The organism is Mycobacterium sp. E2497 (genome assembly GCF_001668695.1).
In the GTDB taxonomy this organism is placed as follows: domain Bacteria; phylum Actinomycetota; class Actinomycetes; order Mycobacteriales; family Mycobacteriaceae; genus Mycobacterium.
Genome location: NZ_LZKD01000129.1, coordinates 1 through 57,271, shown reverse-complemented (window position 1 = coordinate 57,271; position 57,271 = coordinate 1). Strand labels below are relative to the sequence as shown.

Sequence of the window (57,271 nt, the reverse complement as noted above, 5' to 3'; positions counted from 1 at the left end):
GCCAGGCCCAGCATCGCCGGGATGACGCGGTCGACGTTGGCCGTGTATTCGTTGTCGGCGAACAACGGCTCGTCGACCAGGTGCAGCCGCCGATCCAGCACGGTGAACGCCACCCGGTCGGGCGTGGAGTTCTCGCGGATGGTGCGAATGATGTGGCGCAGCAAGGTGGTTTTCCCCGACTTGCTGTCGCCGAAGACCATCAGCAGCGGCTCGTCGGCGAAGTTGACCACGACGGGCGCGAGGTCCTCCTCGCGCTGGCCGATGACCACCTGCTCCGGGCCGCGATAAAGCGCGCCGAGGACCTCGGGGGCGAGGTTGGCCGGCAGCAGCCGCACCGGCGGCGCGGCCATGCCGGGGTAGCGGGCGTTGAGCGCACCGATCTGGTCCAGCTCCGGGGCGGCGAACAGGAAGTGCTCGGCCGCCATGGTCAGCCCGCGGCCCGGCTGGTCGTGCGGTACGGCCTCGGCGGGGCGCCGCAGCGCGCCGACGACCCGCACGTTGCTGTCCCGCGGGTCGTGCAGCTTGAGCTCGAGGCGCAGCCCGAGGCCGTCGCGCATGGCCAGCGGCACCTCGAGCCAGCTCGGGGTGGTGATCACGACGTGGATGCCGTAGGCGAGCCCGACGTTGACCAACTCGGTCACCTTGGTCAGCAACGGGTTTCGGGTGTTGAACTGGTCGGTGTTGTCGCGGCCGAACGCGTAGAGGTTGTCGATGACCAGGAACACCTCGCCGTACCCGTCGTCGGGCGCCGCGCCGCGGGCGTCGCGGAACACCTCGCGCCGCTGCCTCGACAGCAGCAGCTGCTCCAGCTCGCCGAAGGTGCGCCGGATGCGTTCGGGTTCCAGCGCGGAGGCGACGCTGCCGACGTGCGCCAGGTCTTCCAGCGCCCGTAGCTTGCCGCCGCCGTAGTCCAGGCAGTAGAACGTGACGTCGCGGGGCGAGTGCAGGCTGGCCGCCGACAGGATGAACGTCTGCAGCGCGGTCGATTTCCCGGACTTGGGGCCGCCGTGGATCACCACGTTGCCGGCCGCCGAGGTGGCGTCGAACACCAGCGGGTCGCGGCGCATCTCGAAGGGTTTGTCGATCTCGCCGAGCGGCCACTGCCACTGCCGCTGCGGCACCCCGGCCCGCGCGAGCACCGCGGTCAGCGGGATCGGCTCGTCCAGCGGCGGCAGCCACAGCTGCGGCGCCTTCGGCCCGTACTGCGCGAGCTGGTCGCCGATGGTGGCGATGAGCTTGCGCGGGGGCCCCGTGAGTTCCTCGTCTCCGACCACCGGGATGACGGTGTCCTGCTCCGGCTCCACCCGCCCGGCAGTGAACAGCTTGGGCTCCGGGGCGGCGTGCACCACAAAGGATTTGGCCCGCTGCGGCGGCTCGTAGATGCCGTCGACGTAGGTGCTGCGGAATTTGATCGGTGCCGCGCCCGGGGCGGGCACCAGGAAGCCCACGCCCTTGTGTTCCTTGCCCGATTCGATGTGGTAGGCGTCTTCCACGCCGATGATCTGGCGGGACACGCTGGGACTGGCCACCTTCAACCCGATGCGGTAGGAGGTGTTCTTGTCGATGTCCTTGATCTTGCCCACATCCAGGGTCTGCGACGCGAACAGGATGTGGATGCGGAACGAGCGGCCCTTGCGCGCAACGTAATCGAACAGCTCGGCGTATTCCGGGTGGTCGGCCAGCATCAGGGTGAACTCGTCGGCGACCACGAACAGCGTCGGAATGGGCGGCAGGTCGTGCCCCGCCGCGATCGCACCCTCGTACTCGACCACCGAGTTGAACGCGCTGCCCTGCACGCGGCGCCCGGCCTCGCGCAGCAGCGTCTCCCGGCGGGCCACCTCGCCGCGCAGCGTGTCGGCGAACCGGTCGGCCAGCGACTTCTTCTCGGCCATGTTGGAGATCACCGCGACGACCTGCGGGAAATGCCGGAAGCTGTCGGCCCCAGCCTCACCCTTGAAGTCGGCGTAGATGACGATCAGCCGGTCCGCCGAATGGGTTGTCAACAGCGACAACAGGATCGACATCAGAGTCTGGGACTTGCCGGAGCCCGTCATGCCGATCATCAGGCCGTGCGGCCCCATCCCACCCTCGGCTTCGTCCTTGAGGTCGAAGTACAGCGGCTCGCCCGTCGCCGTGACGCCGATGGGAACGCGCAACTCGTCCTCACGGCGGCGCGGCGCCCACAGGGTGGGCACGTCCAGCCGCGAGGCGTCTTCGATGCCCAGCAGCGTGGTGAAAGTGGCGCCGCGGGTGGCCGCCGAGCGCAGCCCGGTGTGGGTCGGGTTGGAGTCCCAGCGCGACAGCTGGCGCGCCAGATGGGCGGCCTCGTCGGCGCCGAGGCCGTCGGCGTCGTCGATGTAGGGTTGCCACCCGCCGGTCTGCCACCGCGTGATGGCGCCGCGCTCGACGCGCAGGATCGGCTTCTCCGGGTCCGAATACTGTTCGCGGTGCGGCGGTGTGGTGCCGCGGTGCAGGACGGTGACGCCCGCCCGGCCCAGCGCCAGCGTCGAGGTGTCCAGGTCGAAGTCGGGGTCGTCGACGACGATCAGCAGGTGCCGCAGCGCGTCGGCGGGTCCGCCGGTGAAGGCGGGGCGGTCGACGAACGCGGGGCCGAGCAGCAGGACCAGCTCGTCGGGGTTGGTGGTCAGCAGGCGGGCCGGCCCGACGCCGTCGAGCTCTCCCGGAACGTCGGTGTGCGGAAGCCATTTCAGCCAGGACCAGTCGGGGCCCTCCAGGTCGCGGGCGACCAGCGCCACGCCCAGCACGGTCGGGTCGTGCCACGTCACCGCCTGGGCGATCCAGGCGCGCATCGCCGCCCGCGCGTCGTCCTCCTCACCCAACACGGTGATCCGCGAGACCTTGGTCAGGTCGATCCCGGTGGGCACGTCGCGCACGATGCGGTGGGTGTCGAGCAGGCCGCGTAATGCGCTGTGCGACACCGGTTCCAGGTCGATCTCGTCGGCGGTGTCGTTGACCCGCAGCGCGGTGGTCAGGGGGACCTGGTGGCGGCCGGCCCGCAGCACCAGGAAGTCGGGGTCGTGCGGGTCGCGCTCCCACTGCCGGCGCGATCCGGGCACGCTCGCCAACGCCGTCGGCTCGGGGTGCGACCACTCGGCGGCGGCCCGCTGCTGGGCGGCCTGGGTGCGGATGTTGTCGCGGACCACCGACAGGTAGCGCAGGTAGTCGGCGCGTTCGGCGTCGACCTCTTCGGTGCGGGTCTTGTTGTCGTTGCCGCGATACATCGCGGTGGCCGCCAGCAGCAGCACGAACGGGAAGAACAGCGTCTGCGGGGAGATCAGCCGCATCCCGGTGGCGAACAGCGCCACGACCATGCCGACGATCAGGATCACCAGCACGTAGGGCATCGCCCGGCGCAGGAACGACGGCGGGATCACCCGCGGCAGCTCGGGGGGCGCCTCGATGTTGATGGTGCCCTTGCGGGTGACCGGCGGCGCCAGCCGGCGGCGGGCTTCGAAGATGAGTCGGCTCATCGGGGCGCTCCCTCTGCTGATGCCACGCGGCCGGGCTTGGTGTCGGGCGCCAGCCCGTCGTGCGCCAACAGCGCGTCGGCGCGCGACAGCGTCGGACCGCCGGCGAACAGCGCCAGCACCGACCACGGCACGGGCACCGCCGGCTCGCTCAGGCCAAGGGCCTCAACGGTTTTGCCGCGCCCGGCGGCCGAGCTCTCCGCCTCGTTGTCGATGCCGTAGCGCACCCCGGTGTCCGACACCCAGAACAACGACCCGGTGCCGGGCGCGCCGGCACCCCCGGTGACGGTCTGGGCGAAGTAACCGGTGCCCGGGGCCAGGGCTACCCGGGCGGCCACCAATCCGTTCTGCGGGGAGGTGCCCCCGACCAGGTCGACGGTGCGGATCGATTCGGGCACGGGCAGCGCCGAGCCGGCCAGCAGGCTCAGCGAGCTGCTGGCGGCGCCGGCCGGCTTGGTCCAATAGGCGCACGTGACAGGGTCTTTGGCCGCGTCAACGAGGGTGACCTGCCGGTCGGGATAGCGCGAGGTGTCCAGCATCCGCGACACCGGCAGCTTGGCCACCGCGTCGGCGCCCAACCGCGGCGGTTGGTCCAGGCCGTAGGAGTTGGTGTTGCGCAGGATCGCCGCGAGCACCGGGGAGATGGGCTGCAGGCCGTCCGGCAGCACCGCGTAGTAGCGGGCCCCGCCCGCCGAGTTCTGGTCCAGCGCTTCCAAGTTGAAGGACACCACGACCGCACCGATCGGTGCCGGCGCGGGGAAGCCGGCCGGGGCACCGGCATTCGGGATGGCGGGCGCCGTCAGCGCCGGCGCCTCGGGGATCGCGTTGAACAACCCGAGCGCGATCGGCCGCGGCGCGGGGATGTCGGAGTTGTTGAGCCCCAAGCCGAGCGCGTTCGTGACGGCGTGGTCGGCCAGGTTGAGCTGGCTGCGCCTGCCGTCCCAGAGCAGCCAGGTGCTGTTGCCCTTCTCGTTGGGGGAGTCCACCAGCACGGCCTGTCCGGCGTCGAGCTTGGCCGCCCGAGCGCCGCTGCTGTCGGGCCGGCCGGCGATCACCGTGACACCGGTGCTGTGCACGGCGCGCGCGGTCCCGGCGATCCCGTCGCACACCGTCCAGTCCGCATCGCGCGTGGTGTTCTGCACCATGCGCTCCGGAGCGCCCGGGATGCCGATCAGGTTGCCGCGCGGAAATCGGTCCAGTTCAGCGCTTTTCACGGTCACGGGGTTGACCGGCTTCCCGACGATCAGCCGGGCCGAGGTCAGGTTGAGCACCGGATGCAGCTGGTCGCCCACCCGGACGTAGAGGGCGGCCGTCGACCGGTCGGCGAGCACGGCGTTGGTTCCCGCCGTCCCGTTGGGCCGGATCAGCGAGAACACGAAGCAGCCCGCGAGCGCGGTGGCCAGCAGGACCACACCCATCAGCACGGCGCGCGACTGGGTGCGCAGCGGGTCGACGAGCATCCGGGTGTCGTGCAGGGCGATGCCGGAGGCGATGCGCCGCATCACGAACCGCCAGCCGCTGACCTGGTGGCGGGTGACGAAACCGCGGCGGAACTCGACCTTGTCGGGGTTGTCGTTGACCGGGGTGCGTGAGGCGAACGAACGCCGTGCGCCGTCCCACTCGCCGGACTCGTTGTTCGATGTCATGCCGGCACCGACAGCCCGAGGCCACGCAGCAACGGCTCCACCGAGTTCTCGACGTCTTGGTCGGTGATCGTCATCAGCTCCTCGTCACTGAATTCCCCGGTCCCGGCGTGATCCGAATGGTCGAGCCGGAATTCGCGTTCTTCCTCGGAGCGTTCGACGATGTTGCGGACGAACCGACCGTTGCCGGCGATGTCCAGGTTGCGCCGGGAGATGCCGTTGGCGTCCGGCGTCGATTCGGTGGCCAGCTTGGTGAACAACGCCTCCATGTGGTCGAGCGCGGCCGGCTCGAAGACGCTGTCGCGCTGCTCGGCCATCTTGGTCGCGATCTCGACGAGCTCCGGGGGTGCGTAGGAAGGGAAGTCGATGTTGCGCGTGAACCGGGACCGCAGGCCCTCGTTGGTGTCCAGGAATTTGTCCAGGTCGGCGCGGTAGCCGGCGATGATGACCACCAGCCGGTCGCGGTCGTTCTCCATCCGCGCCAGCAGGGTGTCGATCGCCACCAGCCCGAAGTCGTTCTTGGCGCCGGTGGCCACCAGGGCGTAGGCCTCGTCGAGGAACAGCACCCCGTCCAGTGCGCTGTCGATGATCGCGTTGGTCTTGGCCTCGGTCTCGCCGATGTGCTGGCCGATCAGGTCGGCGCGGTGCACTTCCCGGATGTTCTCCCGCTTCAAAAGCCCCAGCCCGCAATAGATCTTCGCGACCACGCGGGCGATGGTGGTCTTGCCGGTGCCGGGCGGTCCGGCGAAGACGAGGTGATGGGCGCGCTGCGCGACGGCCAGCCCCCGCTGCTTGCGCACGAGTTCCATGGCCACCGAGCTCTTCAGCCGCGACACCTGGTTCTTGACCTCGTCCAGGCCGATGAACTCGGCGAGCTGGAGTTCGGCCTCGTGCAGCAGCACGGACTTGCGTTCGTGGGCCGCGGGGTCGACGAAGTCCTCGGCGCTGGGCTCGGTCTCCGGATCCCAGGGATCGGTGCGCGCATCGATCCGGGCCGCGTTGGTGGTCACGATCCCGAAGCTGGTGTCGGACAGGGCCTGTTCGATCTGTTCGTTTTCCGGATGGGCCGCATACAGGTCCTGCAGCACCTCACTCGCCGAGTCCTCGTCGACGTGCGCGCGCAGCACCAGCGCCTTGGCCAGCGCCCCGTCGACCGCCGCCACCGCGACGGGACCGTCGGGTTCCTCGAGATAGGACAGCGCCGGGGCGAACATGCCCAGCCGCGCGAGGGCGGTGCCCAGCGCGATCCTGGCCGCGTGGGCGAAGGCTTCGTCGAGGCCGGCGTCGTTGACGACCGGTGTGAGGAGCTTGACGACGTCCGACCACCGCTCGGCGCGGTAATGGACGACGACGGCGACCCAGCGAGCTTCGTGCCAGTTCGGGCGGCGCGCGGTCAGGCCGGTGACGATCCGGTCGGCGTCGGCGAACCGTCCGGCGGTCCCGAGGGCCGCCGCGTAGGCGAGGTGGAACTCGTCGGGGGTGGCGGCGCGGAACTGCAGATAGAGGCCGGTGTCGTAGCGGAAGCCGAGCGCGCCGGGCGCCAGGTCCACCCTGCGCTGCAACGCACCGGTCGTCGCCGCGGTCCGCGCCACCGCCTCCAGCACCCGCGCGGACGTGTCACCGGCGGCCGCCAGCCCGGTCCAGGCGTCGCACTGGTCGTGGGCGATGCGGGTCAGCGCCGTGAACCCGGAGCGGGCGGCGGCCAGGTCGGCCGGGCGCTGCCGCTGGTACACCGAGAGGCCGAGCGCGCGGCAGCACGTGGCGAACCGGCTCACGACGTCGCCGTCGACCCGGGCCTCCGCGCGGGAATTGACGGGCTGAGCGGCCAGCACGCCGGTGTCACCGAGTTCCACGGCCACGTCTTTCCATTTGTGTAGCCTCCCCTAACTTGACCCGCCTGAAGTTAGCATTGCATAAGCTAAGTGTCGAGGCGTCGGGGGCCATCGGCGTCACCACGCCACACCCCGGTCGATTCCGCTGATAAGGATGCTAACCAGGACAATTGGCCGCATTTTCGGTCTTAATCTCCGTCTCAGTAGGTTGGCAGGCCCTTGGCAGTCGCTTCTAAGCGGTCGAGCTTATCGAAAATCATTTTCATTATCAATCCGGGCGGTGCCCACTTTGGACCGCCGGACAAGGCAGTAGTCGTCCGTCGCACCGGGAAAGTTCCGGTCCCGATCGGTTTCGTCAGTCCGGTGCCCAATTGCCCGGCAACATGGGCAGCGACGGGCCGCCGCCGAAATCGTCGCCGGCGAGCGTCGCGAGTCCGGACGCGTCGGTGCCGCCCTTGCTCGCGGTCCCGGCGAAACCCAATGGCCCCGCACCCCGGTCCGAAGCCACCGATGACGCGACTCCTGCGAACGCATCCGCCTCCGGGCCGGTGTCCGGCTCCAGGTCCGCGTATTCGTAACCGCGGTAGTGATCCTGCATCGCCGCCCGCCGGCGCCGCCGGGCCCGCCGCTGGTCCCGCGCCGATGCCGCCGCCACCGCCGCGGCCGCGGCGGAATCGGGCTCCGGCGCCTTGCGTTGCGCGCCGGCGCCCATGCCCGTGCCCGACCCGAGGGTCGGACCGCCCACCAGGTAGGGGAAGGGGGCGCTCCCGATGCCGGCGGGCGGTGGCGGGGTTCCGGTCGCCGGCACCGAGGTGGGTGCGGGGGCTTGGGCCGGGGTGGCGGTCGACGGCGCCGGGGCGGTGGCCGTGATGCCCACCGGCGAACCGGCGGCCACCGCGGGCATTTTCGGGGCCTCGGATACCGGTGCGGCGGCCGCGACCGGGGCGGGAACCGGCTCGGGCTGGATCGCGGCCAACGCCGTGAGGCTGGCGAGGCCTCCCGCGGCTCCGACCGGCACGACAAACGGAACCGCCAGGAGCTGGGGGAACGCCTGGAATACCTCGATTAGATGGGTGAACTCGTCCGCGATCAGCAGGCCGATGTCGTGCAGGAGTTGCGTCAACGCCGCGGACGGATTCTCGGGAAATTCCTCCAGATCCCTTCCGATGGTCTGGAAAATCTCCAGGAAGCGGTTGATCCACCAGCTCAGCTGGTACGGGTTGCCGGAGTCGTTGTCGATGATGTCGTCGTTGCCGCTGTCGTCCTCTTCGCCGGTGCTGTCGGCCTGGACGATGGTGGGAGCCGGGTCGGTTTGCGGCGTCGACGCCACCGCCATCGTGGAGACCGCCTGGTACGTGGACATCGTGGTGGCCGCCTGGACCCACATGCGCGCGTAGTCGGCCTCGTTGACCGCGATCGGAATCGTGTTGATACCGAAGAAGTTCGTCGCCACCAGCGCGCCGTGCATCGCGTGGTTGGCGGCCAGCTCCGGCAAGGTCGGCATGGCGCCGAGCGCCGCGGTGTAGGCCGTCGCCGCGGTCTCGTGCCGGGCGGCGGCCGCGGCACTGTCGGCGCTGGCCCGCGTCAGCCACGCCAGGTAGGGCGCGTGGGCGGCCACGTACTGCTCGGCGGTGGGGCCCTCCCACGCCCCGGCCTGCGCCGCCGCCAAGGTCGCGGACAGCTCGTCGGCCGCCGACGCGTAGGTCGCGCTCAGCGAGCTCCAGGAGGCCGCCGCGGCCAGCAGGCCGGCCGGGCCGGGGCCGCTGCTCAGCTGCGCCGAATGAACCTCCGGCGGCAGCGCCATCCACACGGGGGCGGTCACCCTCGACCGCCGGCCGGGCCATCGAAAAAAGCGCGCAACGTCACGCCGGAACTCCTCGCCGGGCCGAGACCGACGCCGCCCGGGCTGTTGGGCGGCGCACCGATCAGCCCGGTAGTAGTCGGAGGCCGGCGCGAAAAAGTTCCGGCGCGCGGTCAACTCATGGCGAACTCATCGCGAGCCCGGCGGCGGTCAGCCTTTGACCGCGCCCACCAGGGTGTTACGCGCGACCATCGGCCCGGCGTCGATGTCCGGGCCAGGAACCGGCCTGCCGTTCTGGCGCAGAAAGTCGGCCAGCGGGGTGCCGACCGCGGTCCACCCGCGCTCCCCGAACCATTCGGTCGCGGGGGCGACCCGCTCGTTGTAGACCAGCTGGTAGAAGGGCCGCTCGGCGCCTTCGGCCATCTTGGCGCGCTCTTCCTCGCGCTTGGCCTCGAAGTCGTCCTGGTCGAGGGGGGCCCCGTCCTCGACGGCGACGTGGCTGCCCGGGGCGGCCAGGCCGTCGATGCCGGTGAACAGCTGCTCCTGCGCGGTGGCCGGGAGGTAGATCAGCAGGCCCTCGGCTATCCAGGCCGACGGCAGGGCGGCGTCGAAGCCGCTGTCGCGCAACGCTTGCGGCCAGTCGTCGCGCAGGTCCACCGCGATCTCGCGGCGCTCCGCGTTCGGCCGCGCACCCTGCCCGGTGAGCACCTCGCGCTTGAAGTCGAGGACCTGCGGCTGGTCCAGCTCGAAGATGGTCGTGCCGGCTGGCCAGTCCAGGCGGTAGGCGCGGGAGTCCAGCCCCGCCGCGAGGATCACCACCTGCCGGACGCCGGCGCCGGCGGCGCGGCGGAAATATTCGTCGAAGTACTTGGTGCGGGCGCCCTGGAAGTTGACGAAATGCTGGCCGAAGTCGGCCGTGGTCAGCTCGTGATCGGGGGCCTTGCCGTCCAGGACGTCGGCCGCCCACCCGCCCACGGCGCGGCAGAACACCTCCGCATAGGGGTCGACGGCCAGCGGGTCCGGCTTGCGGGCCTCCAGCGCCCGCGCAGTCGCCACGAACAACGCCGTCGAACCGACACTCGTTGTGATATCCCAGGTATCGCCTTCACTACGCATGTAGTCGACAGTACCGGCCGCAGATGTGCCGATTTCCGTGGCGCGCAACGCCTACGGTGAGCGCGGGCGCCACCGCCCCCGGCCGACGCGTCCGCGTGGCCGTCGTGTTGAGAACCGGCCCGCCGAAGGGCACTCAGCCGGCCGCGTCGTCGCCCGGATCGGCTGGCCGGTGACCAGGATGACGGGCGTCCGCATCGCGCTCCTTATTGATAATCATTTTCATCTTGTCTGTGGATGCGGTACCGTCTGTATCAGGCCTTGTCGAAAATCATTTTCAATAAGCGGGACATGGAGGTACACGATGTCGGCGCACTGCCAGGTGACCGGCCGGACACCGAGTTTCGGTAATGCGGTGTCACATTCGCATCGCCGGACCCGCCGGCGCTGGTCACCCAACATTCAACTCAAGACGTACTACCTGCCATCCGAGGGACGCCGCATTCGGCTGCGGGTCAGCGCGAAGGGCATCAAGGTCGTCGACCGCGACGGGATCGAGGCAGTCGTGGCCCGACTGCGTCGACAGGGGCACCGAATCTGATGGCCCGCAACGAGATTCGCCTCATCGTCAAATTGCGGTCGACGGCGGGCACCGGCTACACCTACGTGACCCGCAAGAACCGGCGCAACGACCCCGACCGACTGGTGCTGCGCAAGTACGACCCGGTCGTCCGCCGCCATGTCGACTTTCGCGAGGAACGCTGAACATGGCCAAGAGATCCAAAATCGTGAAGAACGAGCGCCGGCGCGCCATCGTGGCGCGCTACGCCCCGCGCCGGGCCGAACTCAAGGAAACCATCCGCTCGCGTCAGAGCACCCCCGACCAACGGGCCGCGGCGCAACGGGAGCTGTCCCGCCAGCCCCGCGATGCCAGCCCGGTGCGCCTGCGCAACCGGGATGCGGTAGACGGACGCCCGCGTGGGCATCTGCGCAAATTCGGGTTGTCGAGGGTGCGGGTGCGCGAGCTGGCCCACGCGGGTCAGCTCCCCGGAGTGCGAAAGGCAAGCTGGTGAGCGGCAAGAATGCCCAGCGCAGACGTCGTCTCGCCCAGCCGGATGTCAAGTCCGGGAAGAGAAACCTGCTCACCAGCCTGGGTCTGCGCAAAGTCGACTACAAGGACACCGCGTCGCTGCGCGTATTCATCTCCGAGCGCGGCAAGATCCGCGCGCGCCACGTCACCGGCCTGACCGTCCAACAGCAGCGACAGGTGGCGACGGCCATCAAGAACGCCCGCGAGATGGCGCTGCTGCCCTACCCCGGCACGGGACGTTGACCTCGCCGCGGCGCGGCACCGACCGCCCCTTCACCCTGATTGTCTGCGCCGCTTGCGCGTCCCATCACCGGCTCTCGGTGATCGACGAACTACGGCCCGCGATCCGGCGCTGCCCTCACGCCATGCTCGTCTCGGCCGCGTGCATGCTGGGGCCGGTGACGTGCGCGTCCCGGCCGACGGGGCGCGGCGTCATGGCCGTCGTGCAGCCCTGCACGAAAGACCGGGCGGCATGCGGGCCACCTCACTGGATCGGACCCATCGCCAGCAGCCAGCAGGCCGCGGCCCTGCGTGACTGGCTGGAACGCGGCCAGTGGGAGACCGCTCCGATCCCCGAAGAACTTGGCAATCACCACCTTTGGGCTACCAGCCTGCGCCGCAGCAACTGACCCGCCGAGCCTGCCAGCCGCGTTGTCCGCGAGGGTTTGCCGGGGATTCCCGGGCGTGCGCTACCGCGTAGCGTTGCCACCGTCATCGTCCCAGGTGCCCGGCATCATGGGAACCCTTGGGCCGGTGCCGAACTCGTCACCGGCCAGCGTGGTCAATCCCAATGCCGCGGTGGCCTCCTCGCGGTGGGCGGTCCCGGCGAACCCCAGCTTCCCCGCCCCGTGGTCGGAGGCGACCGACGCCGCCCCGGCACCCGGCGCACCCCAATCCGGGTCGACGTCGACATTCATGTCCGCGAACTCGTCGCCGTAGTCGCGGCTGATCGCCCGCCTGCGGCGGCGCGCCCTGGCCTGCTTCCGCACGGCCGCGGCCGCCGCCGCGGCGGCGCTATCGGGTTCCGGCGCTTTCCTTTTGGCACTCGAGCTGGCCGCCGCGCCCATCCCGGAGCCGGTCCCGATGCCCGGCGGGGCCACCACGTAGGGCGGCGCGAAACCCGCCGGGTGCGGCGGCGGGGTGGGTGGCGCGGTCGTGGCCACAGTGGTCGCCGTCGGCGCGGGAGCGGACGCCGGCGCCGAGGCGGGCGCCGCCGCCGGCGCAGCGGCGGTCGGTGTCATCGCGACGGCCGGCATCGGGGCGGGTGGTGGGGCGGGCGCCGGCACCGGCGCCGGCAAGACCTGGGGCTGAGGTATCCCGGCCAGGCCGGCCAGCCCGGCGAAGCCGGCGACGGCGCCGAAGGGGGCGACCGCGAGCAGCACCGCGGGGGCCAGCAGCTGCGGTGCCGTGGTCAGGATCTCGAGGATGTGGGTCGGCCAGTCGAACAGCATGAGCTGAACGATGTATTGGAAGGCCAGCGCCGGATTGTGCACCAGGTAGTAGCCGAACTGCTCGAAATCCTCGAGCAGTTCCAGCGCTCGAACGACCCACCAAATCGGTTCTGACGCATTGGTGTAGGAGTCATAGGTCAGGCCGTTCAGCGTACCTTGGGCCGGATCCCAGTTGATGCCGAAGTTCTTCAGGATTTGCGCAATGAAGTCGTTGAGCGGATTGTCGATCGTAGGGTCGTGGTCCACGTTCGACGAACTATCGGCTGAAGCGTCCGACTTCACTATCTGCGGCGCGGGGTCGGTCTGCGGTGTCGCCGCGACGGCCGCGGTCGAGGCCGCCTGGTAGGTGGTCATGGTGGCGGCCGCCTGCACCCACATCCGCGCGTAGTCGGCCTCGTTGACCGCGATCGGAATCGTGTTCACGCCAAAGAAATTCGTCGCCACCAAAGCGCCGTGGATGGCGTGGTTGGCGGCGAGTTCCGGCAGCGTCGGCATGGCCGCCAACGCCGCGGTGTAGGCGACGGCGGCGGTCTGGTGTTCGGCGGCCGCCGCGGCGCTGTCCGCGCCCGCCCGCGTGAGCCACGCGAGGTAGGGCGCATGCGCGGCGACGTACGACTCCGCGCTGGGCCCCTGCCACGAGCCGGCCTGCGCCGCGGCCAAGACGCCGCTGAGTTGCGCTGCGGCCGAGGCGTATTCGGTGCTCAGGTCGGACCATGCGCCCGCCGCCGCGAGCAGCGATGCCGGGCCGGGGCCGCTGCTGAGCAACGCGGAGTGCACCTCGGGTGGCGAGGCCATCCAGATCGGTGCCGTCATAGGTACTCCTCAGACTGGGAAGGCTTACCAGGCAGAGGAGAGCTTAATGAATATGATTGTCGTTATCAACACGGCCGGGTTCGGCCGCCGCGCGCGTCAGACCAGTGGGCGCCCCGTCCTGATCCGGCGGTCGACGTCGGCCAGTAGGACGTTGAACGGGAATCGGCGAACGAACCGCGGTAGGCGCCGGTTCACCAGGGCGAGCGCCGCAATCAGCCGTTCGAAGCGCCGTTGCCTGGCGGCGTCCCAGGGCAGGCGCATCTCGTCGCGGAACCGCTGCGGCAGAAAGCCCGTGGTGACGAGCAACGCGAAGTTGTCGCAGGCGCGCTGCAGCCGGCGCGGGAGCGCCAGTCCCGGCATGCGGCCGGCGGCGATGGGATACAGGTATTCGCGGACCGCGTCGTCGATGTGCACCTTGGCCAGCGACTCCTCCCAATATCGGTCGAACGCGGCCCGGTCCGCCGGCCACATCTCGGGCGGCACCTGCAGGGTGGTGGCCAGCGCCATGCCCTCCCGGTAGTGGCGGTCGGCGTCCTCACCGTCCAGCTCGCCGATGAACATGCGGTAGATGTCGACCCCGCCCTTGTACAGGCACGCCCCCACCCACAGCTGCAGGGCGGGGTCGAAAGCGTTGTACTGCACCGGGCTTTCGGGGGTGGAGTAGACCTGCGCGTGGGCGCGGTTCACCGCGCGGCGGAAGGCCTCCTTCTGGGTGTCGCTGCCGTTGGTCGCCACGGCCAGGTAGGTGAAGGTGGTACGTGCGCGCTTGATCGGATGCAGGTCGACGCGGCCGCTCTCGACGCGGCTCTCCATGACGCCGTAGCCGACACCGGGACGCGCCAACTGCATGACCACGTTCGCCGGGCCGGCCAACAGCGCGACGCCCATCAACCCCTCGTCGATGCCGAGCGCCAACCGGCGCCGCCGCGCCGGGGATGGCCGGGGCGGGTCGGCGATGGGGCGCTCGACATGCCGAGCCGGTTCCTGAACAGCCTCGCGGATCGCCATCGTCATCCCCTCCCGCGGCACTGCCGCCAATGTGAGAACGGCTGTTTCCTGATATTGTCGCGGCGCCCCGCCGGTGTCAAGATGGGTGGCATGAGCGAGACCTCCAGCGCGCGGCCCTACCGCGGCGTCGAGGCCGCGCAGCGCCTGGCCACGCGGCGCAACCGCCTCTTGGCCGCGGGCCTCGAGCTGCTCGGCGCCGAGCAACAGAGCGTCTCGGCGGTCACCGTCCGCGGCGTGTGCCGTGAGGCCGGGTTGGCGGCCCGGTACTTCTACGAGAGCTTCGCCGACAAAGACGAATTCGTCGGCTCCGTCTTCGATTGGGTGGTTGCCCAGCTGGCCGCCACCACGCAGGCCGCGGTGACGGCGGTGCCGGCGCACGAGCAGACGCGAGCGGGGATGGCCAACATCGTGCACACCATCGCCGACGACGCCCGGCTCGGGCGCCTGCTGTTCAGCACGCAGCTTGCCGATCCGGTGATCGTGCGCAAGCGCGCCGAATCCAGCGCGTTGTTCGCCATGCTGTCCGGCCAGCACGTCGGGGACGCGATGCGGGTTCCGGCAAACGACCGCATCAAGGCGGCGGCGCACTTCGTGGTCGGCGGCGTAGGGCAGACCATCAGCGCCTGGCTCGCCGGCGACGTCCGGCTCGAACCCGACCAGCTCATCGATCACCTGGCCGCCCTGCTCGACGAGCTCGCCGAGCCAAGGCTCTATCGCACCAAGGAATCCCGGGCGGCGGCCGACGCCTAGCGGGTGCTTACGCCGGGCAGGCCGTGCGCCAGGCCGTGGTGGCCGTCAGCCCGAAGTCGCTCAGCGCATCTGAAACGTTGGCTCGTAGTTGCTCAATCGAGTTGTGTCGACCGAGCTCGTAGGCGAGGAACGAGACGAACACCCGGCCGTGCACCCGCCCCGACAACAACGCCAGTGCCCCGTTGGTGCGGTACATGGTCGCGGTGGTCACCCCCGGGTACACCGTCCGCATGGCGAAGTGATCGGCCTCGGTGCCGTCCGCCCGGTTGACGGCCGGGTCCAGCGTCCCGAGGTTTGACGACACGACGGTGATCGCGCTGCCGGTGACCACGCCGATCAGCCGCCGCATGACGCGCTTCGGGATCAGCGGAATCAGCGGCAGCAAGGCCCAGCGCTCGTCGGGCTCGTCCAGGTGGCGGGACAGGGCTTCCTTGACCCTGGTGCGGATCTCGCGCAGGTCGGTCGTCGCCGGAGCGGGGTCGACCGTGATGTCGACATTGACGACCGCGTTCGCGCGGGTGTCGCCCGGGGTGCGCTCGTTGACCGGCATTCCCACGTTGACCGTTCCGTCCGCGGCGACTCGCCCGACTCGTCGGGCGAGGTGGGCGGCCAGTCCAGCGAGCAGCGCGTTGCTCGTCCCCCCGAGTGCCTGCGCGCGCGCGTCCCACTCGTCGGCGTTGATGAACAGCGTCGCCATGGGCAGCGTGATGAGCTCGTCCGCCCCGACGGGCGGCGCGGGCCGCTTGGCGGCCGGCGACGCGGCGGCGCCGGCGTGGCGTGCAGTCCCGGCCAGGCGGATCGCGGCAACCACGGCGCGGCCCACGCTTGATGCGTCGCATGCGGTTTGGTGTGCGTCCTCGCGCACGGCCCGCCACCGCAGCCGTGCCGCCGGGGGCGGCCAGTCGATGGTGTCGTCGCGGCCGCACGCCGCGTCCGCCAACGCCTCGCACAGCCCGACGCCGTCGGTGAGGCAATGGGTGGTCACCAGGCTCACCGCCGCGCCGCCGTCGGTCAAGGGGAGCAGGGCAAGGTGGAATCCGGGCCCGTGCTCGGCATCGGGTCGCTTATCCGCCTGTTCCTCCAGCCAGTCGCCGATCGCCTCACGGGGCCGTGGCGCAGCGACGATCTCGAGCTCCGACTGAACGGTGGGAGCCACCCAGCGATGCCTGCCGAACGGCAAGGGGGACCGTTCGATGCGGCGACGCAGCCGACCCCGACCGAGATGGCGATGAAACCTTCGCAGCCCGTCGACGTCGACGGCGCGGTCGTATACCCAGATGCACTGCAGCACACTGGTGGTGGCGGTCGCCCGCTCGCCGAGGAACATGGTCTGGTCGGCCAGGTCAAGCACGTTGCTCATCATCCCGACTCCCGCCGTCTCGTGCGTCTAGGCCGCAACGACATCGGGCTGGTCGGGGGTGGTCTCGATCACCCGGGCGAATTCCCGGATCAGCGCCGCCAGGTAGCGCTGCACCGACTCGCGGGCTATCTCGTTGTCCGGGAAGGAGATCGTCACCGTGGTGCGTTCCACGTGCCGGTTGATCCACATGTTGATCCCGCCGGCGGACAGGCTGTCGCCATAGGTCCCGAAATTCATCTCCGTCCACATCCCGACAAGGGGGATCTTTCGAAAGTCGAGGAACGACAACATCATCGGCAGTTGCGTGGGCAGCTTGATGCCCAGCTGATCCGGGGTCGCCAACTCCAGCACGCGCTCGACCGGCACGGCGGCGAGGTCCTTGGCGGAGTCGAAGGATTTCTGAGCCGCCCGTGCCGCCTCGGGGAACGAGTCGCCGGCCGTCGGAACCGTCACGGGGATCAGGCTGGCGAACCATCCCACCGTCATGGTGTCGACGCCCATGTCTCGGGTGTCCCTGGCCGTGAACCCGAAATAGGTTTCCTTGCCGGTCAATTGGCGCTCCGCCAACGCCGTGCAAGCCAGGACTCCCCCGATGAACCGGGCACCGGCTGCGCAACACGCGGCGTCGAACGACTCCGTCCCCGCGGCGTCGAGCAAGTCGACCGTGACCAGGTCGCCCTTGCAGCTGGCCCATGTGTCGCCCAGCGGCAGCGGAAAGCTCGGCCAGTCACCGTCGGCCTCACGCGCGAACGCAATCCAGTCCTTGACCTCCGGGGACGACAGGGTCAGGCTCGCCGCCCTCTCCCGCTGCCGCACGGTGTAGTCGCGGTAACTTCTCAGCTCGCGGGGTGCGGGAAGCTCGCCACCTTGCGCACCCAGCACCAGCTCTTGGTACGTCAGGTGGATGTCGAGGAAGATCAGCGCGGCGGACACGCCGTCGATGTGCAGGTGGTCGACGCTGGCGTAGAAGGTGAAGTGGTCGGGCCCCTGGACGACTCCGTAGGTGAAGCAGCCCCATCCGAGCGTCCCGGGCGTCGTCGTCAAGACGTGCGCACGCGCCTGTTCGGGGCTCATCTGTCCGAACGCCGTCGGAGCGAATTCGATGACCCCGGGGTCGGCGATCGCGCGGCGGACGATGACGCCTTCGACGATCTCGAACCAGCTGTGGTAGGTGTCCTGACCACGGACATGGGCGTTGATCGCCGCCGTCATCGCCGGGATGTCACACGTGCCGGGAATGTCCCACGCCACCACCATCAACCGGGGCAGCTGTCGGTTCATCGTGTCGCCGAGGTGGGCGGTCCAGAGGTGTTGAGTCTGCTGATAACTCGGAACCAAATCGCTCAATGGCGCGGTGCGAGCCGCTTCGTGCGCCGCGGGCGTGGCCGTCCACGTGGTCAGTGGTCCGTGCGGCGGTTCCCATTCGTAGATGTTCCCGAGTGCGACCATTTCTTGATCCTCGCTCTGTGAGGTGCTGATTCCGTTGTGCGGCAAGGGGGTACCGGAAACCCATTCCCGAATGGGTTTTATGCGCAATATGAATTCAATTTCGTACCGGGGAGCTTCGCGAACTGATTTTCGTGTGTGGAGTTGAACCTACGGTCGTCGCTCGTACCCCCGAGTCGCTGTTGTTGGACGCTAGTACAGGAACGCGAGGATTACGCGGTTTTGGACAAGATTCGCAATCCCGCGCGCTGTCGCGGCGACGCCGGTAATCTGCTCTCTCCGGAGCAAACGACCGCACCCGCTCAGGGCAACAGCGGCAGCTGCCACAGCCGCATCCCGGGATCCAGCAGCCAGAACCGCTCCATGGTCAGGCGCATGAGCCGCAGCGCGCTGAAGATCATGAAGGCGGCCAGCGGCAGCTCGACCAGCACAGCGGTGGCCACCGACAGCCAGACGTCCCTGGGGCCTGCGGTCATCAGGTCGAACCATGCGTCGCAGATCAGGAGCACACCGGTGGTGAACGCGGCCGGGATCAGCACCTGGCGGCGCAGGTAGCCCAACACGGCCGTCGCCGCCATGAAGACCATCAACAACACGTCGTAGCCCATCCAGGTGAGGGGCCAGTTGTGCACGACGTAGTTCTCCGGCAGCGTCGTGGACAGATAGCCCAGCCAGGGGATCATCACCGCCGAGCCACCGGCCATCAGGCTCAACCGGATTCGCCGCACGCGGGCCAGGAACACGGGGTCGACGATGTCGCTCACGGGTTGTTCCAGCCGGGTGATCAGGTCACGCCGCTCCCCGGGCGTCAGGGCCGCGATCCGGGCGTCGGAGAGGATGCCCTCGGTCACGGCCGGCCGGCCGGCACCGCGGGCCGGCGGTCGGCCGCAGTCTTCGGCACCGTGCTCGCATCGCTGCTATCGAATTCCTTGACCCAGCAAGCGAATTCGAGCGTGATGCCGTCGGGGTCCTGGAAGTAGAACGAACGCACGTACACCCCGGGATGCACCGTGGCGGACACCTGCATGGGGCTCTCGTCGTGGTTGAGCACCGGCCCCACCCGCACACCCTTCTCCTTGAGGCGCTGGCGGTAGGCGTCGAACTTCTCGGCCGGCACGTGGAATGCCAGGTGGTTCATGGTGCTCACCGCGCTGGTGATGTCGCCGATGCCGGGGATGGCGCCCGGCGACGAGATGCCCGGCACCCGGTCGGGAGCGTCGGCGAACCAGAAGAATGCGACGCAGTCGCCGTTGCCCGCGTCGAAGAAGAAATGCTGGCCCGCGCCCCCGGGCAGGTCCAGCGACTTGATCAACGGCATGCCCAGGATGTTGGTGTAGAAGTCCACGGTGCGGGCCATGTCCGAGCAAACGAGCGCGACGTGGTTGATCCCGCCGAGTTCGAATTCCGTGTTGGTGTTGTGGGGCTTGATCATCGCAGTTCCCCTCCGTCCCGGCGTGGGAAATCCTGGCCAAGATGTAATTGAAGAATCTAACATCAGCTTCAGTTTTCTCCGAGATGTCCGTCGCCAGCAGGGCCGCCGAAATGACTCTTCACACCGGTGCCGCGGGAGTGCGCCGCGAGTTCGTCGGTTTGCCGTCGCCCACCGCCGGGCGCGCCGGTGCGGGCGGGCATCCCTGCCAGGGTCTGTACCACCGCGGGGAGGGCCACAAGCCCACGGTGGCGATGATCGCCACCCACTACCAGATCGACTTCTCCGAGCACTACCTCGCCGACTACATGGCCACCCGCGGGATCGGGTTTCTCGGCTGGAATACCAGGTTCCGCGGCTTCGAGAGCAGCTTCCTGCTCGACCATGCGCTGGTGGACATCGGCGTGGGAGTGCGCTGGCTGCGCGAGGTGCAGGGGGTGGAAACGGTTGTGCTGCTCGGCAATTCGGGTGGCGGATCGTTGATGGCCGCGTATCAGTCGCAGGCCGTGGCGCCGAACGTGACCCCGCCGGAGGGGATGCGACCCGCGACGGGCCTGACCGAGTTGCCCGCCGCCGACGGCTACGTGGCCACCGCGGCCCATCCCGGGCGGCCGGACGTGCTGACGGCCTGGATGGACGCCGCCGTCGTCGACGAGAACGACCCCGTCGCCACCGACGCCGACCTCGACCTGTTCAACGAGCGCAACGGCCCGCCGTACGCGCCGGAGTTCCTGGCCCGCTACCGCCGTGCGCAAACGGCGCGCAACCACGCCATCACCGACTGGGCGGAGCGGGAGCTCAAACGCGTTCGCGCGGCGGGATTTTCCGACCGTCCGTTCAGCGTCATGCGCACCTGGGCGGACCCCCGCATGGTGGATGCCGGCATCGAGCCCACGCGGCGCCAACCGAACATGTGCTATGCCGGCGTCCCGGCGAAGGCCAACCGGTCCGCACACGGGATCGCGGCGGCCTGCACCCTGCGCAACTGGCTGGGCATGTGGAGCCTGCGGGTGGCGCAGACCCGGGCCGAGCCACACCTGGCCCGCATCACCTGCCCCGCCCTGGTGATCAACGCCGAGGCCGACACCGGTGTGTTCCCGTCCGACGCCCAGCGTATTTTCGCCGCGCTCGCCGGCCCCGACAAGACCGAGGCGTCGATCGACAGCGATCACTACTTCACCACCCCGGGCGCCCGCGACGAGCAAGCCGACATCATCGCCGACTGGATCGCCAAGCGGTTTCGCTGAGACCCGTCGCCACCCGACCGACCCCTGTGGTCAACCAACCGACCGGTTGTTAGTTTGGAAGCTGCCCGGCCGAGACGGAACCCGAAAGCATGGGAAGGCGACCAATGCCGATCGCTATCACTCCTGAGCATCAAGACCTGGCCGATTCGGTGCGGTCGCTGGTGGCGCGCATCGCGCCGTCCGAGGCATTGCACGCGGCCATGGAAACGCCGATCGACAATCCCCCGCCGTACTGGCAAGCCGCCGCGGACCAGGGCCTGCAGGGCCTGCACCTGGCCGAGTCCGTGGGTGGGCAGGGCTTCGGCATCCTCGAGCTGGCCATCGTGCTGGCCGAGTTCGGCTACGGCGCGGTGCCCGGGCCTTTCGTGCCGTCGGCGATCGCCAGCGCCCTGATCTCCGCCAGCGATCCGCACGCCAAGGTCCTCTCCGAGCTGGCGTCCGGCGCGGCCATCGCCGCATACGCGATGGACTGCTGCGGGCTCACCGCCACCCGCCAGGGTGACACGCTGGTGCTCCGCGGCGAGGTCCGCGCGGTGCCCGCGGCGGCGCAGGCCTCCGTGCTGGTGCTGCCGGTCGCCATCGACAGCGGCGAGGAATGGGTGGTGCTGCGCGCCGAGGAACTCGAGATCGAGCCGGTGCGAAGCATCGACCCGCTGCGCCCCGTCGCCCATGTGCGCGCCAACGCCGTCGAGGTGGGCGCAGACGCCGCATTGGGCAACCTGAGCATGGCGACCGCGCACGCGTTGATGACGACGCTGCTGTCCGCCGAGGCGATCGGGGTGGCGCGCTGGGCGACCGACACCGCGTCGCACTACGCCAAGATCCGCGAGCAGTTCGGCAGGCCGATCGGGCAGTTCCAGGCCATCAAACACAAGTGCGCGGAAATGATCGCCGACACCGAGCGGGCCACCGCGGCGGTGTGGGACGCCGCCCGCGCCATCGACGAGGCACGCGAAAACGCTTGGGAAATCAGCGCTTCCAACGTCGAGTTCGCGGCAGCCGTGGCGGCGACGCTGGCGCCGGCGGCCGCCCAACGGTGCACGCAGGACTGCATCCAGGTGCACGGCGGGATCGGCTTCACCTGGGAGCACGACACGAACGTGTACTACCGCCGGGCGCTGATGCTGGCCGCCTCCTTCGGCCGCGGTTCGGAGTACCCGCAGAAAGTGGTGCACACCGCCACCAGCACCGGGCTCCGGCCGGTCGACATCGACCTCGACCCCGACACCGAGAAGCTGCGCGACGAGATCCGCGCCGAGGTGGGCGCGCTGAAGGCGATGGAGCGCGACCGGCGCAGGGTCGCCATCGCCGAGGGCGGCTGGACCCTGCCGTATCTGCCGAGGCCGTGGGGGCGCGCCGCCGGTCCGGTGGAGCAGATCATCATCGCCCAGGAGTTCACCGCGGGCCGCGTCAAGCGCCCGCAGATGGGCATCGCGACCTGGATCATCCCGTCGATCGTCGCGTTCGGCACCGAGGAGCAGAAGCAGCGGTTCCTGCCGCCGACCTTCCGCGGCGAGATGATCTGGTGTCAGCTGTTCTCCGAGCCGGGCGCCGGATCGGACCTGGCCGGGTTGAGCACTAAGGCAACTCGGACGGACGGTGGCTGGCGGATCACCGGTCAGAAGATCTGGACCACCGCGGCGCAGCTCTCCCAGTGGGGCGCGCTGCTGGCGAGAACGGACCCGAGCGCCCCGAAACACAACGGCATCACCTACTTCCTGCTGGACATGCGCAGTGAAGGCGTCGAGGTGAAGCCGCTGCGCGAGCTCACCGGGAACGCGATGTTCAACACCGTCTACATCGACGACGTGTTCGTGCCCGACGAATGCGTGCTCGGCGAGGTCAATCGTGGCTGGGAGGTCAGCCGCAACACCCTTACCGCGGAACGGGTTTCGATCGGCAGCAGCGAGGCCAACTTCCTGGCGACTCTCGGTCAGTTCATCGAGTTCGTTCGCGACGGGCACCTCGACCCGGTCGCGCAACACCGGGCAGGTCAGTTGATCGCCGAGGGCCACGCCGCCAAGGTGCTGAACCTGCGTTCGACGCTGTTGACGCTGGCCGGCGGCGATGCCATGCCGTCCGCGGCCATCTCGAAGCTGCTCTCGATGCGCACCGGCCAGGGGTACGCCGAGTTCGCGGTGTCCTCGTTCGGCACCGAGGCCGCCATCGGCGACACGAACCAGCTGCCCGGCAAGTGGGGCGAGTACCTGCTGGCGAGCCGGGCCACGACGATCTACGGCGGCACCTCCGAGGTGCAGCTGAACATCATCGCCGAGCGGTTGCTCGGCCTTCCTCGCGATCCCTGACCGCCGGCGGGCGATTCCGCCCCGGAAAAGGGCCATGCCGACCTGAGGGGTGGTCAGGCCGGCATGGTTTCCCCCCCATCCCGTGGACCGGTCAGCCTAGGAGTGGATCGGCACGTCAAGGCTGGCCGGCTATCACGGGGAGGCTTGGTTCACCACCACCAGTTCCACCAGTGCCCGGGGGCCCAGAATCCGCGGTTCCCCCAACCCGGGCCACGGTGCCCCCCGTTCCATCCGTGGCCTCCGCCCCATCCGCCATGACCCCCTCCTGGACGGTCGGGAAGGATTCCGGGCCCACCGGGCGCGCCATGCGGACCGGTGGTGGTGAAGCTGTGGTCGGTTCCTGGTGCGGGGGCCGCCTGGGCAACGGCGCCGGCGCCGAACAGCAGCGCTCCCGCCATGGCCGAAGCGCCGGCCGCACTGGCGGCCGCGCGGCGGAGCGATTGTGCAGAGAGCGTCATCGCAGGAGCCCCTTCCAGGATCTGATACCGACAACAAAAACGTTAGCCAGGAGTTTCCCGGCAAACAACTAAGCTACACACGAATTGTCCTGTGAATTATGTAACAGGTCGATTGCCAGACTGCGCAAGGTCGACATTTTGTCGGATTTAATGATTTCCATATCTCAGGAGAACGTCGGATACTGATCTACGGAGTCCGGCTTTATCCCTGCTCAGATGGCGTCTACTGAAATACTGTTCTCCGCAATTCCGCATCGGCGTATTGCCCTGCGTTATGCGGCGCGGAATTGCGCTCCATCTCTCCCGCGCCCGAAATTACCGCGACATACGCCGCGCCTGCCAGCTACCGTAAGCCATTTGCTGCAGAAAGCGGCCGCCGACGGGGACGCGGCCGGTCGGCGGCCCGGTCGCGCGACTTACGCCGTGGACGGTGGAAGAATCAGTATCGACACATTCGAGCGCTGATTTACTGATCGGCCACTCATTCGGAGGGCACCGCCGCAGTGAACTTCAACCGCAGCCACATCGGACCCGGCGCCGCATCGTTCCGGGGTCCCGCGCCGTCGGGCGCCGCGGCGGGCGACGCCGCGCCGACCGAGCGCCTTACCGGGCTCGGGCAGCAGTCCCCCCAGCGGATGGTCAGCCCGCCGGCGCACAACCAGGCGGGACGGGTTCAGCGGACACGGCGCACCGTCGACCTGCCGGCGGCCACCCACCGCGCCCTCGACATCTGGCAGCGGGAGGCGGCCGACCGCCTGGGGGTCGCCCGGGTGACCGGACAAGAGGTGCTCACCGCGCTCATCGACCAGCTCCTGGTCGACCCCAAACTGGCGGCGCAGATCACCCGGGCCATCAAAGACCGGCGCTGACCCCGAAGGGCTAGTCGACCTCCATCTCGCGCAACTCGCGCTTGAGGATCTTGCCGGTCGGGTTGCGCGGCAGCTCCTCGAGGAAGACCACCTCACGCGGCACCTTGTAGCGCGCCAGGTGATCGCGGACGTAGTGCTTGATGGTGTCCTCGTCGACGTCCGAGCCGTCCTTCTTCACCACGAAGGCGCGCAGCCGGTGGCCCCATTCCTTGTCTTCCACGCCGATCGCGGTCGCCTCGACCACCTCCGGGTGCCCGCTGATCAGGTCCTCGACCTCGGCGGGGAAGACGTTCTCCCCGCCGGAGACGATCATCTCGTCGTCGCGGCCGCTGACGTAGAGCAGGCCGTGCTCGTCGAAATACCCGACATCGCCCGAGGACATCAGGCCGTCGATGATCTGCTTGTGGCCGCCGCCGGTGTAGCCCTGGAACGGAAACGCGTTGCCGACGAAGATCCGGCCGACCTCGCCCTGCGGCTTCTCCTGGCCGTTGTCGTCGAGGATCTTGACCTTGACACCCTTGACCACCGGTCCGACGGTCGCCGCGTTGCGCTCCAGATCCTGTGGTCCGGCGATGGTGGCGAACGCGATCTCGGTCGAGCCGTACATGTTGTAGATGACCGGCCCCAGGTCCTTCAGCGCGCGGCTGGCGAGCTCCGCCCCCAGCTGCGACCCGGAGATGAACACGATCCGCAGGCTGGACAGGTCGGGCTTCTTCTCCATCTTCTCGATCGCGTCGAGGATCCGCGACAGCATCACCGGCACCACCACCATGGCGGTCACCTTGTACTTCTCGATGTCTTCGAGCACGTGCGGTGGCTTGAACTTGCGGCGCAGCACCAGGGTCGAGCCCAGGAACATCGCGATGGTGCCGTGCAGGTATCCCAGCGCGTGGAACATCGGGGCGGGCAACGAGGTGACCTCGTTGGCCTTGAACGGGACGTGCGAGAGAATGCCGCCGACCGGCGCCAGGGTCGGCGGGGTGCTGCGGTTCGCGCCCTTGGGGGTGCCGGTGGTGCCGCTGGTGAGGATGATGATCGACGCGTGCTTGGAGGCCTTGGGGGCGGGTTCCTTGCTGCTGCGCTCGATCAGGTCGGCCAGCGTCTCGTCGGTGCTGCCCGACGGCTCGTCCGCGTCGGGGTTGGTGCCCAGCGCGCGCAGCTTGCCCAGTTCCGGCTCGGCCTTGCTGACGGCCTTGGTGTACTCGTCGTCGTAGATGATCAGCTTGGCGCCCTCGCGCTCCGACACCTCCTTGATCTGCGGGCCGGAGAATTCGCTGTTGAGCAGGATGATGCGGGCGCCCACCCGGGCGGCGCCGTAGTTGGCGATCAGGAACCATCGGGTGTTGCGCGCCAGGATCGCCACCCCGTCGCCGCCCTTGACCCCCATCTCGAGCAGGCCGTTCGCCACCGCGTGGGCGGCCTCGTCGAGCTCTTTGAAGCTGAACTCGCCCTCCTCGTCGATGCACGCGGCGCGGTCCGGGTGGCGCCGGGCGTTCAGGGAGGGCAGCATGCCGAACTCGCCCCACTTGTAGATGTCGTTGGCCATCGCGGCGTAGTTCAGCGGTGGCTCCAGCCGGAAGGCGCCCGCTTCGAAGATCTTGCGCACATAGTGCAATTCGGCCGAGCCGCGTTCCAGGTATTGCTGAACCTTGGCAACCGCCTGCCCAGGCAGGCCAATCAGATTAGGCATGGATCCACCCTATGTGACGTCCGTCGCATCCCGAGGGGTAAGTACCCATCGACTTACGATGATGAACATGGGTCCGGTTTCGCTGGAGGTGGCCGGGCACGAGGTGACGATCACCCACCCGGACAAGGTGGTGTTCGACGCCCACGGCGACGCGGGGCCGCACACCAAGCTCGACCTGGTCCGCTATTACCTGTCGGTGGCCGAGGGGGCCCTACGCGGCGTGGCCGGCCGGCCGATGATCCTGAAGCGCTTCGTCAAGGGCATCTCTGAGGAGGCGGTCTTCCAGAAGCGGGCACCGAAGAACCGGCCCGACTGGGTGGACGTCGCCGAATTGCACTACGCGCGCGGTACCTCCGCCGCCGAAGCCGTCATTCACGACGCCGCCGGCCTGGCGTGGGCGGTCAACCTGGGCTGCGTCGACCTCAACCCGCACCCGGTGCTGGCCGACGACCTCGACCATCCCGACGAACTGCGGGTCGACCTGGATCCGATGCCCGGGGTCGACTGGCGGCGGATCGTCGACGTGGCGCTGGTCGCCCGCGAGGTGCTGGAGGACTACGGCCTGGTGGCCTGGCCGAAGACGTCGGGGTCGCGCGGCTTTCACATCTATGCCCGGATCGCCCCGCGCTGGGAATTCCGGCAGGTGCGCCTGGCCGCCCAGACCGTCGCCCGGGAGGTCGAGCGCCGAGCGCCCGGCGCCGCGACCAGCCGCTGGTGGAAGGAAGAACGCGAAGGGGTGTTCGTCGACTTCAACCAGAACGCCAAGGACCGCACGGTCGCGTCGGCGTATTCGGTGCGGGCGACGCCGGACGCCCGGGTGTCCACGCCGCTGCTCTGGGACGAGGTCACCGAGCGCCGCCCCGACGAGTTCACCATCGACACGGTGCCCGCTCGGTTCGCCGCCATGGGCGACCCCTGGGCGGGGATGGACGACGCGGTCGGCGAGCTCGACCGGTTGCTGGTGCTGGCCGAGGAGATGGGCCCCCCGGAGCGTGCGCCGAAGGGATCCGGCACGGCCGACGGCCGGCGCCGGTCGGCGATGCCGCTCATCGAGATCGCCCGCACCAAGACCAAGGACGAGGCGCTGGCCGCGCTGGATACCTGGCGCGACCGCCACCCGGACGCGTCTCGCCTGCTGCAGCCGGCCGACGTGCTGGTCGACGGGATGCGCGGGCCGAGTTCGATCTGGTACCGGATCCGGATCAACCTGCGGCATGTCCCGGCCGACCAGCGACCGCCGCAGGAGGAGCTGATCGCCGACTACAGCCCTTGGATAAAGGAGGGGCAGGGATACGGCGGCAGGCAGCAGCCGTCGCGCTGAAATCCGGCTACACCCCGACCGCAGCTCGCGCCTGGTAGGCGTTGCCCTTGCGCAGGTAGCAGTACCAGGTGACCACCAGCAGGGCGAGGAAGAAGCCCACGTAAAACCGCAGCGCGGGTTCGATGCTGCCGAACTGCGACCTCGACCAGGCGTAGGCCAGCGGCACGACGAATCCGCCGAAGGCCCCGATCGACGAGATCACGCCCAGCGCGCCCGCGGCCTGGCGCCGCATGTGCGCCATGGTGTCGGGGTCGCCCCCGGCGAGTTGCCCCTTGATCACGAAGATCCTCGAGATCATCCGGTAGGTCGAGCCGTTGCCGATGCCCGTCGCGACGAACAGGAACATGAAGCTGGCGAAGAACAGCGGCAGGTTTTTGGCGTTGACCGACCACAGCGCAGCCGCGGCGCCGGCGGCGAGCATGACGAAGCTGACGGCGGTGATCCGGGCGCCGCCGATGCGGTCGGCCAGCTTGCCGCCCAGGGGCCGAATCACCGAGCCGATCGCTGCCCCGAGGAATGCCCAGGTCAACGCGATGTCGCCGCGGCCGAACACCGTTTTGAGCAGGGTCGGGAAGGCCGCCGAGTAGCCGATGAACGAGCCGAACGTGCCGATGTAGAGCAGCGACATGACCCACGTGTCGGGATGCCGCAGCGACTGCCACACCGGCTTCACGTCCGCCTTCGCCTCGGACAGGTTGTTCATGAACAGGAACGCGCACACCGCGGCCACCACCGCCAGCGGGATGTAGAAGAGGCCGGCGCGCGACAGCGCCACCCCGCCACCGGCCACGACGATGGGCGGGATGATCTTCTGCACCACCGCCACGCCGATGTTGCCGCCGGCCGCGTTGAGGCCGAGCGCCCAGCCCTTGTCCTTCTCCGGGTAGAAGAACGAGATGTTGGCCATCGACGAGGCGAAGTTGCCGCCACCGAAGCCGGCGGTGGCGGCGATCAACACCAGCACCGCGAACGACAGGCCCGGATGGCTGACCGCCCAGGCCAGCAGCACGCACGGAATGAGCAGCAGCGCCGCCGAGATGGTCGTCCAGTTGCGGCCGCCGAAGAGCGGCACCGCGAAGGTGTAGGGCAGGCGCAGGAAGGCGCCGACGCCGCTGGGCACGGCGACCAGGCACAGCGCCTGGCTCGCGGTCAGCGCCCAGCCGGAGGCGGACGGATGCCCGTGGGCACCGGCGGTCATCTGGACCACCACGATGCTCCACAACATCCACACGCTGAAGCCGACGTGCTCGGCGAAGATGGAGAAGATCAGGTTGCGCCGGGCGATCGGCTTGCCGGTCGCCTCCCAGAACGCGGGGTCTTCGGGCCGCCAGTCATCGATCCAGTGCCCGCCTCGATGACGCGGGTGCGCGGGGGCGAGGACCGGAGCGGTCGACTCGGGCGTGGTCGTCGTAGTCACGCCCCGACGTTAGGAAGGGACTGTTACCGGGCCGCGTGGACGCAGTTACGTCGGCGATACGTGGATCTCGCAACGGCCGTTCCCCGCTTGTCAGAACTTTTTGCCCGCCCAGTGCGGGAGAATTGCCGCATGCAGGCGACCGATCGGCCCCTGGGGCTGCGCGAACGCAAGAAGATCAAGACCCGTCATGCCCTGCGCCGTGAGGCGTTCCGCCTGTTCGACGCGAACGGCTACGCCGCCACCACCATCGAACAGATCGCCGACGCCGCCGAGGTGTCCCCCAGCACGTTCTTCCGGTACTTCGGATCCAAGGAGTCGCTGCTGCTGGCCGACGACCTCGATCCGCTGATACTGGCGGCGTTCGACGCCCAGCCACCGGAGTTGTCACCCAGCCAGGCCATCCGCCGCGCGTACGCCAGCACGATGGCCGGCCTGTCGCCCGAGCAGCTGGAGTTCGAGAACACCCGACAGCGCCTGATCTTCTCGATACCCGAGCTCAAGGCCGCCCTCTACGACGAGTACTACCGCACCGTGAACGTCATGGCGGAGGCGATCGGTCGCCGGATCGGCCGTCCGGCAACGGATTTCGAGGTCCGGGTGTTCGTCGGCGCGATGGTCGGCGCCATGATGGCCGCCTACGACAGCGCGCCGAAGACCTCCGACACCATCTATCGGGCGCTGGACTTCCTGGACGCCGGCATGCCGCTGGGCTGAGCGGCGCAACCGCGCGGCGACGGGCGTTGCGAGCGGGGAACGCGATAATCTCACGCGATGCGACAGGGTTGGAATCGACGGGGATTCTTGCAGCTCGCAGGGGCTGCAGCCGTCGCCGCGGTCGCCGGCGCCCCGGCGGGGTGCTCGTCAGGCAAACCGTCCTCGAATACCGGCGGCGGCAAATCGGTGACGATCGACCACCTCTTCGGTCAGACCGTGATCAAGGAGCCCCCCAAGCGCGTGGTCAGTGCCGGGTACACCGAGCAAGACGACCTGCTCGCGGTCGGCGTCGTACCGATCGCCGTGACCAACTGGTTCGGCGATCAGCCGTTCGCGGTGTGGCCGTGGGCGCAAGCCAAGCTCGGCGGGGCTCAGCCGGTGGTGCTCAACCTCGACAACGGGATCCCGGTGGACCAGATCGCGGGCCTCAAACCGGATCTCATCGTGGCCACCAACGCCGGGGTGGACGCCGACACCTATCAGAAGCTCTCCGCGATCGCCCCGACCGTGCCGCAGTCGGACGGTGACGCGTTCTTCGAGCCGTGGAAGGAGCAGGCCGCCGTCATCGGCCGGGCGGTGTTCCAGGCCGACCAGATGAAGTCGCTCATCGACGGGGTCGACCAGAGGTTCACCGCCGTCGGCAAGGAACACCCGACCTGGACGGGCAAGAAGGCCTTGCTGATGGAGGGCGCCCTCTGGCAAGGGACCGTCGTCGCGGCCATGGCGGGCTGGCGCACGGACTTCCTCAATCAGATGGGCCTGGTGATCGCCGACAGCATCAAGCCGTTCGGCACCGGCCACCGCGCCGTCATCCCGCGCGACCGCGTCAAGGCGGTGCTCGACTCCGCCGACGTGCTCATCTGGACAACCGAGAGCCCCGACGACCAGAAGGCGTTGCTCGCCGACCCCGACGTGGCGGGGTCACAGGCCACCGCGCAGAACCGGCACGTCTTCACCACCAAGGAGCAGGCCGGCGCCATCGCGTTCTCCTCGCCGCTGAGCTACCCGTTGGTCGCCGACCAGTTGCCCCCGCAGCTGGCCAAAATCCTCGGTTAGATCCCCGCCGCGCCGGCGGCGTTTGAGTGTTTGCTAAGGCAGCTCTGGCAGTGTTCGAAAATCCGTCGCCCGCCCCTCGCCCGGCCGGCGATCGGGCGGTTACCGTCGAGTAATGAGCGTGACGGGCCTTACCGACAACGTGCCCAGGGACCTGCCCACGGACCTGGTCGGCAACACGGTTCTGGACTTCGGCGACAGCGCGCTGATGCTGCAATGCGGCAGCACCGCCGAGGTGCTGGCGTGGGCGGCGCAGTTGCGGGTCGCGGCGTTGCCCGGCGTGGTCGACATCGTCCCGGCCGCGCGCACGGTGCTGGTGAAGCTCGACGGCCCGCGCCGCCAAGGCGTGATCCGTCAGCGACTGCGCAAGATGCGGGTCGCCGCCGAGGAGGTCCCCGCGTCCGATCGCCGCGCCGACGTGGTGATCGACGTCGTCTACGACGGCCCGGACCTCGCCGAGGTGGCCGACCACACCGGGCTGACCATCCCGCAGGTGATCGACGCCCACACCGGTTCGCTCTGGCGGGTCGGATTCAGCGGGTTCGCCCCGGGATTCGCGTACCTGGTCGACGGGGATCCCCGGCTGCGGGTGCCGCGCCACCCGGAGCCACGCACCTCGGTGCCCGCCGGCTCGGTCGGTCTGGCCGGCGAATTCAGCGCGATATACCCGCGCCAGTCGCCGGGCGGTTGGCAACTGATCGGCCGCACCGACGCGGTCATGTGGGACCTCGAACGGCCCCAACCGGCGCTGCTGACGCAGGGCACCTGGGTTCAGTTCCGGGCCGTCTGAGGTAAGGAGACCACCGTGGCAACCCTGGAGATCCTTCGCACCGGCCCGCTCGCCGTCGTCCAGGACCTGGGCCGGCCGGGGCTGGCCCACCTCGGCGTGAGCCGGTCCGGGGCGGCCGACCGTCGCGCCCACCAGCTGGCCAACCGGCTGGTCGCCAACCCCGTTGACCGCGCCACCGTCGAGGTCACGTTAGGCGGATTCGCGGCCCGTGTCCGGGGCGGCGACGTCGACATCGCGGTCACGGGCGCCGACACCGACCCGACCGTCAACGGAAAAAAGTTCGGCACCAACAGCATTCAACATGTCCGCGACGGCCAGGTGATCGCCTTGGGCACGCCTCGCGCCGGGCTGCGGACATATCTCGCGGTGCGCGGCGGCATCGGAGTGGAGCCGGTACTGGGCTCGCGCAGCTACGACGTGATGTCGGCCATCGGCCCGGGACCGCTGCGGGTGGGAGACGAGCTCCCGGTCGGGGAGCACACCCCCGACTATCCCGAACTGGATCAGGCCCCGGTGGCGGCGATCACCGGCAGCGCCGTCGAGCTGGCCGTGGTGCCCGGGCCGCGCGACGACTGGTTCGTCGACCCCGACGTCCTGGTGCACAACGACTGGGTGGCCTCCGACCGCAGCGACCGCGTGGGGATGCGCCTGACCGGCCGCCCGCTGCAGTACCGCTACCCGGACCGCCAGCTGCCCAGCGAGGGCACCACCCGGGGGGCGATTCAGGTGCCGCCCAACGGGTTACCGGTGATCCTGGGGCCCGATCACCCGGTCACCGGCGGTTACCCAGTGGTGGGCGTGGTGGTCGACGGGGACATCGACAAGATCGCCCAGGTGCGCCCCGGCCAGTCGGTGCGCCTGCACTGGTCTCGCCCCAGGGTCCTGGTCGGCGCCCAGCCGCGTGCCGGCGCCTGGCCGTTCCCGTAGTCGTTCCAGGCTCAGTTGGGCCCGTTGTCCGCCGAAATGTATTCCAGCTCACACCAAGCCGCGCGACGGCTTCGAATCACCTGATTTGGTTGGCCATTTCACCGTCGGGTGCCGCCTACAGCGACTTACCAGATAACTGGTAATCAACTAACAGCCGATTCGGGCCCGATTGAGTTGACCCATTCCCGCCCCGAATGTGAGCATCGAAACACGCGGCGGGGCATGCCTCTTCATTCGGGGCGCCCGGATTTTCTCCCGGCGCGGGCCCCAGCCGAATTCGCCCGCGGGGCAACGGAAACGAGCACTGCGGCGTGCCCTTCCCGCATGGCAGTCGACGAAAGGTGACGTTCGGATGGCCCGCAATCACCGCATCGCGGACTGGAATCCAGAAGACCCGGCGGCCTGGGAGGCGGGCAACAGGAAGATCGCCCGCCGCAACCTGTTGTGCACCATCGCCGGCGACCACGTCGCCTTCTCGGTCTGGACGCTCTGGCCGGTCATGGCGCTGTTCATGCCGGAGCACGTCTACGGCTTCTCCGCCGGCGACAAGCTGCTGCTGGGCGCCGTCGCCACGCTGGTCGGTGGCCTGGCCCGGATCCCCTACACCCTGGGCATCGCCACCTTCGGCGGCCGTAACTGGACCGCGTTTTCGGCGTTCGTGCTGCTGATCCCGACCGTCGGCACGATCGTGTTGCTCGCCAACCCCGGCCTTCCGCTGTGGCCCTTCGTGGTGTGCGCGGCCCTGACCGGGCTGGGCGGCGGCAACTATGCGGCTTCGCTCGCCAACGTCAACGCCTTCTATCCCCAGCGGCTCAAGGGCTCGGCACTTGCCGTCAACGCCGGTGTCGGCAACCTCGGGGTGGCGGTGATCCAGCTGGTCGCACTCCTGGTGCTGGCCACGGCCGGACACGAGGCGCCGTATTGGGTGTGCGCGGTGTACCTGGTCGCGCTGGTGGTCGTCGGGCTCGCGGCCGCACTGTTCATGGACAACGTCAGCCACGGCACCGAGCTGAACACGATGCGCTCGATCCTGTTCGAGCGTGACACCTATGTGATCTCGCTGCTCTACATCTGCACCTTCGGCTCCTGGATCGGCTTTTCCTTCGCCTTCGGCCAGGTGATGCAGGTGAACTTCCTGGCCAACGGGGAAGGCGCCAAGCACGCGGCGCTGCACGCCGCGCAGGTGGCCTTCATCGGCCCCCTGCTGGGCTCGCTGGCCCGCATCTACGGCGGCCGGCTGGCCGACCGCAAGGGCGGCAGCCGGGTCACGCTCGGCGTGCTGGCCGGCATGACGCTGGGGGCCGGGCTGCTGGTCATCATCAGCACCATCGACGATCACAACGCCGGGGACCGCTCGACCAGCATGATCGGTTACGTCATCGGCTTCATGGTGCTGTTCGTCCTGTCCGGGATGGGCAACGGTTCGGTGTTCAAATTGATCCCCTCGGTGTACGACGCGCGCAGCCACGCCCTACAGATGAGCGAGGACGAGCGCCGCCACTGGGCGCGCGCCAAGGCGGGAGCGTTGATCGGCGTCTGCTCCGCGGTGGGTGCGCTGGGCGGGGTGGGCATCAACCTCGCGCTGCGCCAGTCCTACCTGGCCACCGGGGAGGAGACGTCGGCGTACTGGGCGTTCCTTGCTTCCTACGTCGTGGCCGCGGTCGTCACGTGGTCGGTATACGTGCGCCGACCGGCGCCGCCCACCGAGGCGGTGGACGGTGAGACGGCAGGTGCGCTGGCGCGCGTGTGAGCGCGCCCTCATGGTGGGCAATGCGCAAGCAATTGCCAGGTAACGCAACCGAAATCTGACAGGCATACACAGGTGATATGGGCCAGCCGGACTCCCCGCCGCTGACGGGTTACCGCATCGCGGTGACGTCCGCCCGGCGCTCCGAGGAGCTGTGTGCGCTGCTCAGCCGCCACGGCGCCGAGGTGTGCAGCGCGCCGGCGATCAACATGATCGCGCTGCCCGACGACGACGAATTGCACCGTAACACCGAGGCATTGATCGCCGAGCCACCCGACGTCCTCGTCGCGCACACCGGCATCGGCTTCCGCGGGTGGCTCGCCGCGGCCGAGGGGTGGGGGCTGGTCAACCCGCTCCTCACCGCGCTGTCTTCGGCCCGCATCGTCTCGCGCGGGCCGAAGGCCACCGGCGCACTGCGCGCCGCCGGCCTGCACGAGGAGTGGTCCCCGGAATCCGAGTCGTCGCAGGAAGTCCTGGAATACCTGCTCCACTCGGGAATGGCCGGGCTGCGGGTGGCGGTCCAGCTGCACGGCGCCGCCGACGCGTGGGATCCCTTCCCGGAGTTCCTCGGCGGGTTGCGCCTGGCGGGCGCGCAGGTGGTGCCCGTCCGGGTATACCGCTGGAAGCCAACGCCTTTGGGCGGCACGTTCGATCAGCTCGTGACGGGCATCGCGGCGCGGCAGTTCGACGCGGTCACCTTCACGTCGGCGCCGGCGGCGGCGGCGGTGCTCGAACGCGGCCGCGAGCTCGACGTCGAGGACCAACTGCTGGGCGCCCTGCGCAGCGACGTGCACGCGATGTGCGTCGGCCCGGTGACGTCCAAGCCGTTGATCCGCAAAGGCGTGCCCACGTCGTCGCCGGAACGAATGCGGTTGGGCGCCTTGGCCCGTCACGTCGCCGAAGAGCTGCCGCTGCTGGGTTCGTGCACCGTGCGGGCCGCCGGCCACACCGTCGACATCCGCGGCACCTGCGTGCTGGTGGACGGCTCGATCAAGGTGCTGTCGCCCTCGGGCATGGGAATCCTGCGTGCGCTGGCGAAACGCCCCGGCGACGTCGTCCCCCGCGGTGACCTGTTGCGCGCGCTGCCCGGCAACAGCAACGACCCGCACGCCGTCGACACGGCGGTGCTGCGGCTGCGGACGGCCCTGGGCGACAAGAACATCATCGCGACGGTGGTCAAGCGTGGCTACCGGCTCGCGACCGAGCAACGGGCGGACGCCTCATGGCGCTGATCCTGGTCGCGCACGGCACCCGCCGGCCGGAGGGTGTGGCGATGGTCGAACAGCTTGCCGCGCAGGCAAGCTCGTTGATCGCACGCCCGGTGGAGGTCGCGTTCGTCGACGTGTTGGGGCCCACCCCCAGCGAGGTGCTGTCGCTTGCCAAGGCCACCGGCCGGCCCGCCATCGTGCTGCCCGCGTTCTTGTCGCGCGGCTACCACGTCCGCGCGGACCTGCCGGCCCACGTCGGGCAGAGCGGGCACCCCAACGTCATCGTCACCCCCGCCCTAGGCCCCAGTGGCCAGATCGCCCGGATCGTCGGCGACCAATTGCTCAAATGCGGTTGGCGCCCGGGTGATTCGGTGATCCTGGCGGCGGCGGGAACATCGGATGTCAAAGCGCGCGCCGACCTGCACACCACCGCGACGCTGGTGTCGGCGCTCACCGGGTCGCGAGTGAGTCTGGCCTTCGCGGCCACCGGGGACCCGCAGCTGCCCGAAGCGGTGGACGAGGCGAGACGCCAGGCCCGCCGCACCAACGCGCGCGTCGTGGTCGCCTCCTACCTGCTGGCCGACGGCCTGTTCCAGGAGAGGCTGCGCGCCTGCGGCGCCGACCTGGTCAGCCAACCGCTGAGCACCCATCCGGGCCTGACACGCCTGATCGCCAACCGATTCCGCCGGGCCATGCCGCCGGTGCTGGCCCCCACCGCCCGGCACGCTTCGCGCCGCTCGAGCGCCCAGCGGTGGGTGCACGACCGCATCGTGCGGCCGAATCCGGCGGCCTGAAGGCGCCGATCGTCGAGGCGCGCCGACGCCCGCGACGCTTGATCTTTGGCCTGATTCCGGCGATCCTGGCACCATGCCCCGTCGCGAAGAGCCGTCGCGTGGGCTCCTCGACCCGGTCGCCAAGATGCTGCGGTTGCCGTTCGGCACACCGGAATTCATCGACCGCATCGTCACCGGCGGGGCCAATCAGGTGGGCCGTCAAACGCTGCGCATGCTGATCACCACCTGGGACGCCGCCGGCGGCGGCCCCTTCGCCGCGAGCGCGATCGCCTCCACCGGGATGGCCAAGACCGCCGAAACCGTGCAGAGCATGTTCGTCGGGCCGGTATTCGGCCCGCTGCTCAAGCTGCTGGGGGCGGACAAGGCCGCCACGCGGGCTTCGCTGTGCGCCTCGCAGCTGGTGGGTCTGGGCATCATGCGCTACGGCATCCGCTCGGAGCCACTGCATTCGATGTCGGTCGACGCGCTCGTCGACGCGATCGGCCCGACGATGCAGCGCTACCTCGTCGGCGACATCACCCGCTAGGCGGCGAGCCGGCCGACCTGGACGAAGCCGTCGTCGGTGACACGCGCGGGGTACACCGGCACCGAGAAGTTCGGATCGTCCAGGCATTCACCGTCATCCAGTGAGAAGGCCTGCTTGAGGATCGGCGATTGGACCGTCACCCGGCCCCCGCGGTCCCCCACGATCCCGCGGGAGAGCACGGCCGCGCCGGAGAACGGGTCGACGTTGCCCACCGCGTGCACCGAGCCGTCGTCGAGCCGGAACAACGCCGCCTGGGACCCGTCGTCGAGCAACACGCCGACGCCCCGGCCCGGGATGAGGCGGTCGTACTCGCAGGCAGTCGTCCACACCGCAATGTCGTTGAGAAGTGTCATGATTCCTCTCCAGCTCCCGTACGGATCTTCGGCATCCCAATGGAAACGGGGATTTTGCGCCCGGCGTGCTCGGTGAATTCCACCGTCGAGTCGACCTCGTCCGGGGCGTTGACGAACGAGACGAACCGCGACAGCTTGTCGGGGTCGTCGAGCACGCCCTTCCATTCACACTTGTAGTTCTGCACGTGCCGCTCCATTGCGGCCTCGAATTCCTCGGCCAGGCCCAGCGAGTCCTCGCACACGACCTCGCGCACGTGGTCGAGGCCGCCCTCGAGCGAATCGACCCAGGGCGCCGTGCGCTGCAGCCGGTCGGCCGTCCGGATGTAGTACATGATGAACCGGTCGACGTAGCGGACCAGCGTCTCGGTGTCCAGGTCGCTGGCCAACAGCTGCGCGTGCTTGGGCGTCATGCCGCCGTTCCCGCCGACGTAGAGGTTCCAGCCCTTCTCGGTGGCGATGACGCCGACGTCCTTGGAGCGCGCTTCGGCGCACTCGCGCGCACAACCGGAGACGCCCATCTTGATCTTGTGCGGCGCCCGCAGACCCCGGTACCGCAACTCCAGATCGATGGCCAGCTGCACCGAATCCTGCTGCCCGTAGCGGCACCAGTCGGTGCCGACACAGCTCTTCACGGTGCGCAGCGCCTTGCCGTAGGCGTGGCCCGACTCCATGCCGCCCTCGACCAGCCGGCGCCAGATCTCCGGCAGCTGGTCCACCCGCGCGCCGAACATGTCGATGCGCTGTCCGCCGGTGATCTTGGTGTAGAGCCCGAAGTCCTGCGCGATCTGGCCGATCAGGATCAGGTGCTCGGGTTTGATGTCACCGCCGGGCACCCGCGGCACCACCGAGTAGCTGCCGTTCTTCTGGATGTTGGCCAGGAAGTGGTCGTTGGAATCCTGCAGCGAGGCCTGCTCGCCTTCCAGGATGTGCTCCGAGCCGGTGGAGGCCAGGATGGACGCGACCACGGGTTTGCAGATGTCGCAACCCTTTCCGCGGCCGAAGCGCTCCAGGAGGCCGGAGAACGTCCGGATCTCGGTGGCCGAGATGATTTCGAAGAGTTCCGCCCGCGACTGGCTGAAGTGCTCGCACAGCGCCTTGGACTGTTCCACGCCCTCGGCTTCCAGCAGCTGCTTGAGCAGGGGCACGCACGAACCGCACGACGTGCCGGCCGCGGTGCACGACTTGAGCGAGGGCACGTCGGCGCAGCCGTCGGCGATCGCGCACTTCAGATCGCCCTTGGTGACGTTGTTGCACGAGCAGATCTGGGCGGAATCCGGCAGCGCGCCGATCCCGAGCGCCGGAGCGTCGCCGGAGACCGGCGCGATCAGCGCGAGCGGATCCCCGGGCAGCTCGCTGCCGACCATGGGCCGCAGCACCCCGTAGGCCGAGGCGTCGCCCACCAGGACGCCGCCGAGCAGGGTCTTCGCGTCGTCGGACAGCACCAGCTTGGCGTAGGTCTTCTTGACCGCGTCGTTGATGGCGACCTCGAGGCAGTTCTCGGTCACCCCCATCGCATCGCCGAAGCTGGCGACGTCGACACCGAGCAGCTTGAGCTTGGTGGAAAGGTCCGCTTCGCCGAACTCCGCGGCGCCGTCCAGCAGGCGGTCGGCCACCACTTCGGCGGAGGTGTAGCCGGGTCCCACCAAGCCGTAGCACCGGCCCTGGATCGCGGCGACCTCACCGACCGCGTAGATGTCCGGATCGCTTGTGCGGCAGGCCAAGTCGGTGAGCACGCCGCCGCGCTCGGCAAGCTCCAGCCCTGCGGCCCTGGCCAGCTCGTCGCGCGGCCGGATGCCGGCCGCGAAAATGACCAGCCCCGCGTCGATGACCTCACCGTCAGTCAAGCGCACCCGCACCGATGACACCCCATCGGGATGGTCGATCGCTTCGATCGACTCCGTGCCCGTGCCCACGTGCACCGCGATGCCCAGGTCGCCGACCATCTTGGCCAGCAATGCGCCGCCGCCCTCATCGATCTGCTGGGCCATCAAGCGTGGCATCATCTCGACGACGTGTGTTTGTAAGCCGAACTGGCGCAGCGCATTAGCGGCTTCCAGGCCCAGCAGGCCACCGCCGATGACCACGCCCGCCGGGGAGCGACCGGCTTCCGCCGTGCGCTGCGCGTCGGCGCGGATGGCGTCGAGATCGTCGAGCGTGCGGTAGACGTGGCACGCCGCCAGGTCATGGCCCGGCACCGGGGGGACGAAGGCGTAGGACCCGGTGGCCAACACCAACGTGTCGTAGCCGCACCGCTGCCCGTCGGCAGTCACCACGGACTTCGCTTCCCGGTCGATCTCGGTCACCCGAGCGTTCAAGACCAACCGAACCCGGTCGTCACCCGCGTAGTCGTTGCCCGGCAGTGCCAGCAGCTTGCGGTCCCAGCTTTCGGTGTACGAGGTAAGCCCGACGCGGTCGTAAGCCGCGTCCGCCTCCTCGGCGAAAACCGTGATGCGCCAGAGGCCCTCGGTGTCGCGCGCCCGGAGCGCCTCGACCAGCCGGTGCCCCACCATGCCGTGCCCGACTACGACGATGTGACCGCCCGCACAGTGCGCACGCGAAATCCCGTCTGCAGCCATGGCTTTGAGATTAGCGGCGAGAAATTACCGCGATTTCGCCCAATGTGACGGTCCTATGACGAGGATCTCACAACTCACAGGGAGCGTTGTGAATATTCGTTCGCCCGAGGCGAACGCCTAGGTGGAACTTTAGCGTGGTCGACTCATGTTTCTTCTTACAGCCGGCCGAAAGGGCGCCGGACACAGCAAATCCACAACAAAGCTCAAGGAAGTACAAGGAGATCCCGATGAGTAACCTCCCCTTGTGGTCGCGACCGGCCTGGGACACCGACCGGTGGTTGCGCGACTTCTTCGGACCCGCCGCCGCGACGGACTGGTACAAGCCCGCCACCAGCGGATTTAATCCGGCGTGCGAGATCGTCAAGGACGGCGACGACGCGATCGTACGTGTCGAGCTCCCCGGCGTTGACGTCGAGAAGGATGTCAACGTCGAGGTCGACCGTGGCCGGCTCGTGATCCACGGCGAACGCCGCGACGAGCACGCCAAGGACGAAGGGGAGAAAGACGGGCGCACCCTGCGCGAGGTCCGCTACGGGTCGTTCCGCCGGTCGTTCCAGCTGCCGGCCCACATCACCGGCGACGCCGTCACGGCCTCGTACGACGCCGGGGTGCTGACGGTGCGGGTCGCCGGCGTGTACGCCGGAAGCCAGGCGCAGCGGATCGCGATCAGCAAGTAACAGGTGGACAACGGTTCCGGCAGGGCATGCGCCCCGCCGGAACCGCTTGCCGCCCAGCGCTTTTCTCCAGCGGCGCGGTAACGGGCGGGCGAAGCCGCCATTGTCGACCGCGACCCGCGGCTGCGCGGCGGCGGCCTCCCCCACCAGCGCGGGCTGCGGAGACATAAGAAAGTAAGGAAGCGAGTCGGCTGACGCCGGGCTGTGCCGTGGATAGGATCGGAAGCGTACTGTGATCCGCAACACCGCCCGCCCTAGGAGATATCCGGTGACACTTCCTACCGGCACTACTGAACTCGCCGAACTTCACGATCTGATCGGCGGCCTGCGGCGGTGCGTCGGCTCCCTGAGGAATCGCTACGGCGACAACCCGGCGATGCGGCGCATCGTCATCGACGCGAACCGCATCCTGTCCGACGTCGAATTGCTCGACACCGACGTATCCGAGCTGGACCTGACGCGGGCCACCGTGCAGCATTCCGGCGAGAAAATCGTCATCCCCGACACCCAGTACGACAGCGAATTCTGGCGCGACGTCGACGACGAGGGTGTCGGGGGTCACAGCAGGTACTGACAACCCAAGCCCCCCGAAAAATGAGGGGGTGCTCTCTGTGTACCCTTCGACCAACAGCCCGTTCGAAGAGGAACACTAGATGAGCGCACCCACGGCGAACCGTCCTGCGTCAGGTGTCTTTTCACCCACGCGCGCCAGCATCCCCCAACGGACCCTACGCACCGACCGGTGGTGGATGTCGCCGCTGCGGATCGACCTGGGCTTCGCGGCGTTTGTCATCTACGCGACGGTGCGCGCGTTCCAACGCGACTACTTCTTCGTCCCGAAGTACCACTACCTGACCCCGTTCTACTCGCCGTGCGTGAGCAAGGCGTGCGGGGCGGCCGGCGACTTCTGGCCGCAGATCCTGCCGGACGTCTGGTGGCTGCCCTACGCGGCGCTGACGCTGCCCTTCCTGCTGCTGTTCCGGCTGACCTGCTACTACTACCGCGGCGCCTACTACCGCACGGTGTGGCAGTCGCCCAGCGCCTGCGCGGTGGCCGAGCCCCGCGTCCACTACACCGGCGAGACCCGGCTCCCGCTGATCATCCAGAACAGCCACCGGTACTTCTTCTATATCGCCGGCATCATCTCGGTGATCAACACCTACGACGCGATCATCGCGTTCCACTCGGACAGCGGGCCCGGCGGCTTCGGCTTCGGGCTGGGCAACGTGATCATGGTGGGCAACGTCGTCATGCTGTGGGTCTACACGCTGTCCTGCCACTCGTGCCGGCACGTGACCGGCGGACGGCTCAAGCACTTCTCCAAGCACCCTGTGCGGTACTGGATCTGGACCCAGGTCAGCCACATCAACACCCGGCACAAGCTGTACGCGTGGATCACGCTGGGCACCCTGATGCTCACCGACTTCTACATCGCACTGGTGGCGGGCGGCGCCATCCCCGATTTGAGATTTGTTGGCTGACAGGCCATCTGAGGAAAACCAGAATTTAGCGAGGGTTTCATGGTTGAGGTCGAGCGGCACGCCTACGACGTAGTCGTCATCGGTGCCGGCGGCGCTGGGCTGCGTGCGGTCATCGAGGCGCGCGAACGCGGCCTCAAGGTCGCGGTGGTGTGCAAGTCGCTGTTCGGCAAGGCCCACACGGTGATGGCCGAGGGCGGCTGCGCGGCGTCGATGGGCAACACCAACCCGAAGGACAACTGGAAGACCCACTTCGGCGACACCATGCGCGGTGGGAAGTTCCTCAACAACTGGCGGATGGCCGAGCTGCACGCCAAGGAGGCACCGGACCGCGTCTGGGAGCTGGAAACCTATGGCGCGCTGTTCGATCGCCTCAAAGACGGCAAGATCAGCCAGCGCAACTTCGGCGGGCACACCTACCCGCGGCTGGCGCACGTCGGTGACCGCACCGGCCTGGAGCTGATCCGCACCATGCAGCAGAAGATCGTCTCGCTGCAGCAGGAGGATCACGCCGAGCTCGGCGACTACGAGGCGCGCATCAAGGTGTTCGCCGAGTGCACCATCACCGAACTGATCAAGGACGGTGACGCGATCGCCGGCGCGTTCGGCTACTGGCGCGAGACGGGCCAGTTCGTCCTGTTCGAGGCGCCCGCGGTGGTCCTGGCCACCGGCGGCATCGGCAAGTCGTTCAAGGTCACCTCGAACTCCTGGGAGTACACCGGCGACGGGCACGCTCTGGCCCTGCGGGCCGGCGCATCGCTGATCAACATGGAGTTCGTCCAGTTCCACCCCACGGGCATGGTGTGGCCCCCGAGCGTGAAGGGGATCCTGGTCACCGAGGGCGTCCGCGGCGACGGCGGGGTGCTGAAGAACTCCGACAACAAGCGGTTCATGTTCGACTACATCCCGCCGGTGTTCAAGGGCCAGTACGCCGAGACCGAACAAGAGGCCGACCAGTGGCTCAAGGACAACGACTCGGCCCGCCGGACCCCCGACCTGCTGCCCCGCGATGAGGTCGCGCGCGCGATCAACTCGGAGGTCAAGGCCGGCCGCGGCAGCCCACACGGCGGCGTGTTCCTGGACATCGCGTCCCGGTTGACGCCCGAGGAGATCAAGCGGCGGCTGCCGTCGATGTACCACCAGTTCAAGGAGCTGGCCGGCGTCGACATCACCAAGGAGCCGATGGAAGTCGGGCCCACGTGCCACTACGTGATGGGCGGCGTCGAGGTCGACGCCGACACGGGTGCGGCCACCGTCCCGGGCCTGTTCGCGGCCGGCGAGTGCTCCGGCGGCATGCACGGGTCCAACCGCCTGGGCGGCAATTCGCTGTCGGACCTGCTCGTCTTCGGGCGGCGGGCCGGGCTGGGCGCGGCCGACTACGTGCGCGCGCTCAGCAGCCGCCCGACCATCTCGGCCGACGCCGTCGAGACCGCGGCGAAGCGGGCGCTGTCCCCGTTCGAGGGACCGGCCAACGGCGCCGCGGCGGAGAACCCCTACACGCTGCAGCTCGAGCTGCAGCAGTCGATGAATGACCTGGTGGGCATCATCCGCAAGGCCGACGAGGTCTCCGAGGCGCTCTCCCGCCTGGACAAGCTGCGCGAGCGGTTCAAGAACATGCACGTCGAGGGCGGTCGCCAGTACAACCCCGGCTGGAACCTCGCCATCGACCTGCGCAACATGCTGCTGGTCAGCGAGTGTGTCGCCAAGGCCGCGCTGGAGCGCACCGAGAGCCGCGGCGGCCACACCCGCGACGACCACCCGTCGATGGATTCGGGCTGGCGCAAGGTGCTGCTGGTCTGCCAGGCCGCCGGCGGCGACGAGGTGATCCCGGACATCAGCATCACCCGCAAGGACCAGGTGCCGATGCGGCCGGATCTGCTGGAGCTCTTCGAGATCTCCGAGCTGGAGAAGTACTACACCGACGACGAGCTGGCCGAGCATCCAGGACGGAGAGGCTAATGACCTACAACGCGACCATGCGTGTGTGGCGCGGTGACGATGCCAGCGGCGCGCTGCAAGACTTCACGGTTGAGGTCAACGAGGGCGAGGTGGTGCTCGACATCATCCATCGCCTGCAACAGACCCAGACGCCCGACCTCGCGGTGCGGTGGAACTGCAAGGCGGGCAAGTGCGGCTCCTGCTCGGCGGAGATCAACGGGGTGCCGCGGTTGCTGTGCATGACCCGGATGTCCACGTTCGCCGAGGACGAGGTCGTGACGGTCACGCCGCTGCGCACCTTCCCGGTGATCCGGGACCTGGTCACCGACGTCTCCTTCAACTACGAGAAGGCGCGTGAGATCCCCGCCTTCGCGCCGCCGAAGGATCTGCAGCCGGGCGAGTACCGGATGGCGCAGGCCGATGTGCAGCGGTCGCAGGAGTTCCGCAAGTGCATCGAGTGCTTCCTGTGTCAGAACGTGTGCCACGTGATCCGCGACCACGAGGAGAACAAGAAGGCGTTCGCCGGGCCGCGTTTCCTGATGCGCATCGCCGAGCTCGAGATGCACCCGCTGGACACGCTGGACCGGCGCAACCAGGCGCAGGAGGAGCACGGCCTGGGCTACTGCAACATCACCAAGTGCTGCACCGAGGTCTGCCCGGAGAACATCAAGATCACCGACAACGCGCTGATCCCGATGAAAGAGCGGGTCGCCGACCGCAAGTACGACCCCGTGGTGTGGTTGGGCAACAAGCTGTTCCGGCGCTGAGGCGTTAGCGCGCCCGGCACGCCGGGTACCCGCATATCACCCCGTCGGGCCCGAACCCGACGGTCTGCCCCCAACCGAAAAGCAGTGTGGACGATATGCGAGAAACCACCAGCGTCAACGAAATTCGAACCGCGATCCGGGAGATGTCCATGCGCGCCGATCTCGCGCGCAAGGAAGGCCGCCCCGACGACGCCGCCGAGATCGAGCGGCGGATTGCGGGCTATCGGGCCGAGCTCAGCCGCCGACCCTAGCCCGGTCAGGCGCCGAGGCGCCGGAACACGCTGCGGTGAAACACGATCGGCGCCACCTCGGCGTCGATGGTCACCTCGTTGACCCGCAGCACCACGATGGTGTGATCCCCCGCCGGGATCAGCTGCTCGACCGCGCTTTCCAGCCACAGGCCGGTGCCCTTGATGAAGACCGCCCCGCTGTCCCTGGACACCGTCTCCAGGCCGGCGAACCTGTCGCCGGTCTTGGCGGCCAGGGTCCGCGCCGCCTCGTCATGAGCCTCGCCGAGCACGCTGATGCCCAGCATGGGCAGGTCCTTGAGCTTGGGCCACGTCGTCGACGTGTTCTGCACGCAGAACGACACCAGCGGCGGGTCCAGCGAGACGGGGACGAAGGTGCTCGCCGCGAGGCCCTCCCGGGCGCCCCGGACCTCCGCGGCGATGGCGACCACCCCCGACGGGAAGTGGCCGAAGGCCTCGCGAAGTGTGGACGGTGTCAGGTTCTTGTTCGAGTTCACCGGAATTCATTCGCCCCTTGAGCCGAGAACGGGATTCTCGTCCCCGACCCTACCTGGCGAATACCCGTGCGCTGAAGCCACATCGGGGTGCGCGCGCAGCCTGCTCTTCCAGGCGTTGCGGCCGTAGACGGAGAAGATCGGATCCGAGGGGTCGACCACCCGGCCTGCGCGTGCCCGCAGCTCGGCCGGCAGCGTCAGCACCGGGATCCGCGCGTCCAACCGTGGGTTGAAGAAATAGGGCACCGAGATCCGTTCCGCCTGCTGCGCGTCCAGGGTCACCCGGTGCTCGGTGGCCCGCAGGTAACCGCCCGTGGCCACCTCGAGCAGCTCGCCGATGTTGACGACGAAGGCGCCGTCGGCGGGCGGCACGTCGATCCAGTCCTGGGTTCCGGGGCGGCGCACCTGCAGGCCCCGGCTGCCCGGCTCGGCCAGCAGCAGCGTGAGCACCCCGGCGTCCTTGTGCGGGCCGACCCCCTGCGGCGAGGCCGCGCTCCGCGGGTAGCGCACGATCTTGATCAGCGTGGCGGGGGTTTCGGCGAAGGCGGGGCCGAAGACGTCCGGCGGACTTCCCAGGGAGGCCGCCCAGTGCCGGAGCAGCGTGCGCGCCACCGCGGACAGCGCCGCGTCCCACTCGGCGACGATGCCCGGCAGCTCGGGCAGCGCGGCCGGCCACTGGTTGGGCCCCTGCAACCACAGGTAGTCCGGCTTACCCGGGCCCCCGACGGGCGCCCGCTCCGGTCCGATGTCGATCTGCTCCCGCCAGTCCGTCTGCCCCCGGGTCAGCTCGCCGCCCAGCCGGGTGTAGCCGCGGAAGTGCGGGCTGCGCGCCATCGCGACCGCGTCCTTCTCGGGCTGGGGCAGCTCGAACAGCCGCCGCGCCACCCCCAGCAGCCTGCGGGTGAGCTCGTCGGGCACGCCGTGGCCGGCCAGGTAGAAGAAGCCCACCTCGTGCGCGGCCTCGCGCAACCCCCGCCGCAACGGGGCCGCCGACGTGCGCAGATCCACTACGGGCAGGGTGGTGATGCATCCCATAGTTTCAGATCCGTTTCGTTATCGCCGCAGGTCAGAGGCGCCACATCGGCTCCCCAACCGGTTGGTTAATTAGATGATGAAATCTAGCTCACATTGACTTGCGTTGAACTAACCGAGAGCGATATTTTAGCGGTGTTACTGGTGGGTAACTTAGACCTAGTACCCAACCATTCGAGTGGCATTCTCAACGAGGAGGAACCGTAGTGAGCCACTACAAGAGCAACGTCCGTGACCAGGTGTTCAACCTGTTCGAGGTCCTGGGCGTTGAGAAGGCTTTGGGCGCCGGCGACTACAGCGATCTGGATGTCGACACCGCCCGCGAGATGCTGTCGGAGATCAGCCGGCTGGCCGAGGGGCCCATCGCCGAGTCGTTCGTCGAGGGCGACCGCAATCCCCCGGTATTCGACCCGAAAACCCACTCGGTGACGCTGCCGGAGTCGTTCAAGAAGTCCGTCCGCGCCGTCACCGAGGCCGGTTGGGACAAGGTCGGCATCGACGAGGTCCTCGGCGGCATGCCGATGCCCCGGGCGCTGGTGTGGGCCCTGCACGAGCACCTGCTGGGCGCCAACCCCGCCGTCTGGATGTACGGCGGCGGCGCCGGCTTCGCCAACATCCTCTACCACCTGGGCACCGAGGAGCAGAAGAAGTGGGCCGTGATCTGCGCCGAGCGCGGCTGGGGCTCCACCATGGTGCTCACCGAGCCGGACGCCGGTTCCGACGTCGGCGCCGGGCGGACCAAGGCGATCAAGCAGGACGACGGCTCCTGGCACATCGACGGCGTGAAGCGGTTCATCACCTCCGCGGACTCCGGTGACCTGTTCGAGAACATCTTCCACCTGGTGCTGGCCCGCCCTGAGGGCGCGGGTCCGGGCACCAAGGGCCTGTCGCTGTTCTTCGTGCCGAAGTTCCTGTTCGACTCCGAGACCGGCGAGCTGGGCGAGCGCAACGGCGTCTTCGTCACCAACGTCGAGCACAAGATGGGCCTGAAGGTGTCGGCCACGTGTGAGCTGTCCTTCGGCCAGCACGACGTGCCCGCCAAGGGCTGGCTGGTCGGCGAGGTGCACAACGGCATCGCGCAGATGTTCGAGGTCATCGAGCAGGCCCGCATGATGGTCGGCACCAAGGCCATCGCGACCCTGTCGACCGGTTACCTGAACGCGCTGGAGTACGCCAAGTCCCGCGTGCAGGGCGCCGACATGACACAGATGACCGACAAGACCGCTCCGCGGGTGACCATCACGCACCACCCCGACGTCCGCCGGTCGCTGATGACCCAGAAGGCCTACGCCGAGGGGCTGCGTGCGCTGTACCTCTACACCGCGACCTACCAGGACGCGGCGGTTGCCGAGGCGGTGCACGGTGTGGACGCCGAACTGGCCGTCAAGGTCAACGACCTGATGTTGCCGGTGGTCAAGGGTGTCGGTTCCGAGCAGGCCTACGCCAAGCTGACCGAGAGCCTGCAGACTTTCGGTGGGTCCGGCTTCCTGCAGGACTACCCGATCGAGCAGTACATCCGCGACGCCAAGATCGACTCCCTCTACGAGGGCACCACGGCCATCCAGGCGCAGGACTTCTTCTTCCGGAAGATCATCCGCGACAAGGGTGTGGCGCTGGCCCACGTGTCGGGCGAGATTCAGAAGTTCGTGGACAGCGAGTCGGGCAACGGCCGGCTGAAGTCCGAGCGCGAGCTGCTGGCCAAGGCGCTGGCCGACGTGCAGGCGATGGCGGCCACGCTGACCGGTTACCTGATGGCGGCGCAGGAGGACGTGACCAGCCTCTACAAGGTGGGCCTGGGATCGGTGCGCTTCCTGATGAGCGTCGGCGACCTGGTCATCGGCTGGTTGCTGCAGCGTCAGGCCGCGGTGGCGGTGCAGGCGCTGGACGCCGGCGCCAGCGGCGACGAGCGGTCCTTCTACGAGGGCAAGGTCGCGGTGGCGTCGTTCTTCGCGAAGAACTTCCTGCCGCTGCTGGCGAGCACCCGCGAGGTGATCGAGACGCTGGACAACGACATCATGGAGCTCGACGAGGCCGCCTTCTAGGCCGCCGCCGAGATGATGAGCAAAACCCCGCTCCCATTTCGGGAGCGGGGTTTTTATCTGGCGCCCCAGGCACCAAAAAAGGCCGCCGCTGGATCCCCTCACTCCAGCGGCGGCCCTTCTCGCACGCCCGGCGCGTTCTTTTCGCCCCCGGGCGACGGACTAGGGATGCCCCGTATTGCCGTCGGGGTCGGGGGGTCAGACCACAACACGGGGTCATCCGCGCTCTCGAATACCCCTCCGCCCGGATTACTAACCCGCTGTGACCGATGTCATGAAACCGGCCGGCTCAGGCCTCCAGGATCGCGGCCACGCCCTGCCCGCCCGCGGCACAGATGGAAACCAGGGCCCGCAGCGGCTTGCCCGCGCCGCCCTTCTGCTCCGCCTTCTTCTCCGCGAGCTGCTTGGCCGCCTGGGCGAGGATCCGCCCGCCGGTGGCGGCGAAGGGGTGGCCGGCGGCCAGCGACGAGCCGTTGACGTTGAGCTTGGCCCGGTCGATCGAACCCAGCGCGGCGTCCAGCCCCAGCCGTTCCTTGCAGTAGTCCTCCGACTCCCACGCCTGCAGATGCGCCAGCACCACCGAGGCGAAGGCCTCGTGGATCTCGTAGAAGTCGAAGTCCTGCAGGCTCAGGCCGTTGCGCGCCAGCAGTCGCGGCACCGCGTAGGTCGGCGCCATCAGCAGGCCGTCCCGGCCGTTGACGTAGTCGACGGCGGCGGTTTCGGCGTCCACCAGGAAAGCCAGCGGCGTCAGCGAGTGGGCGGCCGCCCACTCCTCGCTGGAAAGCAGCGCGACCGACGCCCCGTCGGTCAGGGGGGTCGAGTTGCCCGCCGTCATCGTCGCGTCGCCGGACTTCACCCCGAACACCGGCTTGAGCTTCGCCAGCTTCTCGGCCGACGAATCCGGCCGCAGGTTGTCGTCGCGGTAGAGGCCGAGGAACGGGGTGACCAGGTCGTCGAAGAAACCCCGATCGTAGGCGGCCGCCATGTTGCGGTGGCTGGCGGCGGCGAGCTCGTCCTGGTCGACGCGCTTGATGCCCATCTGCTTGGCGGTGATCGCCTGGTGCTCGCCCATGGACAGCCCCGTGCGGGGCTCGCTGTTGACCGGGATCTGGATACCCAGGGTCGCGGGCAGCGTGCCCACCAGCCTCAGCCGCTGGACGTTGGACTTGGAGCGGCGCAAGTTGAGCAGCGTGCGGCGCAGGTTGTCGCCGAGGGCGATCGGCGGGTCGGAGGTGGTGTCGACGCCGCCCGCGGCGGCCACCTCGTAGCGGCCGGACGCGATGCCGTCGGAGGCGGCGATCGCCGCCTGCAGGCCGGTGCCGCAGGCCTGTTGCAGGTCGAACGCCGGCGTGTACGACGACAGCTCGGAGCCCAGCACGCATTCGCGGGTGAGGTTGAAGTCCCGGCTGTGCTTGAGCACGGCGCCGCCGACCACCGCACCCAAGCGCTCGCCGGCCAACCCGAAGCGGTCGACCAGCCCACCCAGCGCGGCGGTGAACATGTCCTGGTTGGACGCCTCGGCGTACGCGCCGTCGGACCGGGCGAACGGGATGCGGTTGCCGCCCAGCACGGCGACTCGTCGCCGCTGCGAGCTGCGCTGGTTGCTTGCCTCGGAACTTGCAGGGGCCACTGTCTTCTCCGTGTATCTGCGGTCTGTTGGTTTTCCGGATGCCCGTTGGGGCCATACTACCCACTGTTCTTACTCTGAAGTAAGTTCGACCTCGATACGGTTGTGCTGTAGGCGCACCCCCGACTGAGAAGCAGATGGAAGGTAGCTCCGGTGGCTCCCAAGGTCTCGTCCGATCTGTTCACGCAGATCGTCAACTCCGGTCCTGGATCGTTTCTGGCCAAGCAACTCGGCGTCCCGCAACCCGAGACCTTGCGCCGCTATCGGCCCGGCGATCCGCCGCTGGCCGGGTCCCTGCTGATCGGCGGTGAGGGCCGCGTGGTCGAGCCGCTGCGCGCCGCGCTGGCCAAGGACTACGACCTGGTCGGCAACAACCTGGGTGGCCGCTGGGCCGACCAGTTCGGCGGCCTGGTCTTCGACGCCACCGGGATCACGACGCCGGAGGGGCTGCGGGGGTTGTACGAATTCTTCACCCCGCTGCTGCGCAACCTGGGCCACTCGGCCCGCGTCGTCGTGGTCGGCACCACGCCCGACGCCGCCGCCGGCCCGCACGAGCGGATCGCGCAGCGCGCGTTGGAAGGGTTCACCCGCTCGCTGGGCAAGGAGCTGCGCAACGGCACCACGGTGGCGCTGGTGTACCTGTCGCCCGACGCCAAACCCGCTGCGACGGGCCTGGAATCGACCATGCGGTTCATCCTGTCGGCCAAGTCGGCCTACGTCGACGGCCAGGTGTTCTACATCGGCGAGGCCGACTCCACACCGCCGGCCGACTGGGACCGGCCACTCGACTCCCGAGTCGCCATCGTGACCGGCGCGGCCCGCGGGATCGGCGCGACGATCGCCGAGGTGTTCGCCCGCGACGGCGCCCGCGTCGTCGCCATCGACGTCGAGTCGGCCGCCGAGGCGCTGGCCGAGACGGCCAGCCGGGTGGGGGGCACGGCGCTGTGGCTCGACGTCACCACCTCCGACGCCGTCGACAAGATCACCGAGCACCTGCGCGAGCACCACGGCGGGCGGGCCGACGTGCTGGTCAACAACGCCGGCATCACCCGCGACAAGTTGCTGGCCAACATGGACGACGCCCGCTGGGACGCCGTACTGGCCGTGAATCTCCTTGCGCCGCTGCGCCTTACCGAGGGGCTGGTGGGCAACGGCACCCTCGGCGAGGGCGGCCGGGTGATCGGGCTGTCCTCGATGGCCGGCATCGCGGGCAACCGCGGGCAGACCAACTACGCCACCACCAAGGCCGGGATGATCGGCCTCACCCAGGCGCTGGCGCCCGAGCTCTACGGCAAGGGCATCACGATCAACGCCGTCGCCCCGGGGTTCATCGAAACCCAGATGACCGCCGCAATCCCGCTGGCCACCCGCGAGGTAGGCCGCCGGCTGAACTCGCTGCTGCAGGGCGGCCAACCCGTCGACGTCGCCGAAACCATCGCCTACTTCGCCAGCCCGGCGTCAAACGCGGTGACGGGCAACGTCATTCGCGTCTGCGGCCAGGCCATGCTGGGCGCATAGCTGCGACGAGGGGAACGCGATGAACCAGCCAAGCGGTCTGAAGAACATGTTGCGCGCCGCCGCGGGGGCACTGCCGGTGGTGTCGCGCGGGAACCAGCTGCCGACGCGCACGGTGGCCATCGAGGAATTGCCCATCGACCGCGCGAACGTGGCGGAGTACGCCGATGTCACCGGCCTGCGGTACGGCAACAGCGTGCCGCTCACCTATCCGTTCGCGCTGACCTTCCCCGCGATGATGTCGCTGGTGACCGGGTTCGACTTCCCTTTCGCCGCAATGGGTTCGGTGCATGTCGAGAATCACATCACGCAGTATCGGCCGATCGCGGTCACCGACACCGTCGGCGTGCGCGTGCACGCCGAGAACCTGCGGGAGCACCGCAAAGGCCTGCTGGTCGACCTGGTGACCGATGTGAGCGTCGGTACCGACACCGCGTGGCATCAGGTGACGACCTTCCTGCACCAGCAACGCACCAGCCTGTCCGACGAGCCCAAGCCGCCACCGCAGAAGCAGCCCAAGCTGCCCCCACCCAGCGCGGTCGTGCGGGTCAGTCCCGGCCTGATCCGTCGTTACGCCGTCGTCGGTGGCGATCACAACCCGATCCACACCAACCCGATCGCGGCCAAGCTGTTCGGCTTCCCGACCGTCATCGCGCACGGAATGTACAGCGCCGCAGCAGTATTGGCGAACATCGAAGCGCGGCTCCCGGACGCGGTGAAGTATTCGGTGAAGTTCGGCAAGCCGCTGGTGCTGCCCGCCACCGCGGGGCTGTACATCGACGAAGGCCATGACGGCTGGGATATCGCGCTGCGCAACATCGCCAAGGGCTATCCGTATCTGACCGGCACCGTGCGGGCGCTGTAGACGCTTCAGCCCGAGTGCGTCCCCACCCGCCCGCTGACCAGAAGCTTCAAGCCGTACGCACCGACCGCGGTGACCAGGAAGACCAGGAGCAGCCAGAGCGGCGGGCGGGCGAGCTCCCAGACGAAGATCGCCGCCCAGATCGGTGAGCCCTGCGTCACGGCGAGCACGCCGGCGGCGCCCGCCAGCGAGACCGTCGGCCCGTGCAGATGCATTCCGGCCGCCATGTTCATCGTCAGCACCAGCAGCGATCCCGCGGCCGCGCCGGTGGCCAGCGACGGCGTCAGCATGCCGCCGGCGCCGCCCGCACGGAGGAACAGCGCGGTCAACAACGGCTTGAGGGCCAGGATCGCGGCGGCGGCGGACAGCGTCAGCCCGCTGGCCAGGCTGACGGTCAGGATGCTGCGGCCGTTGCCGGGCAACTCGGGCCACCAATGCGAACAGATGCCCATCACCAGCCCGGCGCCGGCGAGCGCGGGGACCAGCACCCAGGTGCGCATCTGCCCGGCCGGCCGTGCCGCCGCCATCAACCGGTTGAACCCCAGCCCCACCGCGAGCGCCAGCGGCGCCAGGATCAGCGCCTGACCGGTCAGTTCGAAGGACAGGTTCGCGTTGGGCCACTCCAGGGTGGGTTGATCGTGCGTGACGGCCGAGCACACGGCCACGGCCAGGCTGGACGTGATCAGCGCGGCGCCCAGCGCCCGCGGATGCCAGGTGGTCAGCATGATCCGCGCGGCGAACAGCGCGCCGGCGACGGGAACGGCGTAGACCGCGCCGAGCCCGGCACCGGCCGCGCACGCCAGCAGGATCTCGCGATCGCGCGACGTCAACCGTCCCAGCCACGCGGTGCCCCAGTCGCCCAGGGCCGCGGCGAACTGGCGGGGCGCACCCTCGCGGCCGAGGGACGCGCCGGAGCCGACCAGCAGCACCTGCAGCAGCGCGTCGACGCTCCAGGACAGCCGCGGCACCGGTTCCCGGCGGGCGATGGTTTCGGCCAGCGGCGGCACCGCTGCCCTGCGCCGCAGCGCCCACCAGCCGAGCCCGGCCAAGGCGCCGCCGATCATCGGACCCACGGCACGGCGCACCGGGCTGCTCGCGGCCACGCCGGCGAGCAGCGCGCCGAAGGTGTAGTGGTAGGTGACGTGCTGGACGAAGCGCAGCACGAACGTCGCCGCCAGCCCGGCCACCCCGGCCAGCAACCCGACGATGATTACGGCGCAGAAGAATTCGGCGTTGCGGCGGGCGGGCGGTCGAGCCACACGTCGAATGTAGGGGTTAGCGGGCGCCGGCGCTGGGGCCGCCCTTCTCCGGCCGCGCCGCCGCGGCGGCCTCCCGCTCCTCCGGCGCGCCGCGCAGGCCGTGCCAGAACAGGTTGATCATCAGCTCGGCCGCCTCGTCGGCGTCGATGTCGCCGGTGCTGAGCTGGTTGGCCGTCGCCTCGCCCGCGCCCACCAGCGCCACCGCCATCATCTCGTTTTCGCGCTCGGTCCGCGGGGTGCGGCTGCCCGCCCGCACCAGCCCGGCGACCAGTTCGATGATCTGCTCCCGGCCCTCTCGCACCATGTGCGCGAACGCCTGAGAACTGGTGGCCTGGGTGTACATCACGATCCACGACGCCCGGTTGGCGTCGATGTAGCGCATGAACGACACGATGGTGTTGCGCAGCAGGTCTTTCGGGCTCTGCGTGAAGTCGATGTCGGCGCGCACCGCGTCGATGAACCGGCTCATCTCGCGGTTCAGGCAGGCGCCGAACAGGTCTTCCTTGGAGCCGTAGTACAGGTAGAGCATCGGCTTGGAGATCTGCGCCTCGGCGGCGATGGCGTCCATCGAGGTCTCGTGGTAGCCGTTGACCGAGAACATCTGCACCGCGGCGTCGAGCATCTGTTGCTCGCGGACAGCACGCGGTAAGCGCTTGGTGCCACCCGCCATCGCATGCCTCTCTTAGCCCCGCTATCTGACTCCAGGGTAAGCAACGCGCGGCGGGCGCACAGGCGATCTAGTGGCCATGGCGGCGACCCGCTAGTGGCCGCAGGCGGGGCTGCGGCCTTTCATGGTCGCCACGCGCCCGAGTGCGTCGTCGACCCGCTGCGCGGGCAGTTCGCCGGCGGCCACCGCCTTCTGCAGCCGGTCCAGTACTGCGGGCACCTCGTCGGTGGTGACCCAGAGCGCGACGTCGGTCCCGGCCTGCAGGGTGCGCAGCACCGCCTCGGCGACGCCGTACCGGTCGGAGATGGCGCCCATGCTGGACAGGTCGTCGGTGAACACCGGGCCGTTGAACGGCGGGCCGCCATAGCCGACGCCGTCCCGCAGCAGCCGCACCGCCGCGGGGCTCAGGCTGGCCGGGTCGTCGCCGGTCAGCCCGGGGACCTGCAGGTGGCCCAGCATCACCGCTACCGGGGCCGCGGTCACCAGCGTGCGGTAGGGCACCAGGTCGACGTTCTGCAGGTCGGCCAGGGGCGGGGTCACCACGCCGCCGGTGTGCGAGTCGCCCGAGCCGTGCCCGTGGCCGGGGAAGTGCTTGAGCACCGGCAGCAGTCCGGCATCTCGCAGGCCCTGCGCGTACGCGCCGGCGTAGGCGGTGACCGTGTTGGGGTCGCCGCCGAACGAGCGGTCCCCAATCACGCCGTCGGTGGCGTCGGTGACGTCAACGACGGGCGCGAAGTCGATGGTGATGCCCAGGTCTTTCATCTTCTTGCCGCGCTCGGCGGCCAGGTCGTGGACCTGGGCGACGGTCTGGGTCTGGGCCAGCTGCCGGGGTGATGGCGCCTCCCCGATGAGCGACCGCAACCGCGACACCCGGCCGCCCTCCTCGTCGACGCTGACCGCCAGCGGGAGCGGCCCGGCCTTCGCCGCGATGTCGGCCAGCGGGCCCTTGAAGATCGACAGGTCGGTCCAGCTGCCGATGAAGATGCCCCCGACGTGGTAGCCGTTGACCACCGACCGGGCGTCATCGGCGTTCTTGACGCCGACCATCAACAGCTGGGCCAGCTTGTCGCGGACCGGCAGCGTGGTGAGGTCACCGCATGCCGGCGGCGCGGGCGCGGCCGACGGCTTGCTGACCGAAGCCGACGGGCCGGGAGGCCGCGCGGCGTGGTGAGCGCAGCCCGCCACCAACGCCGACACGGACGCGAGCACGGCCAGGGTGCGCGAAAATGACATCGGGCCATGTTTTCATGGCGCTATCCGGGCCTCCGGATCTGGGGAGCGACGGGGTTTGCGTCGGGGGTTTTCTTCTTCGGGTGCGGGGGCACTCCTGGGCTGGTGCCAGCGGGGCTAGGGGGCCAAGATGCCAGCGTTGACCGGTTTCACCCTGGCCGCCGCGGCCAGCATCGCGGTCGGTCTGTCGGTCGGCGTCGCGACCACCGTCGGCGTCACGCTGGCCGTCGCCGACCACGGCGCGGCGCCGGTGCGGGGCCGACCCGCGCTGCTGATCCCGCTCGGTCCCCATCAGGTGCAATACGGCGACCGGTGCTTTCACGGGCACTGCCTGCCCTGACCAGGGCACCGGGCCGCAAACCGCGCTTCTGCTAGGTTGTCGCTAGGCCGTCGCCACGTTTTCCGATGCTGTAAGGAGCCTTGATGAACCGGATCATTGCGCCCGCCGCCGCGAGCGTGGTGGTTGGTCTCTTGCTCGGCGCGGCAGCGATTTTCGGGATCACCTTGATGGTGCAGCAGGACACGAAACCGCCACTCCCCGGGGGCGATCCGCAGTCGTCAGTGCTCAACCGGGTCGAGTACGGCAACCGTAGCTAGCGGCGATCGCAAGCGCGGCGAAGCCGGGCGTAGCGGGTCGCCGCCATCGGAATCCGGCGATCGCAAGCGCGGCGAAGCCGGGCGTAGCGGGTCGCCGCCATCAAGTTCAGCGGCGAGTACGTGGGCCGGCGCGCCGGCCTCGCGCTCGTCGGCCGTGCCCCTTCCGCGCCGGTGGCTGTGGTTGGCCGGGGCGATCGCCCTGCTGCTGAGCTTCGCCCAGTCGCCGGGACGGGTCTCCCCCGACACCAAACTGGACCTCACCGCCAACCCGCTGCGCTTCCTGGCCCGGGCCACCAACCTGTGGAACAGCGAGCTGCCGTTCGGGCAGGCGCAGAACCAGGCCTACGGCTACCTGTTCCCGCACGGCACCTTCTTTGCGATCGGCCACCTGCTTTCGGTGCCGGGGTGGGTCACCCAACGGCTGTGGTGGGCGCTGCTGCTCACCGTCGGCTTCTGGGGGGTGTTGCGGGTCGCCGAGGCGCTGGGGATCGGCAGCCCGGCGTCCCGCGTGATCGGCGCCGCCGCGTTCGCGCTGTCGCCGCGGGTGCTGACCACGCTGGGCTCCATCTCGTCGGAAACGCTGCCGATGATGCTGGCGCCCTGGGTGTTGCTACCGACGATCCTGGCGCTGCGCGCGTCGGGCAACCGGTCGGTGCGAGCGCTCGCCGCGCAGGCCGGTCTGGCCGTCGCGCTGATGGGCGCGGTCAACGCCATCGCCACGCTGGCCGGCTGCCTGCCGGCGGTGATCTGGTGGGCCTGCCACCGGCCCAACCGGTTGTGGTGGCGCTACACCGGGTGGTGGCTGCTTTCGCTGTTCCTGGCGATGGCGTGGTGGGTGGTGGCGCTGGTGATGCTGCGGGTTATCAGCCCGCCCTTCCTGGACTTCATCGAATCCTCGGGGGTGACGACGCAATGGTCGTCGCTCACCGAGATCCTGCGCGGCACCGACAGCTGGACCCCGTACGTGGCGCCGACCGCCACGGCGGGCGCGCCACTGGTGACCGGCTCCGCGGCCGTCCTGGCCACCTGCCTGGTCGCGGCGGCGGGGCTGGCGGGGCTGGCGAGTCCGGCGATGCCGGCCCGCGGGCGGTTGGTGACGATGCTGTTCGTCGGCGTGGCGCTGATGGCCGCCGGTTACAGCGGTGGGCTCGGCTCGCCGGTGGCGCACGCCCCAGGGGCTGCCGCCGAGCACCTGCAGCGGCTCGTCATGGCTGGTCCCCCACACCTGCGTGGCGAACGGCGCCCCCGGGACCACCAGCACCCGACCGGGCGTCGGGGTGCCCGAGTTGTGCCGGTCGAGCCAGTCGGCGGTTTCCTGCCAGTACCGGGGTATCGCGCTGAAGGTGCCGGGCGGGGTCAGCCGGCCGGTCCACGCCAGCGACGTACTCACCATCAGGGCCGTCAGCACGACGATCGCGACGGCCACCCGCCTGTCGCGCTCCGGGTGGGCGAACGCGCGCAGCCACCCCGAGGCGGGGGCCCGGCCGGGGAGCGGGACCCGCCCCAACACCTGGGCGATGCCCAGCGCGATCGGGATCCGGACCACCGACCCCAGCTTGTGCACGTTGCGCAGCGGCGCCCCGCCGGCGTCCAGGAACGCCTGCACCGCGTGCGCCACCGGCGAGCCGAGCCCACCGCTGTAACCGGCGGCCATCAGCGCCACGCCGACGAACAGCATCGTCAC

General features: G+C 69.2%; 50 protein-coding genes and 2 pseudogenes (1 of these 52 cut by a window edge). 30 read left to right on the top strand and 22 right to left on the bottom strand.

What is annotated here, in order from left to right; genetic code table 11:
* The 5 genes from eccCa to A5713_RS10775 all read right to left on the bottom strand — a co-directional run.
* Positions 1–3,491 carry the 5' portion of a type VII secretion protein EccCa gene (gene eccCa, locus A5713_RS10795; protein WP_068095363.1) on the bottom strand. 469 nt of this gene lie to the left of the window's left edge, so only the first 3,491 of its 3,960 coding nucleotides appear in the window; the start codon lies at positions 3,489–3,491; the stop codon falls past the left edge of the window.
* Complete coding sequence (gene eccB, locus A5713_RS10790; RefSeq protein WP_068095361.1) at positions 3,488–5,134, bottom strand: type VII secretion protein EccB; 1,647 nt, start codon at positions 5,132–5,134, stop codon at positions 3,488–3,490. The genes eccCa and eccB overlap by 4 nt, the downstream gene beginning before the upstream one ends.
* A complete protein-coding gene (gene eccA, locus A5713_RS10785) occupies positions 5,131–6,984 on the bottom strand; it encodes a type VII secretion AAA-ATPase EccA (RefSeq protein WP_067926947.1) in 1,854 nt (617 codons plus the stop codon). Before eccA ends, eccB begins: the two co-directional genes overlap by 4 nt.
* 334 nt (positions 6,985–7,318) lie before the next feature.
* Entirely contained in the window at positions 7,319–8,785 is a 1,467-nt protein-coding gene (locus A5713_RS10780; protein WP_068095358.1) for a PPE family protein, read from the bottom strand.
* Between the two features lie 189 nt (positions 8,786–8,974).
* On the bottom strand, positions 8,975–9,880 hold the full coding sequence (locus A5713_RS10775; RefSeq protein ID WP_068095356.1) for a class I SAM-dependent methyltransferase: 906 nt from the start codon (positions 9,878–9,880) through the stop codon (positions 8,975–8,977).
* Positions 9,881–10,181: 301 nt separating this feature from the next.
* Between A5713_RS10775 and rpmB the strand changes: the two genes are divergently transcribed.
* The 5 genes from rpmB (at position 10,182) to A5713_RS10750 (ending at position 11,536) form a co-directional block, all read left to right on the top strand.
* A complete protein-coding gene (gene rpmB, locus A5713_RS10770) occupies positions 10,182–10,418 on the top strand; it encodes a 50S ribosomal protein L28 (protein WP_068095354.1) in 237 nt (78 codons plus the stop codon).
* Positions 10,418–10,582, top strand: a complete 165-nt coding sequence (rpmG, locus tag A5713_RS10765; RefSeq protein WP_068095352.1) for a 50S ribosomal protein L33 — start codon at positions 10,418–10,420, stop codon at positions 10,580–10,582. Before rpmB ends, rpmG begins: the two co-directional genes overlap by 1 nt.
* A 2-nt stretch (positions 10,583–10,584) precedes the next feature.
* Entirely contained in the window at positions 10,585–10,890 is a 306-nt protein-coding gene (gene rpsN, locus A5713_RS10760) for a 30S ribosomal protein S14 (RefSeq protein WP_068095350.1), read from the top strand.
* Entirely contained in the window at positions 10,887–11,150 is a 264-nt protein-coding gene (gene rpsR / locus A5713_RS10755) for a 30S ribosomal protein S18 (protein WP_068095347.1), read from the top strand. The genes rpsN and rpsR overlap by 4 nt, the downstream gene beginning before the upstream one ends.
* Positions 11,151–11,272: 122 nt before the next feature.
* A complete protein-coding gene (locus A5713_RS10750) occupies positions 11,273–11,536 on the top strand; it encodes a hypothetical protein (protein ID WP_231980341.1) in 264 nt (87 codons plus the stop codon).
* A 60-nt stretch (positions 11,537–11,596) separates the two neighbouring features.
* Here the strand turns inward: A5713_RS10750 and A5713_RS10745 are convergent, their stop codons facing one another.
* Complete coding sequence (locus tag A5713_RS10745; protein ID WP_068095343.1) at positions 11,597–13,171, bottom strand: PPE family protein; 1,575 nt, start codon at positions 13,169–13,171, stop codon at positions 11,597–11,599.
* A gap of 96 nt (positions 13,172–13,267) precedes the next feature.
* The gene (locus A5713_RS10740) at positions 13,268–14,179 is read right to left on the bottom strand and encodes an oxygenase MpaB family protein (protein WP_068095386.1); all 912 of its coding nucleotides are present in this window, start codon (positions 14,177–14,179) and stop codon (positions 13,268–13,270) included.
* Positions 14,180–14,260: 81 nt separating this feature from the next.
* Between A5713_RS10740 and A5713_RS10735 the strand changes: the two genes are divergently transcribed.
* The gene (locus A5713_RS10735) at positions 14,261–14,929 is read left to right on the top strand and encodes a TetR/AcrR family transcriptional regulator (RefSeq protein ID WP_067922604.1); all 669 of its coding nucleotides are present in this window, start codon (positions 14,261–14,263) and stop codon (positions 14,927–14,929) included.
* A 7-nt stretch (positions 14,930–14,936) separates the two neighbouring features.
* On the opposite strand, the gene A5713_RS10730 is transcribed toward A5713_RS10735, so the two are convergent.
* The 4 genes from A5713_RS10730 to A5713_RS10715 form a co-directional block, all read right to left on the bottom strand.
* Positions 14,937–16,289, bottom strand: coding sequence for a hypothetical protein (locus A5713_RS10730; RefSeq protein WP_068095385.1), 1,353 nt, complete (start codon positions 16,287–16,289; stop codon positions 14,937–14,939).
* Between the two features lie 27 nt (positions 16,290–16,316).
* Positions 16,317–17,738 carry a condensation domain-containing protein gene (locus A5713_RS10725; RefSeq protein WP_067922607.1) on the bottom strand — a complete coding sequence of 474 codons (1,422 nt, stop codon included), beginning with the start codon at positions 17,736–17,738 and terminating at the stop codon, positions 16,317–16,319.
* Positions 17,739–18,037: 299 nt separating this feature from the next.
* Complete coding sequence (locus A5713_RS10720; RefSeq protein ID WP_067922610.1) at positions 18,038–18,586, bottom strand: hypothetical protein; 549 nt, start codon at positions 18,584–18,586, stop codon at positions 18,038–18,040.
* Positions 18,583–19,167: a VOC family protein gene (locus A5713_RS10715; RefSeq protein WP_067922613.1), complete on the bottom strand. Its 585-nt coding sequence runs from the start codon at positions 19,165–19,167 to the stop codon at positions 18,583–18,585. Before A5713_RS10715 ends, A5713_RS10720 begins: the two co-directional genes overlap by 4 nt.
* Before the next feature lie 110 nt (positions 19,168–19,277).
* Between A5713_RS10715 and A5713_RS10710 the strand changes: the two genes are divergently transcribed.
* The 3 genes from A5713_RS10710 (at position 19,278) to A5713_RS10700 (ending at position 24,044) form a co-directional block, all read left to right on the top strand.
* Positions 19,278–20,411, top strand: coding sequence for an alpha/beta hydrolase (locus A5713_RS10710; protein WP_068095384.1), 1,134 nt, complete (start codon positions 19,278–19,280; stop codon positions 20,409–20,411).
* A 104-nt stretch (positions 20,412–20,515) separates the two neighbouring features.
* Positions 20,516–22,717 carry an acyl-CoA dehydrogenase gene (locus A5713_RS10705; RefSeq protein WP_068095341.1) on the top strand — a complete coding sequence of 734 codons (2,202 nt, stop codon included), beginning with the start codon at positions 20,516–20,518 and terminating at the stop codon, positions 22,715–22,717.
* Between the two features lie 961 nt (positions 22,718–23,678).
* Positions 23,679–24,044 (top strand): ATPase, encoded by a 366-nt coding sequence (locus A5713_RS10700; RefSeq protein ID WP_067917995.1) that lies wholly within the window; start codon positions 23,679–23,681, stop codon positions 24,042–24,044.
* Between the two features lie 10 nt (positions 24,045–24,054).
* On the opposite strand, the gene fadD2 is transcribed toward A5713_RS10700, so the two are convergent.
* Positions 24,055–25,734 carry a long-chain-fatty-acid--CoA ligase FadD2 gene (gene fadD2 / locus A5713_RS10695; RefSeq protein WP_067917992.1) on the bottom strand — a complete coding sequence of 560 codons (1,680 nt, stop codon included), beginning with the start codon at positions 25,732–25,734 and terminating at the stop codon, positions 24,055–24,057.
* A gap of 58 nt (positions 25,735–25,792) precedes the next feature.
* Between fadD2 and A5713_RS10690 the strand changes: the two genes are divergently transcribed.
* On the top strand, positions 25,793–27,055 hold the full coding sequence (locus A5713_RS10690; protein ID WP_068095339.1) for a DNA polymerase domain-containing protein: 1,263 nt from the start codon (positions 25,793–25,795) through the stop codon (positions 27,053–27,055).
* Positions 27,056–27,062: 7 nt separating this feature from the next.
* On the opposite strand, the gene A5713_RS10685 is transcribed toward A5713_RS10690, so the two are convergent.
* On the bottom strand, positions 27,063–28,472 hold the full coding sequence (locus A5713_RS10685; protein WP_068095337.1) for an MFS transporter: 1,410 nt from the start codon (positions 28,470–28,472) through the stop codon (positions 27,063–27,065).
* A 129-nt stretch (positions 28,473–28,601) separates the two neighbouring features.
* Here A5713_RS10685 and A5713_RS10680 point away from each other — a divergent pair, with 129 nt between their 5' ends.
* The 8 genes from A5713_RS10680 (at position 28,602) to A5713_RS10645 (ending at position 36,231) form a co-directional block, all read left to right on the top strand.
* The gene (locus A5713_RS10680) at positions 28,602–29,186 is read left to right on the top strand and encodes a TetR family transcriptional regulator (RefSeq protein WP_067917984.1); all 585 of its coding nucleotides are present in this window, start codon (positions 28,602–28,604) and stop codon (positions 29,184–29,186) included.
* 57 nt (positions 29,187–29,243) lie between these two features.
* Positions 29,244–30,242 carry an ABC transporter substrate-binding protein gene (locus A5713_RS10675; protein ID WP_068095335.1) on the top strand — a complete coding sequence of 333 codons (999 nt, stop codon included), beginning with the start codon at positions 29,244–29,246 and terminating at the stop codon, positions 30,240–30,242.
* Positions 30,243–30,354: 112 nt separating this feature from the next.
* A complete protein-coding gene (locus A5713_RS10670; protein WP_068095333.1) occupies positions 30,355–31,029 on the top strand; it encodes an allophanate hydrolase subunit 1 in 675 nt (224 codons plus the stop codon).
* Between the two features lie 15 nt (positions 31,030–31,044).
* Entirely contained in the window at positions 31,045–31,956 is a 912-nt protein-coding gene (locus tag A5713_RS10665; protein WP_067917978.1) for a 5-oxoprolinase/urea amidolyase family protein, read from the top strand.
* A gap of 352 nt (positions 31,957–32,308) precedes the next feature.
* A complete protein-coding gene (locus tag A5713_RS10660) occupies positions 32,309–33,706 on the top strand; it encodes an MFS transporter (protein ID WP_068095331.1) in 1,398 nt (465 codons plus the stop codon).
* A gap of 77 nt (positions 33,707–33,783) precedes the next feature.
* Positions 33,784–34,935: a uroporphyrinogen-III synthase gene (locus A5713_RS10655; RefSeq protein WP_068095329.1), complete on the top strand. Its 1,152-nt coding sequence runs from the start codon at positions 33,784–33,786 to the stop codon at positions 34,933–34,935.
* Positions 34,926–35,705, top strand: coding sequence for a sirohydrochlorin chelatase (locus tag A5713_RS10650; RefSeq protein WP_068095326.1), 780 nt, complete (start codon positions 34,926–34,928; stop codon positions 35,703–35,705). The genes A5713_RS10655 and A5713_RS10650 overlap by 10 nt, the downstream gene beginning before the upstream one ends.
* A 73-nt stretch (positions 35,706–35,778) precedes the next feature.
* Entirely contained in the window at positions 35,779–36,231 is a 453-nt protein-coding gene (locus tag A5713_RS10645) for a hypothetical protein (protein ID WP_067917970.1), read from the top strand.
* Here A5713_RS10645 and nirD read toward each other — a convergent pair.
* Both nirD and nirB read right to left on the bottom strand, forming a co-directional pair.
* Entirely contained in the window at positions 36,228–36,584 is a 357-nt protein-coding gene (gene nirD, locus A5713_RS10640) for a nitrite reductase small subunit NirD (RefSeq protein ID WP_068095324.1), read from the bottom strand. The genes A5713_RS10645 and nirD overlap by 4 nt on opposite strands.
* Complete coding sequence (gene nirB, locus A5713_RS10635; RefSeq protein WP_082972891.1) at positions 36,581–39,160, bottom strand: nitrite reductase large subunit NirB; 2,580 nt, start codon at positions 39,158–39,160, stop codon at positions 36,581–36,583. Before nirB ends, nirD begins: the two co-directional genes overlap by 4 nt.
* A gap of 227 nt (positions 39,161–39,387) precedes the next feature.
* Between nirB and A5713_RS10630 the strand changes: the two genes are divergently transcribed.
* The 6 genes from A5713_RS10630 (at position 39,388) to A5713_RS28710 (ending at position 44,268) form a co-directional block, all read left to right on the top strand.
* Complete coding sequence (locus A5713_RS10630) at positions 39,388–39,837, top strand: Hsp20/alpha crystallin family protein (protein WP_067917964.1); 450 nt, start codon at positions 39,388–39,390, stop codon at positions 39,835–39,837.
* A 265-nt stretch (positions 39,838–40,102) separates the two neighbouring features.
* Positions 40,103–40,408: a hypothetical protein gene (locus tag A5713_RS10625; RefSeq protein WP_067917962.1), complete on the top strand. Its 306-nt coding sequence runs from the start codon at positions 40,103–40,105 to the stop codon at positions 40,406–40,408.
* A 79-nt stretch (positions 40,409–40,487) separates the two neighbouring features.
* The gene (locus A5713_RS10620; protein ID WP_067920528.1) at positions 40,488–41,315 is read left to right on the top strand and encodes a hypothetical protein; all 828 of its coding nucleotides are present in this window, start codon (positions 40,488–40,490) and stop codon (positions 41,313–41,315) included.
* Positions 41,316–41,354: 39 nt separating this feature from the next.
* Positions 41,355–43,271 carry a fumarate reductase/succinate dehydrogenase flavoprotein subunit gene (locus tag A5713_RS10615; RefSeq protein ID WP_068095322.1) on the top strand — a complete coding sequence of 639 codons (1,917 nt, stop codon included), beginning with the start codon at positions 41,355–41,357 and terminating at the stop codon, positions 43,269–43,271.
* Entirely contained in the window at positions 43,271–44,017 is a 747-nt protein-coding gene (locus A5713_RS10610; RefSeq protein ID WP_067918241.1) for a succinate dehydrogenase/fumarate reductase iron-sulfur subunit, read from the top strand. Before A5713_RS10615 ends, A5713_RS10610 begins: the two co-directional genes overlap by 1 nt.
* 95 nt (positions 44,018–44,112) lie before the next feature.
* Positions 44,113–44,268, top strand: coding sequence for a hypothetical protein (locus A5713_RS28710; protein WP_197509049.1), 156 nt, complete (start codon positions 44,113–44,115; stop codon positions 44,266–44,268).
* 5 nt (positions 44,269–44,273) lie between these two features.
* Here the strand turns inward: A5713_RS28710 and A5713_RS10605 are convergent, their stop codons facing one another.
* Together A5713_RS10605 and A5713_RS10600 are read right to left on the bottom strand one after the other, a co-directional pair.
* The gene (locus A5713_RS10605) at positions 44,274–44,762 is read right to left on the bottom strand and encodes a flavin reductase family protein (RefSeq protein ID WP_068095320.1); all 489 of its coding nucleotides are present in this window, start codon (positions 44,760–44,762) and stop codon (positions 44,274–44,276) included.
* A gap of 6 nt (positions 44,763–44,768) precedes the next feature.
* Positions 44,769–45,794 (bottom strand): isopenicillin N synthase family oxygenase, encoded by a 1,026-nt coding sequence (locus A5713_RS10600; protein ID WP_068095317.1) that lies wholly within the window; start codon positions 45,792–45,794, stop codon positions 44,769–44,771.
* Positions 45,795–45,997: 203 nt separating this feature from the next.
* Between A5713_RS10600 and A5713_RS10595 the strand changes: the two genes are divergently transcribed.
* A complete protein-coding gene (locus tag A5713_RS10595) occupies positions 45,998–47,833 on the top strand; it encodes an acyl-CoA dehydrogenase (RefSeq protein ID WP_068095315.1) in 1,836 nt (611 codons plus the stop codon).
* Between the two features lie 286 nt (positions 47,834–48,119).
* Here A5713_RS10595 and A5713_RS10590 read toward each other — a convergent pair whose 3' ends face one another.
* The gene (locus A5713_RS10590; protein WP_068095313.1) at positions 48,120–49,460 is read right to left on the bottom strand and encodes an acetyl-CoA C-acetyltransferase; all 1,341 of its coding nucleotides are present in this window, start codon (positions 49,458–49,460) and stop codon (positions 48,120–48,122) included.
* A 150-nt stretch (positions 49,461–49,610) separates the two neighbouring features.
* Here A5713_RS10590 and A5713_RS10585 point away from each other — a divergent pair, with 150 nt between their 5' ends.
* Together A5713_RS10585 and A5713_RS10580 are read left to right on the top strand one after the other, a co-directional pair.
* The gene (locus tag A5713_RS10585) at positions 49,611–50,975 is read left to right on the top strand and encodes a 3-oxoacyl-ACP reductase (RefSeq protein ID WP_068095311.1); all 1,365 of its coding nucleotides are present in this window, start codon (positions 49,611–49,613) and stop codon (positions 50,973–50,975) included.
* A gap of 19 nt (positions 50,976–50,994) precedes the next feature.
* On the top strand, positions 50,995–51,837 hold the full coding sequence (locus A5713_RS10580; protein ID WP_068095309.1) for a MaoC/PaaZ C-terminal domain-containing protein: 843 nt from the start codon (positions 50,995–50,997) through the stop codon (positions 51,835–51,837).
* A 5-nt stretch (positions 51,838–51,842) separates the two neighbouring features.
* On the opposite strand, the gene A5713_RS10575 is transcribed toward A5713_RS10580, so the two are convergent.
* The 3 genes from A5713_RS10575 to A5713_RS10565 form a co-directional block, all read right to left on the bottom strand.
* Complete coding sequence (locus A5713_RS10575) at positions 51,843–53,093, bottom strand: chloride channel protein (protein ID WP_068095307.1); 1,251 nt, start codon at positions 53,091–53,093, stop codon at positions 51,843–51,845.
* A 16-nt stretch (positions 53,094–53,109) separates the two neighbouring features.
* Complete coding sequence (locus A5713_RS10570; RefSeq protein WP_067919943.1) at positions 53,110–53,763, bottom strand: TetR/AcrR family transcriptional regulator; 654 nt, start codon at positions 53,761–53,763, stop codon at positions 53,110–53,112.
* Positions 53,764–53,853: 90 nt separating this feature from the next.
* Entirely contained in the window at positions 53,854–54,993 is a 1,140-nt protein-coding gene (locus A5713_RS10565) for a glycoside hydrolase family 3 N-terminal domain-containing protein (protein ID WP_068095305.1), read from the bottom strand.
* 136 nt (positions 54,994–55,129) lie between these two features.
* Here A5713_RS10565 and A5713_RS10560 point away from each other — a divergent pair, with 136 nt between their 5' ends.
* From A5713_RS10560 to A5713_RS10550, 3 genes and pseudogenes are all read left to right on the top strand, one after another.
* Positions 55,130–55,330, top strand: coding sequence for a DUF2613 domain-containing protein (locus A5713_RS10560; RefSeq protein WP_067919947.1), 201 nt, complete (start codon positions 55,130–55,132; stop codon positions 55,328–55,330).
* Between the two features lie 83 nt (positions 55,331–55,413).
* A complete protein-coding gene (locus A5713_RS10555; protein WP_065443914.1) occupies positions 55,414–55,587 on the top strand; it encodes a DUF2613 domain-containing protein in 174 nt (57 codons plus the stop codon).
* A gap of 154 nt (positions 55,588–55,741) precedes the next feature.
* Positions 55,742–56,806, top strand: a pseudogene (locus A5713_RS10550) (alpha-(1->3)-arabinofuranosyltransferase family protein); the annotation flags it as partial.
* Here A5713_RS10550 and A5713_RS27505 read toward each other — a convergent pair.
* A pseudogene (locus tag A5713_RS27505) lies at positions 56,807–57,241 on the bottom strand (alpha-(1->3)-arabinofuranosyltransferase family protein); the annotation flags it as partial. It lies immediately after the preceding pseudogene.
* Positions 57,242–57,271 lie beyond the last annotated feature (30 nt).

What these genes read in the sequence shown, in the direction of transcription:
- A5713_RS10690 (WP_068095339.1), top strand. Translation starts at nt 25,793, where the DNA reads ATGATGAACATGGGTCCGGTTTCGCTGGAGGTGGCCGGGCACGAGGTG.
- A5713_RS10670 (WP_068095333.1), top strand. Translation starts at nt 30,355, where the DNA reads ATGAGCGTGACGGGCCTTACCGACAACGTGCCCAGGGACCTGCCCACG.
- fadD2 (WP_067917992.1), bottom strand. Translation starts at nt 25,734, where the DNA reads ATGCCTAATCTGATTGGCCTGCCTGGGCAGGCGGTTGCCAAGGTTCAG.
- A5713_RS10675 (WP_068095335.1), top strand. Translation starts at nt 29,244, where the DNA reads ATGCGACAGGGTTGGAATCGACGGGGATTCTTGCAGCTCGCAGGGGCT.
- A5713_RS10745 (WP_068095343.1), bottom strand. Translation starts at nt 13,171, where the DNA reads ATGACGGCACCGATCTGGATGGCCTCGCCACCCGAGGTGCACTCCGCG.
- rpsN (WP_068095350.1), top strand. Translation starts at nt 10,585, where the DNA reads ATGGCCAAGAGATCCAAAATCGTGAAGAACGAGCGCCGGCGCGCCATC.
- A5713_RS10705 (WP_068095341.1), top strand. Translation starts at nt 20,516, where the DNA reads ATGCCGATCGCTATCACTCCTGAGCATCAAGACCTGGCCGATTCGGTG.
- rpmG (WP_068095352.1), top strand. Translation starts at nt 10,418, where the DNA reads ATGGCCCGCAACGAGATTCGCCTCATCGTCAAATTGCGGTCGACGGCG.
- rpmB (WP_068095354.1), top strand. Translation starts at nt 10,182, where the DNA reads ATGTCGGCGCACTGCCAGGTGACCGGCCGGACACCGAGTTTCGGTAAT.
- A5713_RS10650 (WP_068095326.1), top strand. Translation starts at nt 34,926, where the DNA reads ATGGCGCTGATCCTGGTCGCGCACGGCACCCGCCGGCCGGAGGGTGTG.
- A5713_RS10555 (WP_065443914.1), top strand. Translation starts at nt 55,414, where the DNA reads ATGAACCGGATCATTGCGCCCGCCGCCGCGAGCGTGGTGGTTGGTCTC.
- A5713_RS10660 (WP_068095331.1), top strand. Translation starts at nt 32,309, where the DNA reads ATGGCCCGCAATCACCGCATCGCGGACTGGAATCCAGAAGACCCGGCG.
- A5713_RS10710 (WP_068095384.1), top strand. Translation starts at nt 19,278, where the DNA reads ATGACTCTTCACACCGGTGCCGCGGGAGTGCGCCGCGAGTTCGTCGGT.
- nirB (WP_082972891.1), bottom strand. Translation starts at nt 39,160, where the DNA reads ATGGCTGCAGACGGGATTTCGCGTGCGCACTGTGCGGGCGGTCACATC.
- A5713_RS10715 (WP_067922613.1), bottom strand. Translation starts at nt 19,167, where the DNA reads ATGATCAAGCCCCACAACACCAACACGGAATTCGAACTCGGCGGGATC.
- A5713_RS10610 (WP_067918241.1), top strand. Translation starts at nt 43,271, where the DNA reads ATGACCTACAACGCGACCATGCGTGTGTGGCGCGGTGACGATGCCAGC.
- nirD (WP_068095324.1), bottom strand. Translation starts at nt 36,584, where the DNA reads ATGACACTTCTCAACGACATTGCGGTGTGGACGACTGCCTGCGAGTAC.
- A5713_RS10680 (WP_067917984.1), top strand. Translation starts at nt 28,602, where the DNA reads ATGCAGGCGACCGATCGGCCCCTGGGGCTGCGCGAACGCAAGAAGATC.
- A5713_RS28710 (WP_197509049.1), top strand. Translation starts at nt 44,113, where the DNA reads ATGCGAGAAACCACCAGCGTCAACGAAATTCGAACCGCGATCCGGGAG.
- A5713_RS10775 (WP_068095356.1), bottom strand. Translation starts at nt 9,880, where the DNA reads ATGCGTAGTGAAGGCGATACCTGGGATATCACAACGAGTGTCGGTTCG.
- A5713_RS10750 (WP_231980341.1), top strand. Translation starts at nt 11,273, where the DNA reads ATGCTCGTCTCGGCCGCGTGCATGCTGGGGCCGGTGACGTGCGCGTCC.
- A5713_RS10615 (WP_068095322.1), top strand. Translation starts at nt 41,355, where the DNA reads ATGGTTGAGGTCGAGCGGCACGCCTACGACGTAGTCGTCATCGGTGCC.
- A5713_RS10630 (WP_067917964.1), top strand. Translation starts at nt 39,388, where the DNA reads ATGAGTAACCTCCCCTTGTGGTCGCGACCGGCCTGGGACACCGACCGG.
- A5713_RS10620 (WP_067920528.1), top strand. Translation starts at nt 40,488, where the DNA reads ATGAGCGCACCCACGGCGAACCGTCCTGCGTCAGGTGTCTTTTCACCC.
- A5713_RS10740 (WP_068095386.1), bottom strand. Translation starts at nt 14,179, where the DNA reads ATGGCGATCCGCGAGGCTGTTCAGGAACCGGCTCGGCATGTCGAGCGC.
- A5713_RS10570 (WP_067919943.1), bottom strand. Translation starts at nt 53,763, where the DNA reads ATGGCGGGTGGCACCAAGCGCTTACCGCGTGCTGTCCGCGAGCAACAG.
- A5713_RS10730 (WP_068095385.1), bottom strand. Translation starts at nt 16,289, where the DNA reads ATGAGCAACGTGCTTGACCTGGCCGACCAGACCATGTTCCTCGGCGAG.
- A5713_RS10725 (WP_067922607.1), bottom strand. Translation starts at nt 17,738, where the DNA reads ATGGTCGCACTCGGGAACATCTACGAATGGGAACCGCCGCACGGACCA.
- eccB (WP_068095361.1), bottom strand. Translation starts at nt 5,134, where the DNA reads ATGACATCGAACAACGAGTCCGGCGAGTGGGACGGCGCACGGCGTTCG.
- A5713_RS10655 (WP_068095329.1), top strand. Translation starts at nt 33,784, where the DNA reads ATGGGCCAGCCGGACTCCCCGCCGCTGACGGGTTACCGCATCGCGGTG.
- A5713_RS10580 (WP_068095309.1), top strand. Translation starts at nt 50,995, where the DNA reads ATGAACCAGCCAAGCGGTCTGAAGAACATGTTGCGCGCCGCCGCGGGG.
- A5713_RS10600 (WP_068095317.1), bottom strand. Translation starts at nt 45,794, where the DNA reads ATGGGATGCATCACCACCCTGCCCGTAGTGGATCTGCGCACGTCGGCG.
- A5713_RS10735 (WP_067922604.1), top strand. Translation starts at nt 14,261, where the DNA reads ATGGGTGGCATGAGCGAGACCTCCAGCGCGCGGCCCTACCGCGGCGTC.
- A5713_RS10565 (WP_068095305.1), bottom strand. Translation starts at nt 54,993, where the DNA reads ATGTCATTTTCGCGCACCCTGGCCGTGCTCGCGTCCGTGTCGGCGTTG.
- A5713_RS10645 (WP_067917970.1), top strand. Translation starts at nt 35,779, where the DNA reads ATGCCCCGTCGCGAAGAGCCGTCGCGTGGGCTCCTCGACCCGGTCGCC.